The 52,775-nt window shown below is 73.2% G+C and carries 43 protein-coding genes and 1 pseudogene; 18 read left to right on the plus strand and 26 right to left on the minus strand.

Features of this window, described 5'->3' with window-relative positions; all coding sequences use genetic code 11:
- Nucleotides 1-105: 105 nt before the first annotated feature.
- Entirely contained in the window at nt 106-606 is a 501-nt protein-coding gene (locus ACFVYK_RS25570) for a GNAT family N-acetyltransferase (RefSeq protein WP_389778021.1), read from the minus strand.
- A gap of 745 nt (nt 607-1,351) precedes the next feature.
- Nucleotides 1,352-2,887, minus strand: a complete 1,536-nt coding sequence (locus tag ACFVYK_RS25575; RefSeq protein WP_389778023.1) for a hypothetical protein — start codon at nt 2,885-2,887, stop codon at nt 1,352-1,354.
- 203 nt (nt 2,888-3,090) lie between these two features.
- On the opposite strand from ACFVYK_RS25575, the gene ACFVYK_RS25580 reads away from it, so the two are divergent.
- Both ACFVYK_RS25580 and ACFVYK_RS25585 read left to right on the plus strand, forming a co-directional pair.
- Nucleotides 3,091-3,612, plus strand: a complete 522-nt coding sequence (locus tag ACFVYK_RS25580) for a hypothetical protein (RefSeq protein ID WP_389778024.1) — start codon at nt 3,091-3,093, stop codon at nt 3,610-3,612.
- 130 nt (nt 3,613-3,742) lie between these two features.
- Nucleotides 3,743-4,315 (plus strand): dihydrofolate reductase family protein, encoded by a 573-nt coding sequence (locus tag ACFVYK_RS25585; RefSeq protein WP_389778026.1) that lies wholly within the window; start codon nt 3,743-3,745, stop codon nt 4,313-4,315.
- 326 nt (nt 4,316-4,641) lie between these two features.
- Here ACFVYK_RS25585 and ACFVYK_RS25590 read toward each other — a convergent pair whose 3' ends face one another.
- The 6 genes from ACFVYK_RS25590 to ACFVYK_RS25615 form a co-directional block, all read right to left on the minus strand.
- Entirely contained in the window at nt 4,642-5,016 is a 375-nt protein-coding gene (locus ACFVYK_RS25590; protein ID WP_389778027.1) for an STAS domain-containing protein, read from the minus strand.
- The gene (locus ACFVYK_RS25595) at nt 5,013-6,263 is read right to left on the minus strand and encodes a SpoIIE family protein phosphatase (RefSeq protein WP_389778029.1); all 1,251 of its coding nucleotides are present in this window, start codon (nt 6,261-6,263) and stop codon (nt 5,013-5,015) included. The genes ACFVYK_RS25590 and ACFVYK_RS25595 overlap by 4 nt, the downstream gene beginning before the upstream one ends.
- A 47-nt stretch (nt 6,264-6,310) precedes the next feature.
- The gene (locus ACFVYK_RS25600; protein WP_389778031.1) at nt 6,311-7,114 is read right to left on the minus strand and encodes an alpha/beta fold hydrolase; all 804 of its coding nucleotides are present in this window, start codon (nt 7,112-7,114) and stop codon (nt 6,311-6,313) included.
- Nucleotides 7,115-7,686: 572 nt separating this feature from the next.
- Nucleotides 7,687-10,002 carry a S9 family peptidase gene (locus ACFVYK_RS25605; RefSeq protein ID WP_389778033.1) on the minus strand — a complete coding sequence of 772 codons (2,316 nt, stop codon included), beginning with the start codon at nt 10,000-10,002 and terminating at the stop codon, nt 7,687-7,689.
- Nucleotides 9,975-11,759: an N-acetylglutaminylglutamine amidotransferase gene (locus tag ACFVYK_RS25610; protein WP_389778034.1), complete on the minus strand. Its 1,785-nt coding sequence runs from the start codon at nt 11,757-11,759 to the stop codon at nt 9,975-9,977. Before ACFVYK_RS25610 ends, ACFVYK_RS25605 begins: the two co-directional genes overlap by 28 nt.
- A 134-nt stretch (nt 11,760-11,893) precedes the next feature.
- Nucleotides 11,894-13,066 (minus strand): glutamate--cysteine ligase, encoded by a 1,173-nt coding sequence (locus ACFVYK_RS25615; RefSeq protein ID WP_389778035.1) that lies wholly within the window; start codon nt 13,064-13,066, stop codon nt 11,894-11,896.
- Nucleotides 13,067-13,636: 570 nt separating this feature from the next.
- Here ACFVYK_RS25615 and ACFVYK_RS25620 point away from each other — a divergent pair.
- Together ACFVYK_RS25620 and ACFVYK_RS25625 are read left to right on the plus strand one after the other, a co-directional pair.
- Nucleotides 13,637-13,768 (plus strand): hypothetical protein, encoded by a 132-nt coding sequence (locus ACFVYK_RS25620; RefSeq protein ID WP_389778036.1) that lies wholly within the window; start codon nt 13,637-13,639, stop codon nt 13,766-13,768.
- Nucleotides 13,765-13,920 (plus strand): hypothetical protein, encoded by a 156-nt coding sequence (locus tag ACFVYK_RS25625; protein ID WP_389778038.1) that lies wholly within the window; start codon nt 13,765-13,767, stop codon nt 13,918-13,920. Before ACFVYK_RS25620 ends, ACFVYK_RS25625 begins: the two co-directional genes overlap by 4 nt.
- Before the next feature lie 300 nt (nt 13,921-14,220).
- Here the strand turns inward: ACFVYK_RS25625 and ACFVYK_RS25630 are convergent, their stop codons facing one another.
- From ACFVYK_RS25630 to ACFVYK_RS25640, 3 genes are all read right to left on the minus strand, one after another.
- Nucleotides 14,221-16,338 carry a SpoIIE family protein phosphatase gene (locus ACFVYK_RS25630; RefSeq protein ID WP_389778040.1) on the minus strand — a complete coding sequence of 706 codons (2,118 nt, stop codon included), beginning with the start codon at nt 16,336-16,338 and terminating at the stop codon, nt 14,221-14,223.
- A 208-nt stretch (nt 16,339-16,546) separates the two neighbouring features.
- Nucleotides 16,547-17,419, minus strand: coding sequence for an SDR family oxidoreductase (locus tag ACFVYK_RS25635; RefSeq protein ID WP_389778042.1), 873 nt, complete (start codon nt 17,417-17,419; stop codon nt 16,547-16,549).
- Between the two features lie 97 nt (nt 17,420-17,516).
- Entirely contained in the window at nt 17,517-18,200 is a 684-nt protein-coding gene (locus ACFVYK_RS25640) for a HemK2/MTQ2 family protein methyltransferase (protein WP_389778043.1), read from the minus strand.
- Between the two features lie 307 nt (nt 18,201-18,507).
- Between ACFVYK_RS25640 and ACFVYK_RS25645 the strand changes: the two genes are divergently transcribed.
- A complete protein-coding gene (locus ACFVYK_RS25645; protein ID WP_389778045.1) occupies nt 18,508-18,975 on the plus strand; it encodes a DUF6098 family protein in 468 nt (155 codons plus the stop codon).
- 418 nt (nt 18,976-19,393) lie between these two features.
- Here ACFVYK_RS25645 and ACFVYK_RS25650 read toward each other — a convergent pair whose 3' ends face one another.
- Nucleotides 19,394-19,516 carry a hypothetical protein gene (locus tag ACFVYK_RS25650; RefSeq protein WP_389778047.1) on the minus strand — a complete coding sequence of 41 codons (123 nt, stop codon included), beginning with the start codon at nt 19,514-19,516 and terminating at the stop codon, nt 19,394-19,396.
- A gap of 9 nt (nt 19,517-19,525) precedes the next feature.
- Nucleotides 19,526-20,779 (minus strand): MFS transporter, encoded by a 1,254-nt coding sequence (locus tag ACFVYK_RS25655; RefSeq protein WP_389778088.1) that lies wholly within the window; start codon nt 20,777-20,779, stop codon nt 19,526-19,528.
- A gap of 539 nt (nt 20,780-21,318) precedes the next feature.
- Between ACFVYK_RS25655 and ACFVYK_RS25660 the strand changes: the two genes are divergently transcribed.
- The 6 genes and pseudogenes from ACFVYK_RS25660 to ACFVYK_RS25685 all read left to right on the plus strand — a co-directional run bounded on the left by ACFVYK_RS25660 (nt 21,319) and on the right by ACFVYK_RS25685 (nt 24,949).
- Nucleotides 21,319-22,359, plus strand: coding sequence for an NAD-dependent epimerase/dehydratase family protein (locus ACFVYK_RS25660; RefSeq protein ID WP_389778049.1), 1,041 nt, complete (start codon nt 21,319-21,321; stop codon nt 22,357-22,359).
- A gap of 26 nt (nt 22,360-22,385) precedes the next feature.
- Nucleotides 22,386-22,601: pseudogene (locus ACFVYK_RS25665) on the plus strand (glycosyltransferase family 1 protein); the annotation flags it as partial.
- 5 nt (nt 22,602-22,606) lie between these two features.
- Nucleotides 22,607-23,221, plus strand: a complete 615-nt coding sequence (locus ACFVYK_RS25670; RefSeq protein WP_389778050.1) for a SpoIIE family protein phosphatase — start codon at nt 22,607-22,609, stop codon at nt 23,219-23,221.
- Complete coding sequence (locus tag ACFVYK_RS25675) at nt 23,110-23,448, plus strand: PRC-barrel domain-containing protein (RefSeq protein WP_389778090.1); 339 nt, start codon at nt 23,110-23,112, stop codon at nt 23,446-23,448. The genes ACFVYK_RS25670 and ACFVYK_RS25675 overlap by 112 nt, the downstream gene beginning before the upstream one ends.
- Before the next feature lie 25 nt (nt 23,449-23,473).
- Entirely contained in the window at nt 23,474-23,647 is a 174-nt protein-coding gene (locus ACFVYK_RS25680) for a hypothetical protein (protein WP_389778052.1), read from the plus strand.
- A 327-nt stretch (nt 23,648-23,974) separates the two neighbouring features.
- The gene (locus ACFVYK_RS25685) at nt 23,975-24,949 is read left to right on the plus strand and encodes an alpha/beta hydrolase family protein (protein WP_389778053.1); all 975 of its coding nucleotides are present in this window, start codon (nt 23,975-23,977) and stop codon (nt 24,947-24,949) included.
- 73 nt (nt 24,950-25,022) lie between these two features.
- On the opposite strand, the gene ACFVYK_RS25690 is transcribed toward ACFVYK_RS25685, so the two are convergent.
- Together ACFVYK_RS25690 and ACFVYK_RS25695 are read right to left on the minus strand one after the other, a co-directional pair.
- Nucleotides 25,023-26,261 (minus strand): cytochrome P450, encoded by a 1,239-nt coding sequence (locus tag ACFVYK_RS25690; RefSeq protein WP_389778055.1) that lies wholly within the window; start codon nt 26,259-26,261, stop codon nt 25,023-25,025.
- A 274-nt stretch (nt 26,262-26,535) separates the two neighbouring features.
- Entirely contained in the window at nt 26,536-27,219 is a 684-nt protein-coding gene (locus tag ACFVYK_RS25695) for a ScbR family autoregulator-binding transcription factor (protein WP_389778057.1), read from the minus strand.
- A 487-nt stretch (nt 27,220-27,706) separates the two neighbouring features.
- On the opposite strand from ACFVYK_RS25695, the gene ACFVYK_RS25700 reads away from it, so the two are divergent.
- The gene (locus ACFVYK_RS25700; RefSeq protein ID WP_389778058.1) at nt 27,707-29,602 is read left to right on the plus strand and encodes an acyl-CoA dehydrogenase; all 1,896 of its coding nucleotides are present in this window, start codon (nt 27,707-27,709) and stop codon (nt 29,600-29,602) included.
- 185 nt (nt 29,603-29,787) lie between these two features.
- Here the strand turns inward: ACFVYK_RS25700 and ACFVYK_RS25705 are convergent, their stop codons facing one another.
- The 8 genes from ACFVYK_RS25705 to ACFVYK_RS25740 form a co-directional block, all read right to left on the minus strand.
- A complete protein-coding gene (locus tag ACFVYK_RS25705) occupies nt 29,788-30,612 on the minus strand; it encodes an SAM-dependent methyltransferase (RefSeq protein ID WP_389778060.1) in 825 nt (274 codons plus the stop codon).
- A 174-nt stretch (nt 30,613-30,786) separates the two neighbouring features.
- Complete coding sequence (locus tag ACFVYK_RS25710; protein ID WP_389778062.1) at nt 30,787-31,893, minus strand: NAD(P)/FAD-dependent oxidoreductase; 1,107 nt, start codon at nt 31,891-31,893, stop codon at nt 30,787-30,789.
- 172 nt (nt 31,894-32,065) lie between these two features.
- Nucleotides 32,066-32,539 (minus strand): carboxymuconolactone decarboxylase family protein, encoded by a 474-nt coding sequence (locus ACFVYK_RS25715; protein ID WP_389778064.1) that lies wholly within the window; start codon nt 32,537-32,539, stop codon nt 32,066-32,068.
- 166 nt (nt 32,540-32,705) lie between these two features.
- Complete coding sequence (locus tag ACFVYK_RS25720; protein WP_389778066.1) at nt 32,706-34,877, minus strand: beta-L-arabinofuranosidase domain-containing protein; 2,172 nt, start codon at nt 34,875-34,877, stop codon at nt 32,706-32,708.
- Nucleotides 34,878-35,157: 280 nt separating this feature from the next.
- Nucleotides 35,158-37,119 carry a glycoside hydrolase family 127 protein gene (locus ACFVYK_RS25725; protein ID WP_389778067.1) on the minus strand — a complete coding sequence of 654 codons (1,962 nt, stop codon included), beginning with the start codon at nt 37,117-37,119 and terminating at the stop codon, nt 35,158-35,160.
- Between the two features lie 137 nt (nt 37,120-37,256).
- A complete protein-coding gene (locus ACFVYK_RS25730; RefSeq protein WP_389778069.1) occupies nt 37,257-38,111 on the minus strand; it encodes a carbohydrate ABC transporter permease in 855 nt (284 codons plus the stop codon).
- Entirely contained in the window at nt 38,108-39,070 is a 963-nt protein-coding gene (locus ACFVYK_RS25735; RefSeq protein ID WP_389778071.1) for a carbohydrate ABC transporter permease, read from the minus strand. Before ACFVYK_RS25735 ends, ACFVYK_RS25730 begins: the two co-directional genes overlap by 4 nt.
- 80 nt (nt 39,071-39,150) lie before the next feature.
- Nucleotides 39,151-40,467 (minus strand): ABC transporter substrate-binding protein, encoded by a 1,317-nt coding sequence (locus tag ACFVYK_RS25740; RefSeq protein ID WP_389778072.1) that lies wholly within the window; start codon nt 40,465-40,467, stop codon nt 39,151-39,153.
- A gap of 204 nt (nt 40,468-40,671) precedes the next feature.
- Here ACFVYK_RS25740 and ACFVYK_RS25745 point away from each other — a divergent pair, with 204 nt between their 5' ends.
- The 5 genes from ACFVYK_RS25745 to ACFVYK_RS25765 all read left to right on the plus strand — a co-directional run bounded on the left by ACFVYK_RS25745 (nt 40,672) and on the right by ACFVYK_RS25765 (nt 48,359).
- On the plus strand, nt 40,672-41,700 hold the full coding sequence (locus ACFVYK_RS25745; protein WP_389778074.1) for a LacI family DNA-binding transcriptional regulator: 1,029 nt from the start codon (nt 40,672-40,674) through the stop codon (nt 41,698-41,700).
- Nucleotides 41,701-41,879: 179 nt separating this feature from the next.
- Entirely contained in the window at nt 41,880-45,140 is a 3,261-nt protein-coding gene (locus tag ACFVYK_RS25750) for a discoidin domain-containing protein (RefSeq protein ID WP_389778076.1), read from the plus strand.
- Complete coding sequence (locus ACFVYK_RS25755; RefSeq protein ID WP_389778078.1) at nt 45,137-46,630, plus strand: family 43 glycosylhydrolase; 1,494 nt, start codon at nt 45,137-45,139, stop codon at nt 46,628-46,630. Before ACFVYK_RS25750 ends, ACFVYK_RS25755 begins: the two co-directional genes overlap by 4 nt.
- Nucleotides 46,631-46,634: 4 nt before the next feature.
- A complete protein-coding gene (locus ACFVYK_RS25760) occupies nt 46,635-47,792 on the plus strand; it encodes an RICIN domain-containing protein (RefSeq protein ID WP_389778079.1) in 1,158 nt (385 codons plus the stop codon).
- Between the two features lie 210 nt (nt 47,793-48,002).
- Complete coding sequence (locus ACFVYK_RS25765) at nt 48,003-48,359, plus strand: STAS domain-containing protein (protein WP_389778081.1); 357 nt, start codon at nt 48,003-48,005, stop codon at nt 48,357-48,359.
- 110 nt (nt 48,360-48,469) lie between these two features.
- Here ACFVYK_RS25765 and ACFVYK_RS25770 read toward each other — a convergent pair whose 3' ends face one another.
- From ACFVYK_RS25770 to ACFVYK_RS25780, 3 genes are all read right to left on the minus strand, one after another.
- The gene (locus tag ACFVYK_RS25770) at nt 48,470-49,291 is read right to left on the minus strand and encodes a hemolysin III family protein (protein WP_389778082.1); all 822 of its coding nucleotides are present in this window, start codon (nt 49,289-49,291) and stop codon (nt 48,470-48,472) included.
- Between the two features lie 470 nt (nt 49,292-49,761).
- On the minus strand, nt 49,762-50,916 hold the full coding sequence (locus tag ACFVYK_RS25775) for a PP2C family protein-serine/threonine phosphatase (RefSeq protein ID WP_389778083.1): 1,155 nt from the start codon (nt 50,914-50,916) through the stop codon (nt 49,762-49,764).
- Nucleotides 50,917-51,026: 110 nt separating this feature from the next.
- On the minus strand, nt 51,027-51,785 hold the full coding sequence (locus ACFVYK_RS25780; RefSeq protein ID WP_389778085.1) for an IclR family transcriptional regulator: 759 nt from the start codon (nt 51,783-51,785) through the stop codon (nt 51,027-51,029).
- A gap of 638 nt (nt 51,786-52,423) precedes the next feature.
- Here ACFVYK_RS25780 and ACFVYK_RS25785 point away from each other — a divergent pair.
- On the plus strand, nt 52,424-52,747 hold the full coding sequence (locus ACFVYK_RS25785; RefSeq protein WP_389778086.1) for an antibiotic biosynthesis monooxygenase family protein: 324 nt from the start codon (nt 52,424-52,426) through the stop codon (nt 52,745-52,747).
- Nucleotides 52,748-52,775 lie beyond the last annotated feature (28 nt).

The following is a 52,775-nucleotide window of genomic DNA, read 5'->3' on the forward strand; positions in this document are numbered from 1 at the left end:
GCGGGCAGCGGGCAGCGGGCAGCGGGCAGCGGGCAGCGGGCAGCGGGCAGCGGGCTGCGGGCTGCGGCGTCGAAACGGCGTGACCCGGCTGCCGGTCACGGCGGCTCAGGCCGTGTGCTGCATGCAGACCAGGTGCTCGCGCTCGTCCCATGACGCGGTGACGGCGAAGCCGAACCGCTCGTACAGGGCGATGGCGCCGGTCCGCCATGTCCACACCGAGAGCCGCAGTGTGCGCGTGCCGCGCGCCGCGGCGTGCGCGAGGGCGGTGCGGAGCAGGCCGGACGCGACGCCGCGGCCCCGGTACGCCGGATCCGTCCAGAGCCGCTTGATCTCCGACCGTCCGTCGGCGGGGGCGGTCAGCACCAGACAGCCCACGACGGCGTCCCCGTCGAGGGCCACCAGCACGGCGTCACGGGCGAACGCGGTCCGCGGGTCGGAGATCTCCGCCCGGTAGCGGTCCGGCAGCGCGTCCACAGCGGTGACGGCCGCGCCCTTCTCGGCCTCGGTCCGCAGGTGATAGGCCGCCAGCAACGCGGCGAGCCCCTGCGCCACGGAAGGGTCCGGACCCGGCCACAGGACGACGGCGACCTCGCCTCGATCAGTCATGGCGTCAGCATCACACGCCGGGCCCGGTCTCCGCGGCCACCGGGTGGTCGCCCTCGAACGTCCCCGCGTCACTCGTGCCGGTGACGGTCCATGAGGTTGCGCCGACCGCCACCGGTCGGCCGTCACCCTGGGAGCATGCGCCGTCCCCTCGCCCTCGCCGCCGTCGTGGTGACCGTCCTCCTCACCGGAGGCTGTATGTCCCTCCCCGCGGCCCCGCCGCCGCCCCGCCTGGCGCCGGCGGCCGCCCGCACCCCCTCTCTCCTGCCGGACCCGGGCCAGGCGCCCGCTCTCAGCGCCCTCGTCACCACCGCCCCCAGCGGGACGCCGGAGTCCGCCACCCGCCACCGGCGCGGCGGGGCGCGGCACTTCGCCGCTCCCGAAGACGCAGGGAGCCGCCCTGCGCGCGCGCAGTCTCCGACGCTGCCGCGCACCGGCTCAGCCGCTCGACGTCCCTCACTGCCTCGGCCGCGGTCCGTCGCGCCGCGCCACCACGCCGGGCGTCCGGCCCACCCCGCACGCCCGCGCGCGGTCGGACCAAGGCGGCCGCAGCGGCAGCCCGCGTACGACCTGCGCACCGTGTGCGGCTGGTCGCACGGGTCACCCGTGCCGCCCTCCGTCCGAGGGCTGTGCGACGCCTATGTCGGCTGACGACGGCTGGACCGACTCGTTCGCACCGGGCGGCTCTCCCTGACGCCTCGGGCCGGCGGCCCGGGCGGCCGGCGCCACGCTCTGCACACGCCGGTGCTCACGCCCGGGGAATCAGGGCCGCGATCACGCCGGGCGGCAGCGCCGGGTTGGCCGCCGCCGCTTCCACCACCCGCGGATCGGCGTCGTCGAGCAGTGCCACGACGACCGCGGGCGGGAGCGTCGGACGGCCGGCGGCGACGGGCCTCGCCCGGCTGTCCGTCAGACAGGCCTGCAGAACCCGGGCCGACGCGTTGGGGTGCCGGGCGATCTCGCGGAAGGCCTTCGGCACGGGCGGCTCGTGCCGGATCAGCTGTTCCAGCAGCGCCGCGGTCGCGTCCGGGTTGGCCGCCACTCCGGTGAGGACCCGGACCCCGTGGCGGTCGACCATGGCCCGCAGCCGTGCCTCGCTGAGGCCCGGGTGCGGGGCGACGGCCTTGACCACCTTCGCGTCGGGGTCCTCGGCCAGCCGGTCCCGGATCTCCGGCGGCAGATCGCGCCGCCGGGCCACGAGCATGCGCGCGGCCGGGTCGGGTGACCGGACGAGCCGGCGGACCTCGGCCGCGGTCGCCGCCGCGATCCGGGGCAGCAGGGTCGCCCCGATCCTGGCGAAGCCGGCCAGATGCGTGAGCAGGTCGAGCGGCACACGAGGGTTGTGCGCGAGCGCGCGTCGCACGTCCGGGTCGCGGTCGTCGGCCAGCGTGCGCATCAGCGCCTCGTCGATCGCGGCGTTCTCGGCGACGTCCGCCCGGACGCCGGGAGCCAGGTCCGCCGCCAGCCTGCGGTAGATCTCCGGGGGCAGGTCGGGGCGGGCGGCGAGGGCCCAGCGCAGCAGCATCGAGGGATGGTCCGCGAAGCCGAGGGCGGCCTCGGCCGGGGTCGCCGGGTTGCGCAGCGCCGCCTGCCGGATGTCGTGCACCGCGGACTCGTGGGCCCCGGCGCAGGAGGCGCCCGGCGGCAGGACGCAGTCCGGGCGCGGACACTGCCGCTCGTGCACGAACGGCGTCGCCTCCTGGTCGCAGACCGCGCAACGGCGCACCGGAGGCAGCCCGTGCCCGGTGAGAAGCGCCGCGAGCACGTCCGGGGGCGTCGCCTCGTTGGCGGCCGCCGAGCGGCGCACCTGGGCGTGCGGATGCCTCGCGAGGCCGGCGACCACGTCGGACGAGGTCCACAGGGCGAGTTCGGCGACGACGCCCACGTCCGGGTCGGCGGCGAGCGTCTTCACCACGTCGGCCGGGAGAGCCGGGCAGGCGGCCAGCCTCTCCCGGCGCGCCGGGACCGGATCCGCCGCGAGCGCACGCGCCCACTCCGGGCTGCCGGCGCCTTCGTCGAGCAGGACGAGAGCGACGTCCGGCTGCGCGACGGGATCGACGTCGGCGGCGGTCAGCCGGCCCTCGTGGGCAAGCTGCACGCCGCACTCCGCGACGCGTGAGAACAGCGCGACCGCCTGCGCGTGGCCGAGGTCCGCCCGGTCGGCGAGGCGCGCGGCGACATCGGCGTCCGCGACCTCGATCAGCCGGTCGACCACCTCGGACGAGAGCGCGGTGTTGGCGGCCAGGCCGCACAGGACGTGATGGGCGTGATGGGCGTGATGCACACAGGGCATACTGCCCGGCCCGTGACCGAGACACCACTCACCCCCATGGGGGGCAACAACTCTGCTGATGCCGCTATTTGACGGTGCGTCGGCGGGCGGCGGAAGGCGCGGCGCCGACGCGGCCAGGGGCCAATGGGCGCGGCGCAGGGGGGTATCCGGAACCGGCAGTCATGTGTCCCGTCGGTACCGAGGAGGTACGTGCCGTGCACACCTTGAAGCGTTGGCTCGACCGCAGTCCGACCGCCCAGGTGCTCCTGGTTCTTCCGTTGACCGTGGGCGTCGCCGCGTTGACGAGCGGAGGGGAGCATCCCGTCCGGTGGCTGATCCACGGCACGCTCTACAGCGTCGTCAGCGTCGTGGCCGTCCACCTGCAGCGCCGCAGAGCCCTCCGGGCCGCCGGCACCGACGCACGCGGCGTCGCCGAGCTCGACCGCAAACTCCGGCAACACGAGGTGCCCGAGGAGCCCGAGGAGCGCACGAGGATGCGACGGCTGGTCGACCACCACCTGCACCGGATCGAGCAAGGAGCGCGGTGGCTGCCCTACTGGCTCGGCTCCATGGGGCTGGTCGCGATCGGCATGCTCGTGCTCGGGTCGGCCACCGGCTCATGGCTCGTCCCCCTGTGCTTCACCGCCTTCGTGGGCGCGTTCTGCTGCTGGACCGTCTGGACGCGCCGCCGTTCCCTCGACCGCCTCCGCTTCATGCGTGCGGCTCTGCAGGAGTGAGGCTCCTGCCGGGCGAGGGCGCACCGGCGACTGGGCGCACCGGCGGCGGCCGATGAGTTCACGCCGGACCGGCGGTCAGAGAGCATGACCCGCACCGAAGACCGGACACCGAGACGTCGAGGAACCCACCATGCGTACCCTGATCAGCACCGCTTTCATCTCGCTCGACGGCGTCGTGGAGGCCCCGGGCGGGGAGCCCGGTTACCGGAACTCCGGCTGGACCTTCAAGGACGTCGAGTTCCTGCCCGAGGCGTTCGAGATCAAGGGCCGCGAGCAGCAGGAGGCCGGGGCGATGCTGCTGGGCCGCGTCAGCTACGAGTCGTTCAGCCCGGTGTGGCCCGACATGGCGGACTTCGCCGACTACAAGGCGATGCCGAAGTACGTCGTCTCCACCACGTTGAGCGAGGGCGACCTGGTGGCGAACTGGGGCGAGACGACGATCCTGCGCTCCCTCGACGACGTCGCCGCGCTCAAGCGTGGCGAGGGCGGCCCGATCATCGTCCACGGCAGCGCCTCCCTGAACCAGGCCCTGTCGGACGCCGGTCTGATCGACCGGTACCACCTGCTCGTGTTCCCGCTCCTGCTCGGCGCGGGCAAGCGGCTGTTCAGCTCCACGGACAAGGACACCCAGAGGCTGAAGCTCGTCGAGCACGAGGCCTACGCCAACGGCCTGCAGAAGAACGTCTTCGACGTGCTGCGCTGACCCCGCGCGGCGCCCGCGCCCCTGCCGCCCGCGCCTGTCCCAGGGCGGCCCCCGCGTGGCGTCGGCGGGGCGGCTCTTGGGCGGCTCCCCCGGCACGTGTCCGAACCAGAGAAGCCTGGGCCGGGTCGGCCCCATGGGTGCGCGCCGGGCCCGGCCTGCTCACCAAGTCCCCGTTCCCGGCCGCCTCACACCCGGCGGGGCTCACGGCGCGTCCCACCGGGCCGGGCGTCCGATGCGGCGGGTCGTCGGAGGCCCGGCCCTGGCCGCGCGGGCGGCGTCCAGGCCGATCGGGCCTCGGCAGCGGCGCGCCAGGCGTCGGCGGCGGGCTACACCTCGGTGGCGGACCGCGCGTCGGTGGCGGACCGTGCGTCGGTGGCGGACCGTGCGTCGGGGTGGATCGGGAAGACCTGGTCCAGTCCGACGACGCGCAGGATGCGCAGCGTGTTGCCGGGCACGCCGGCCAGAGCGACGTCGGCCTGCACGGCCGCCGCGTGGTTGCGGGCGGCGATCAGGGCGGTGATGCCGCTGGAGTCGCAGAAGTCCATCCGTGACAGGTCCAGGACCAGGCGCTGCCCCGGACGCAGGGCTGTCCGGGCGACGCGGTCACGCAGCTGGTGGGCCGTGCCGTAGTCGAGATCGCCGACGATCTCGAGCACGGGACCGGTGGCCGCGTCGCGGGAGTCGATCTTCACTGTCCTCATCTCCGGTGCTCCGGTGCCGGGCGCGACGACGGAGAGGTGCGAGGGACCCCGATGGCGAGCAGCGCGGTGTCGTCGTCGACTCCGCCGCCGAGGCTCTCCAGCAGGCCCGTCAGCGCCTGGACCGTCTCCTGGGGTGAGGCGCCCGCGTGGCCTGCGACGAAGTCGAGCAGGGCCTCGTCGCCGTACAGGTGCGCGCGGTCGGGTCCGGTGCGCGCCTCGGTCAGCCCGTCGGTGTACAGCAGCAGGGTGTCACCGGGGCCGAGCGTGGTGGTGGCGGGCGTGAAGGAGGCATGGGGCAGCACGCCGACGAGGAGCCCTCCGGGGGTGGGCAGGAAGTCCGTCCCGCCGTCGCCGCGGATGACGAGGGCGGGCGGATGGCCGCCGGAGGCCACGTTGACGGCGACGCGCCCGGTCTCCGGGTCGGGGGTCAGGAGCCCGAAGATCGCGGTGCAGTACCGGGGGTCCTCGCCGGTGTAGCGCTCGTGCAGCACGGTGTTCAGGGTGGTGAGCGCGGTGACCGGGTCGGGGTCGTGCAGCGCCGCGGCCCGCAGCGTGTACCGGGTCAGGGAGGTGACCGCCGCGGCCTTGGGCCCCTTGCCGCACACGTCGCCGAGGAAGAACGCCCAGCGGGCGCCGTCGAGGGCGAAGAGGTCGTAGAAGTCGCCGCCGAGCTGGTCGGGGGCGGCGGTGTGGTAGTACGTGGCCGTCTCCACGCCGGGCACGGCCGGCAGGTCGGCGGGCAGCAGCGACCGCTGCAGCGCGGCGAGGGCCTCCTGCAGCCGGGCGCGGTCCGCCTCGGCCTGCCGGTGCGCCCGCTCCGCCTCCTGCTTGCGGCGCAGCAGTTCCTCTTCGTAGGCGCGGCGGTCGGAGGCGTCGAAGACGGTGGTGCGGATCAGCAGCGGCTCGCCCTGGCTGCCGTGCTTGACCACCGAGGAGACCAGCACCGGTACCCGGCCCCCGTCGGACTTCTTCATCTCCAGCGCGATGCCGCTGATCTCGCCCTTCATCTGCAGCAGCGGTGCGAAGTGCGTCTCGTGGTACAGCTTGCCGCCCACGGTGAGCAGGTCGGCGAACCGCTTGACGCCGACCACGTCCGGGCGCTCCAGACCCAGCCAGCCCAGCAGCGTGCCGTTGATCTTGGCGATGGTGCCGTCCATCAGCGTCGACAGGTACCCGCACGGCGCCGACTCGTACAGGTCCTCGACGCTGTCCTCCAGCAGGGCGGTGAACGCCGCGTCGGTCGACATGGCGTCCTTCGCCTCACAGGGCTCCGGTGTGTCTCCGACCGGGCAGATCACCGCAGGCCGCGCAGGAAGTCGAGGAGGGCCGCATTGGTCGCCTCGGGGGCCGACAGCTGTGGGCAGTGCCCGGTGGCCGGCAGCGTCACCAGGGTGGAGCCGGGGATCTCTGCGTGGACGTAGGCGCCGACCTCGCGCGGGGCGATGACGTCCTGGGCGCACTCCAGCACCAGGGTGGGCACGGTGACGCTCTTGAGGTCGTCGCGGGAGTCGGTCAGGAAGGTGGTACGGGCGAACACCCGGGCGATGTCCGGGTCGGTGGCGCAGAAGCTGTTCGTCAGCTCCTCGCCCAGCTCGGGCCGCTCGGGATTGCCCATGATCACCGGGGCCATCGTGGCCGACCAGCCCAGGTAGTTCGACTCCAGGGACTCCAGCAGCTCGTCGACGTCCTCGGCGGTGAAACCGCCGCGGTAGCCGTCGGAGTCGATGTAGCACGGGGACGGGGCCACCATCACCAGTGATCCGATCCGGTCCGGCGCGGAGCGCGCGGCCAGCACTCCGATCATGGCGCTCACCGAGTGGCCGACGAAGACCGCCCGGCCCAGGTCCAGCTCCTCACAGACGTCCACGACGTCCTGCGCGTAGCCCGTGAGAGCCGAGTACCGCTTCTCGTCCCAGGCGGTCAGGTCCGATCCGCCCGAGCCGACGTAGTCGAACAGCACGACGCGGTAGCGCTCCGCCAGCGCCGGAACGGTCAGCCGCCACATGTTCTGGTCGCAGCCGAACCCGTGCGCCAGCACGACCGTCGGCCCGTCCGGACGACCGGTGATCCGGATGTTGTTCCTGTGACGGATATCCATACCGGCCATCCTGCCATCACCGCCGGGACCGCCCCCAAGCCCTCCCGCGTGCACCTCCCGGCCCGCCCGCCCCGCTCCCGCGGGCCGACGGCGGCGGCTTCGGCAGCCCCGAGTAGCCGCACCGGGCCTGGCCCTGGTGGCGGGGCGTCCTCTTCGGCGCGGGATGCGTCGCCCTGGCGTGGGCGGCGGCGGGGGCGCTGCCGGGAGGGCTACGGCGGCGCCGTGGTCGAAGTGGCCCTGGTCCTCGGGGCGGTCTGGTTCCGGGCGGGCGGCCGGGCGCTCCGGCGCCGCTCCGGGGTCGGCGTCCCGGCGCCCGGACGGCGCGCGGGCGCTCCGTCCCGGCTGACCGGTGCGTGGGCGCCGCGCGCTGGAGCGGTCGAGGGGGGTGAAGAAAGAGGCAGGAGGCGGCGCTCGACCTCCCCAGGCATCGCGCCGACTCCTGCCGACCGCCTCCGGCTACCCCGTCGTCGGCGCTCTACACCTGTGCGGCCGCGCTGTGTCGCCGGATTCCGTCACCTGTTCCGCCGGGGCGGCTCATCGGCGCAGTCCGTCACCTGTTCCGCCGGGGCGGCTCATCGGCGCAGGTGACGTTCCAGCCAGTCCGCGGCGCTGCGGCGGAACAGCCGCCGGTTGTCCGCGCGCAGGAAGTCGTGGCCCTCGTCGCGCAGGGTGAGCAGTTCGGCGGCCACTCCCCGTTCGCGGGCCGCCCGTACGAACTGCCGGGACTCCTGCGGGGGCACGTTGGTGTCGTGCTCGCCGTGCACCGCGAGCACCGGGACGCGCAGCGCGTCCACGCGGCTCATCGGCGACAGGGCCCGCAGCAGCTCGCGGTCGCGCTCGGGGTGACCGTACTTGTGCGCCGCCGACTCCGCGATCCAGGGCTCGGTGCCCGCGAAGAAGGTCAGCAGGTCCGACATGCCGCAGACGGCGACGCCGGTGCGGAACAACTCGGGATGCCACACGAGGGAGGCGAACGTCAGATAGCCGCCGTACGAGCGGCCCATGACGGCCAGTCGGGTCGGGTCGGCGGGGCCCGCCGCCACCGCGTGGGCCGCGCAGTCGGCCACATCGTCCAGCGCCGCGAAGCGGCCCTTCCCGAGGTCGGCGTCGACGAACGACCGGCCGTGGCCGGAGGAGCCGCGCACGTCGGGGGCGAACACGTCCAGGCCGCGCCCGGTGAGCTCGTGGTACAGCGGATGGAAGACCGGACGTTCCTGTTCCTCGGGCCCGCCGTGCAGGTGGATCACGCAGGGCGCGGGTTCGCCCGCGCCCCGTCCGGGCGCCCGGTAGTACCAGCCGCTCAGCGGCATCCCGTCGCGCGCCGTGAGCCGCACGGGGACGGGCCGGACCGGCGGGCGGCCCGGCGGGACGGTGTCCTCGTCCTTCGACGACCAGGGGGTGCGCAGCAGGGACACGCCTTCGTGGGCCCACCACACGCCCGGCCGGCGCTGCGACCCGGACAGCGCCAGCAACAGCCGCCCCGCGCCGGCCGCCGCGACGCGGGTGACGACCTCGTGGGGCAGGGGGACGGGTCGGGCGGGTCCCGTCGCGTCGGGGGGACTGCGCCGGGGCGTGGGCCGGGCCGGGGAGGTCTCGACGAGTTCGAGGTCGCTCGCGCCCCGCGCGTTCCAGGCCAGGGCGGCGGTGCGGCCGTCGTGTGCCAGGGTCAGCAGTTCGAGGTCGCAGTCCTGCCGCTCCGCGACGACGCAGACGCCGCACGGCGCGCCGTGGTCGTCGAGTGCCACCGCGAGGAGCGCCGCGTACTCCCGGTCGACGTTGCTGCGCAGCCACAGCGTCCGGCCGTCCGGGGAGAACCGGCCGATCCACGGGTCGCCGTCGGCAACCGGCAGGGCGAAGGTCGTCGCCGCGCTCTCCGTCCGGCGCACGACCGCCTCCCGGCGGCCGCGCGGCCCTCGGCGCAGCAGGACGAGTGTGCCGTCGCGGCTGAGGTCGCAGGCGCGCAGGGTGGCCGCGTGCGTCTCGGTGGTGAGCAGCGCGGGCGAGGCGTGGCCGTCCGGGTCGACCAGGTAGACGGACAGGCCGCCGTCGGAACGCACGGCCGCGGCCGGGGCTGCTGCCCACGGCCCGCCCGGCTGCCCGTCCGTTCCCGTGCCCGGCGCGGCTCCCGTCACGGCGTCGTACACGGAGCGGCCGAGGAGCGTCGCGCGACCGTCCCGGTCCGTCCAGCCCGCGGGCGGCGGCGTGCCCTCGGGGTGACCGTCGCCGGCGACGTGCTCGGAGGGCGGCCGTCCCGTGCCGTCGCCGAACGGGCGCGCGGCGGGGGCGGCCACGGTGACGGCGAGGGCCGAGCCGTCGTGCGCCCAGCAGCCCAGGTAGGCGGTGCTGTCCGGGTCGGCGCCGGCCAGGATGCGCCGGCCGGTGCCGTCGGGGCGCACGCACAGCACCCGGGAGTGCTCCCCGCCGCCCGGTGCGGTGGTGTAGGCGATCCAGCGGCCGTCCGGCGACCAGGACACCTCGGTGACGGGGTCGGGCGACGAGTCGAGCAGTCGCACCTCCCCGCCGCCGACCGGGCCGGCCCACAGCTGGGGCACGCCGCCCCGGTCGCAGATGAAGGCGGCCTCGGCGCCGTCGGGGTCGGCCGAGGGGTACCAGCAGCCGTGCGAGCGCAGCCGGCTCACGGCGTCCCGCGGCCCGGCCGCGTCGGGCAACGGCACCAGGGCCGGCGCGGCGGCGCACACGGGGCTCTGCTGGTCGGCGTCCTGGGCCGGTGCGGGCGGGGCCGGGGCCGGGGCCTCCACGGGCCGGGTGAGGGCCGCCCCGAACGTCAGCGCGCGGACGTCGCCCGGCGGCCCGGAGGGCGCCGGACCGTACGCCGTCGGCCGGCCGTCTCGATCGTCGGTCACCTGATTCCGTGCGTCTGCAGCCATATCTCCAGCAAAGCTATCTGCCACAGGGCGTTCGCTCCGCGCTTGGTCCGGTGCTCGTCGGGCGCCGCGAGCAGGTCGGCGATGTACGACTCCTGGAACAGGCCGCGTTCCTTCGCCTCGGGCGCCTGCAGCGCCTCGCGCACGCGGTGCAGGACGGGACCGGCCATATGGCGGATCGCCGGGACGGGGAAGTAGCCCTTGGGGCGGTCGACGACCTCGCGGGGCAGGAGCTTGCGGCCCGCCTCCTTGAGGACGCCCTTGCCGCCGTCGGCGAGTTTGAGCTCGGGCGGGCAGGTCGCGGCCAGCTCCACCAGCTCGTGGTCGAGGAACGGCACCCTGGCCTCCAGGCCCCAGGCCATGGTCATGTTGTCGACCCGCTTGACGGGGTCGTCCACGAGCATGACGTGGGTGTCCAGGCGGAGCGCGGCGTCCAGCGCGGTCTGCGCCCCGGGCGCCGCCATGTGCTCGCGGACGAAACGCCCCGAGACGTCCTCGGCGGGCAGCATGTGCGGCTGGAGGATGCGGGCGAAGTCGGCGTGCGGCCGGTCGAAGTAGGTCTCGGCGTACTGTTCGGGTTCGTCCTCCCGGGCCACCCCGGCCAGGTCGGGGTACCAGTGGTAGCCGGCGAACACCTCGTCGGCGCCCTGCCCGCTCTGCACGACCTTGACGTCCTTCGACACCTGCTCGGACAGCAGGTAGAAGGCGACCACGTCGTGGCTGGTCATCGGCTCGCTCATGGCGGCGACGGCGCCGTCGAGGGCCGTCGACACCCGGTCGGAGGGCACCATGAGGCGGCGGTGGTCGGTGGCGAACTCCCGGGCCACGAGGTCCGAGTAGCGGAACTCGTCGCCCTCCTCGCCGCCCTCGGACTCGAAGCCCACACTGAAGGTCATCAGGTCCCGCTGCCCCTCGTCGGCGAGCAGCGCGACGATGAGGCTGGAGTCGAGACCGCCGGAGAGCAGGACGCCGACCTGGACGTCGGAGACCATCCGGCGCCGCACGGCGGTGCGCAGGGCCTCCAGCACCGCGTCACGCCACTCGTTGGCGCCCATGCCGGCGTGCTCGGGCCGGCGCGTGTAGGACGGCTGCCAGTAGCGGTGGTCGCGGTGGGCGCCGTCCGGCTCGACGACCCGGACGGTGGCCGGGGGCAGCTTGCGCACGCCGTTGAGGACGGTGCGCGGCGGCGCGACGGTGGCGTGCCAGCTGAGGTACTGGTGGACGGCCGTGGGGTCGAGGGAGGTGTCCACGTCCCCGGCGGCGAGCAGGGCGGGCAGCGAGGAGGCGAACCGCAGGCGACCGGGCGTCTCGGAAAGGTAGAGGGGCTTGATGCCCAGACGGTCGCGGGCCAGCATCACGCGGCCGGTCCGGTGCTCGACGAGGGCGAAGGCGAACATGCCGTGGAAATGCTCGACGCAGGCGGTCCCCCACTGGAGGTAGGCCTTGAGCACCACTTCGGTGTCGGACGTCGACTCGAAGCGGTGGCCGAGCCCGCGCAGCTCTTCGCGCAGCTCCTGGTAGTTGTACACACAGCCGTTGAAGACGCCGGTGAGCTCGTTGCCGGCGTCCGTCATGGGCTGCGCGCCGAGGTCCGACAGGTCGATGATCTTCAGCCGCCGGTGTCCCAGCGCCACCGCGCCCCGCGTCCAGATCCCCTGGCCGTCGGGGCCCCGGGGGGCGAGGCGATCGCTCATGCGCTCGACGGCCGCCAGATCAGGGCGTCGGCCGTCGAAGCGGATCTCTCCGCTCAGACCGCACATGGCGTACCGCCTCCTTTCCGCACACCGGCGTAGATCTGAGCCGTGCTGCAGGACATGACAAAACCCTTTCTGAAACGGTTTTTTAGGAAGGGGAGGACACGGGTGCCCGGTGGCCCGGTGGGGGGTGCGGCCCGTCAGCGGCCGATGACCTCGGGCAGCGCCCGACGGCCGGCACCGGAGCCGACGCTGCCCGCGAGGGGCCGCCGCCCCGTGCGGTGTCCGCGTTCGCCGCGCGTCTCGGCGACGAGCATGTCGACGCAGGCCAGCAGGTCCTCGTCCGCCGCCGCGCGGCGGATGCGACGAGCGGCGCTGCCCTCGGCGAGCGCCTGGTGAGCCAGCGTCCGCACGGTCTCCCAGTCCCCGTGGACCTCCAGCGCGGGACGCAGCCGCACGAGCAGCTTGCGCAGCACCTGCGCAGCGGGCGCCTCACGGTGGGCCTCGGGGTCCACGAGCGTGCCTTCCAGGCCGGAGCGGGCGGCCCGCCAGGCGGCGCCGCGCAGCCATTCGTGCCGGCCGGAGCAGTGCGGCTCGCGGCGGGTGCGCAGTTGCTCGCGGGCCTCGGTGACCAGGGCGCGGAAGAGGCCGGCGATGAGCACGACGGTCTCGGCGCGCGGGCAGGCGTCGCAGATGCGCAGTTCGAGGGTCCGCAGGTGGGCGGAGGGGCGGACGTCGTAGTAGATCATTCCGGGGTCGCTGATCACGCCGGCCTGGACGAAGTCCTGCACGGCGGCGTCGTACTCGGCCGCGTCCGCGTAGCAGCCGGCCGGTCCGGCGGTGGGCCAGCGCTGCCAGAGCAGGGTGCGCCAGCTCGCGTAGCCGGTGTCGGCGCCCTGCCAGAAGGGCGAACTGGCGGAGAGCGCCAGCAGCACGGGCAGCCAGGGCGCCACCGTGCACATCGCGCGTACGGCCGTGTCGCGGTCGGGGACGTCCACGTGGACCTGGGCGCCGCAGATGAGCTGTTCGTCGGCGACCTTGCGGTACTCCTCGGTCATGTGGAGGTAGCGCGCGTCGGCGGTGGGGCGCGCCGAGACGGCCGGCGCCAGCGGGGCGGTGCCCGCGGCCATCACGGCCAGCCCGGAGGAGGCGGCCGCCCGGTCCAGTCGCCGTCTGGTCTCGGTGAGGTCGGCGTGCAGGTCGTCCAGTGTGCTGTGCACGCCGCTGTTGGACTCGACCGTCGACTGGTGCAGCTCCGTGGTGAAGGTCCGTTTGGAGAGCCGCTGCAGTACGGCGTCGGCGCGCGGCACCAGCAGCCCGCTCTCCACCTCCAGGACGTGGAACTCTTCTTCCACTCCGATACGCAGACTCACGTTCGCTCCTCGGGTATGCCCGGACGCCCGCTCAGAGGTCGGACCCGTGCGCTGGGCGGATTCGGCGGCTGATTGCCGGGACCGAGTTCCCCACATACCGTCACATAATCCACGCAGCTTGCACGTCTGGCACGAAGACCTCTCAGACGAGCGACCCGGCCAGAGCCAGGGACACAGCCACAACCACCACCCCGCCACAGGCACGACCGGGCCACAGCACAGCCCGGGCCGGGCGGACCGGCCGGGCTGTCGGGACATGCCCTACGCGGCGGCCCTGCCTGCCGGTCAGCAGGGCCGGCGCCTCGACGGCCTGCGCCCTGGGCGCGTGCCGGTGGCTCGTTCCGCCATCTCATGACGGTTGCGCAGGGCCACGAGGTCGGGATGCGTCTCCATGGACGACCTGGGAGAGGTCGGTCACTCCCATCACCTCCGGGAAGCTGTGGCCGGTCTGTGGCGCCTGGCGCCCCACGAGTACCCCCGACTTGCGGCAGTCCAATCGCCCGCGGGCCCACGGATACCACGGGCCCGCGCCCGCGTTTCCGGCACTGACCCGCGGGCGCTCAGGGGCCCGTGAACGTCCCGTCCCGGGTGCGCAGCGGGTTCGTCGTCGAGGCGGTCCGCTCCGACAGCGCCCGTAAGCCGGTACGGCCGGACGCCCTCCCGGCCGGGAACGCCGCCGCGGGGGCGGAGACGATCCGATGATCGCCGGCCCCCAGGTCCGCGAACTGCTGGAACGCGACGACGACCCGGTGCTGATGCTGCCGCGCGGCCGGGCCGAGGTGGCCCCCGCCCGTGAGACCGACTCGGAGCGCTCACCCGGCGCGCTGCGGGTGGTGTCCGGCCGCGAGCTCTAGGGGAACGCGGGGACGACGCCGCGTCGGCGAGCGACGAACGGCGAGCGGCGAGCGGCGAGCGGCGAGCGGCGAGCGGCGAACGGCGAACGGCGAACGGCGAGCGGCGAACGGCGAACGGCGAGCGGCGAACGGCGAACTGGACGCCCTGGCGGCCGCCCTGGACACGACGGTGCGCACGCAGGGCGGTTGAGCCCGGCGCGGGACGGACGAGCCCGGGAGGCGCGGCCGCAGGACGGCCGCGCGCCGCTGACCGCCCCTTGACTGCGTCCGGCCGACCGGCCTGCGGTCGGCCGGGCGCGGTCAGGGGCCCGCTTCGTAGTGGAGCAGGAGCAGCGCGATGTCGTCGGTGCCCTGCCCGGACGTCCTCGCCTTGTCGAGCAGAGCGTCGATCAGCAGCTCCAGGTCGCGGTCGTCGGCCGCGCCCAGATGACGTGCCAGGCCGGCGATGGACTCGTCCAGGTCGACGCCCGGCGTCTCGACCAGACCGTCGGTGTAGAAGGCGAGCATGACGCCGGGAGTGAGCGGGAGCTCGGTCACCGGGAAGACGGCGTCGGGGTCGATGCCCAGCAGCGGGCCGGGCACCAGGTCGACCGGCCGGGTCGTGCCGTCGGGCAGGCGCAGGAGGGGCGGCGGATGACCGGCGCAGGCGAGGGTCACGCGCCGGCGGGCGAGGTCCAGGTGGGCGTACAGGCAACTGGTGAACAGGTCCGCCGCGAGGTCGGTCAGCAGCCGGTTGGTCCTGGCCAGCACCTCGTCGGGAGACACGCCCATGCTGGCGTGGGCGTAGACGCCGGTGCGGACCTGGCCCATCAGGGCGGCGGCGGCCACGTTGTGCCCCTGGACGTCGCCGATGACCGCGGCGGCGGCCGTCTCGCCGAGCCGGATCAGGTCGTAGAAGTCGCCGCCGATGTCCATGCCCCGGGTCGCGGGCACATAGCGGGCGGCGACCCGCAGGCCGGCGACGCGCGGAAGGGTACGGGGAAGCAGCGCCTGCTGCAGGCCGTGGGCGAGCTCCAGTTTGGTGTCGTACAGGCCGGCCCGGTCCAGGGCCTGGGCGACGAGCCCGGCGAGGGACGTCAGAACGGCCCTTTCCTCGGCCGGGAACGGGTGGGGGCGGTCGTAGGACAGGACGCAGCAGCCCACGGGCCGGCCGGAGGTGATCAGCGGCAGGAAGGCCCAGGCCTGCTTGCCGCTGACCAGCGGCGCCTCGGGATAGATGCGCCGCATCTCCTCGGGATCGGCGAAGAACGCGGGAATGCCGCTGCCGAGGGCGCGGCCGGCCGGGGTGAAGTCGGTGTCGAGCGGGAGGCCGTCGAGACGCTCGATGGTCTCCCGGCTGTAACCGCGGTGACCGGTGATCCGCAGCCGCCCGGCGTCCGCTCGGGACAGCACCAGGCCCTGGGCGCCGAAGGCGGGCATGATCTGGTCGGCCACCAGGTCGATGACGTCCTGGACGCCGACGACCTCGGTCAGTGCGGCCGCCAGGTGGGTGAGCTGGTACAGCCGGCCGGCGCGGGCCGGTGCGGCCGCCCGCGCGGAAGGGTCGGTCGGCGGCAGGGACGGGGGCTGCGCGCCGCTGGGCAGGATCCGGGCGCTGATGCCGCTGGCGTCGGGGTAGAGGTGGATGTCGAGCCAGTGGCCCGGCGGGCGGCACGCGGTGAACGACACGGGCTCACGGCTGATCACCGCCGCCCGGTAGCGGTCCTCGTAGGTGGGGTCGTCGAGCCAGCGCAGGGACTGCCACGGCAGGGTGCCCAGCAGCAGCGAGGCGTCGCAGCCCAGCAGTTCGCAGGCGCCGGAGCTGACGTAGGTGAGCCGTCCTTCGAGGTCCATGGCGCAACTGCCGCCGGGCAGGCGTTCGGCGAAGTCGGCGGCGGCCATCGCCGGCCCCCTTGACCGGCCGGTCCCGGCGGCCACGACCCGGGGCGCGTCGCCGCCGACGGGGTCCCTGCCGAGCGCGTCGGCGTCGTCCAGCAGCCGGGCCAGCCGCCGGCAGCTGGACGCGATGTTGCCCCGTTCCCGTGCGGTCATGTAGGGCGGCCGGGTGGCCGGCCAGATGAGCAGCAGCGAGCCCCACCGGCGGGCGCCGGAGACCGGCGCGGCGACCAGCGCCAACGGGAAGGGGAGCACCATCGCGGTGCGTGGGTAGGAACGGGCCATCTGCTCCTGGCTGCCCACCCAGACCATCCGGTCCTCGCGGACCGCCACGGCCACCGGGGCCGGAGCGGCCATCGGGACGCGCACCCAGGGAGCGGCGAACTCGGCCGGCGCCCCGCACAGCAGGTGCAGCCGCAGCACCTGCTCCTCGGGGCCGAGGCGGAAGAGCGCGCCGATGGACGCGCCGGTGCGGCGCACCGTCTCCGCGAACTCGGCGTCCAGCTCACCGTCGCCGACGGCCGGACCGCCCGCCCTGCTCACGAGGCACCTCCAGCATCGGGAGGAAGAGGTCTTCGGACGGCCGGGACCGGCCCACCGCTCCCCTCGGGGCGCGGCCCGCGCACGCCGGACGTGACCGGCCTCGCCTTTACCAGGACGCTACGCCCGTGGAGCGGCGTCGGCACGCCGTCCGGCACGGGGGTGCGCGCCGGACGGCGTTCCGGGACCGCGGCGCCGGGCCGTCCGCGGATCACGGCAGGGGCATGCCGCCGGTGGCGTTGAGGATCTCCGCCGTGATGAAGCTCGCGCGGGGCGAGGCGAGGAAGACGTAGGCGGGCGCCATCTCGGCCGGCTGGGCGGGCCGCCCCAGCGGGGACTGCTTGCCGAACTCGGAGGTGTCCGGCATCGTCGCCGGGATGAGCGGCGTCCAGACCGGGCCCGGGGCCACCGCGTTGACGCGGACGCCGTCCTTCGCCACCATCTGCGCGAGCCCCTGGGTGAACGTGACGATGGCCCCCTTGGTCATCGCGTAGTCCAGCAGGTGGGGGCTGGGCTTGTACGCCTGCACCGACGTGGAGTTGATGATCGAGCCGCCGGCGGGGATGTGCGGCAGCGCCATCTTGGACAGCCAGAACATGCCGTAGAGGTTGGTCCGCACCACCCGGTCGAACTGCTCGGTGGAGACGGCCTGGATGCCGTCCGGCTGCGACATCTGGTAGGCCGCGTTGTTGACGAGGACGTCGATGCGGCCGAACTCCTCCACGGCCCGGTCGACGAGCGCGCGGCACTCGTCCTCGGAGCGGATGTCGCAGGTCACGGAGACGGCCCTGCGGCCTGCTCCCTCGATCAGGGCGGCCGTCTCCTGGGCGTCCTTCTCCTCCTCGGGAAGGTGGGTGAACAGCACGTCGGCGCCCTCCCGGGCGAACGCGAGGGCGACCGCCCGGCCGATGCCGGAGTCGCCGCCGGTCACCACCGCCTTGCGGTCGCGCAGGAGGCCGCTGCCCTCGTAGGAGTCCTCGCCGTGGTCCGGCGGCGGGTCCATGGGGCCCGTCCAGCCGGGGTGTCGCTGTTCTTGGTCCGGGAAGTCGGGGCGGGGGTGCTTGCTGGTCGGGTCCTGGGTCACGGATGATTCCCTCCTCGTTCTTCTGGACGCGTCGTGTGGGTGAGGGGTGGCTGTTCCCGGTCACGGGCCGGACGGGCCGCCGGGCGCGGCAGGGGGCTCAGGCGCGTTCGGCGCGGACGACGACCAGCTCCTCGCGGCCCTCGTCGCCGTCCAGCAGCCCCTGCTGGACGAGCCACCGCTCCCGGGAGCGCAGCACCGGCCCGTACGGCACCTCGGCCCGGTCGGTGACCGTGGCGCTCAGTCCGACGTCCGCCAGCCGCTCCAGGGTGGCGTCGGTGCCGCACAGGCTGGAGTGCACGAGCAGCAGGACTCCCCCGGGGTTGAGGACCGAGGGCGCCTCCGCGCAGATCCGGTCGATGAAGGCGCGGCCGTCGCGGCCCGCGTCCCACGCGCGGGCGATGCCGCGCCGCGGCAGCGTCACGTCGGGCGACGGCACATAGGGCGGGTTGCTCACGACCAGGTCGTACGAACGGCCCGGCACGGCGGCGGTGAGGTCGCCGCGCCGGAAGCGGACCCGCTGGCCGGCCAGCAGGGCGTTGAGCCGCGCGGTCAGCACGGCGAGCCGCGAGATGTCGACCGCCGTCACCCGGGCGCCCAGCCGTGCGGCCTCCACGGCGAGGGCCCCCGAGCCCGTGCCCAGGTCCAGCACTTCCGTGGCCGCGTCGATGTCCTCGCGGGACAGGGCACGCGTCAGCAGCCTGGTGTCCCACTGGGGGGCGTACACGCCCGGCGGGGTGAAGGCCGCAGCCCCGGGCTGGGCCGCCCATGCGTCCGCCGTCATCGCAGTCTCCGTTCGGCAGGGCGCCCCCCATGACGGGGCGCAGCTTTCCGCCACACTGGGTGCCCCGTCACCGGCGCTCCACACACGCCTCCCGTGTCCACCGGCAGGCCGCGCGCTCCGGTCGCGTGTCACCGCCGCGCACCGTCCGGCTGATGCGCGCAGTCGGGCTCGACGCCAGGCCGGAGGGTGGCGCGAGGTGAGAAACCCGCCAGGAGGGGGACCCTGGTTACTGCCCCGTACCACCGCACTGCGAGCGAACAGAACGGTCGGTCCCATCGCACTGCGAGCACACAGAACGGTCGGTCCCATGCCAGGCGTTCCACCGATGCCGGTCTACACCTCGTTGGACGAGCTCACCGAACTGGTCACCGTCCGGCGCGGGCTCTACGTGCGCTGGTCGCTGGGCCCCGCGCGGGACCTGGCCACGGGGTCCAGCACGGACGAGCTCACCGGCGCGGCGATGCCCGGGTTGTCGGCGAGCCCGCTGGACATCGAGGACTGGTGGGGCGACCGGCCGAGCCGCGTCTGGGTGGCCCGGCGGCTGTACGACTACTCGCACCTGCCGCGCATCAAGGATTCGCGCACCCGTCCCTGGGTCCTGACGGCGCGCGAGACCGGCCGCGGCCCGGACAACGAGCCGCTCGTGGTCGGCGTCCGGCCGCTGGGCTGGATCGACCGGCGGGTCATCGCGGAGGCCGACCAGGTCATCCGCTGCCAGCGGGGCTCCTGGGGGCCGATGAACCGCGACGGGGCCGCCGGAAGGCGACCGGAGTGACCCCGCGCCGCCCGCGGGACCGCGCCCGCGTGCGGTGATCGCCCGAGCCCGGGTACTCCGGGTGTCCGGGGGACCCCCACGCCGGACGGGACGGTCATGCGAGCGGGTGACGATCCGGTCCAAGTCGGTGTCCCGGTCGAACACAATCTGCGTGTGGGGGGCCTATCACGGACTGAGCCGGTCCGGGGGGACGTTCCCGGGTGGGGGGCGGCGGCGGCTTCGTCGGGCGCGCCCCACGGCGGTGGGACTGCTCGGGGCGGCCTCGGTCTTCCTGGTGGTCTCGGCACGACCACCTCGGACCCGGCGGTGATCCGCGTGTTCGCGCTGTTGTGGCCGGGTGACCCTGTACCGGGCGTTCCGGTTGCTGTGCCGCTGGTCCGGGCCCCACGCCGGCCGCTGAGGCCGGCACCCGCCCCGCTCAGGCGGCCGTGCCCAGGGCCTCCCGGCCGGTGAGCTCGCCCGCCACGGTCGGCAGCGTCACCGCGGCCGGAGCGCGCCGGCCCCGCACGGCCAGTCCCACGCCGGCCGCTGAGGCCGGCACCCGCCCCGCTCAGGCGGCCGTGCCCAGGGCCTCCCGGCCGGTGAGCTCGCCCGCCACGGTCGGCAGCGTCACCGCGGCCGGAGCGCGCCGGCCCCGCACGGCCAGTCCCGCGCCGATCACGGCTGCGGCGAGCAGGCCGCCGGCCACCAGCGCGCCGCGGACCCCGGCGACCTCCATGAGCAGGCCCAGGGCCGGAGGACCGGCCAGGCCCCACACGGTGCCGATGCCGTTCCACACGCCGAGGACCCGTCCGCGCAGACGGGTCGGCGGGTCGGTCTGCAGGACGGTCGTCCCGGCCGTGTCGGACACGGACTCGACCACCGCCATGGGCAGGACGAGCACGAGCAGGACGGCCAGCGAGGGCGAGAGTCCCGCCGCCGCCTGGAGCAGCGCGCCCGTGGCGGCCAGCACGCCCACGAGCCGCACGGACGGCCGCCGCAGCCGGGCCCCGAGCACCGCTCCCACGATGCCGCCCACGGCGAGCATCGTGGACACGGCGCCGAAGGAACCCGCGCCGAGCGCGAGCGGTCCGGTGACCAGCACGGCGAGGGTCAGCCCGTAGTTCCGTCCGAGGACGGCGCTGATCCCGGCGATGCCCGCGAGCGCCACCAGCCGGGGCCTGCGGGCGAAGAACGCCAGCCCCTCGCGCACGGTCATCGCGTCCTGGGCCTCCCCCGCCCGCCGTCCGGCGGGACCGGGCGTCGGCGCGGCCCCCTCGCTCGCGGGGCGCAGGAAGGGGATCACGGAGGCGACGAAGAGGAACGACACCGCGTTGGCCGCGTAGGCGGCGCCGGCGCCGAGGAGGCCCACGGTCACCCCGGCCAGCGCCGTACCGACGAGGCGGCCCGCACTGTGGACGAGCGCGCCCACGCCGATCGCGGAGGGCACGTCCGCCACGGGCACCAGGTCGTTGCCGAGCAGGGCGCAGGCCGGCGCGTCGACGGTGGCGATCGTGCCGGTCACGGCGGCGAGCACCAGCAGGGCGGTCATGTCGAGCCGGTCCGTCGCCACCAGCGCGGCCGTGGCGAAGGCGACCGCGCCGAGCAGGACCTGGCTCACGGCGGCCGTCGTCCGGCGCGGCCAGCGGTCGACCGCAGCGCCGCCCGCCACGCCGACCAGCAGGGCGGGCGCGGCCTGGACCGACATGGACAGGCCGGTGGCGGCGGCGGAGCCGGTCACCTGCAGGACCAGCAGGTTCTGGACGGTGAGCTGCATCCAGGTGCCGGTGTTGGAGACGAGGTTGGCGACCGACCACCAGCGCATGCTGCGGTGCTTCAGGGACCGCCACGGCGAGCGGGACGGCCGCACGGCAGGCAGGGGGGTGGCGAGGGAGGTGCTAGACACAGGGCGTACCAGACGGCGAGGCGGCGGGCGAGGGGTGCGGCGGACCCGAGGAACGCCGACGGCACTGCACGGCCGCTCCACCTTGTCGGTCACGGCGCGGACCATCGTGACAGACGGTCGCCGTGAGCCGGGGCCGGCGGCGCTCCGCCGACCGGTCCCCGGCAGGCAAATCCTGCGGCCGTCCGGACAGTTGCCGCCCGGGGTGCGGTTGCTCACACGGCTGTGACGTGCGGTGGAGCCGATGCGACCGGACAATCAGGACAAACAGGCATCAAGGTGTGAAACGTACTGGCCCGGGAACCCGGGCCAGCGCCGTCGGGAAAACGGCGGCCGCAGGGACGGTCGGACCGGCCGGTCCGGACCGCGCGTCCCGCCGACCCACTGTTGTGTGCGCACGAACGCGGCGCACCGGTTCCCCGCCGTCGCCCGGCTCCCGAGGGCCCGGCCGAAGGATTCCCATGAGCCGAACGAGTCGCAAGAACTCCTGGGCGCCATGGCGCCGTGCCGCGGTGACCGGCGGCGCCGGCTTCCTCGGCAGCCACCTGTGCGAGAGCCTGCTGCATTCGGGTGTCGAAGTCGACTGCGTGGACAACCTGCTCTCCGGCTCGCGCCGCAACATCGCCCACCTCGCCGGCCGTCCCGGCTTCCGGTTCGTCGAGTGCGACGTGTGCGCGCCCGGCTGCGCCGACGCCCTGACCGGTCCGTACGACCTCGTCCTGCACTTCGCGTGCTGCGCGTCCCCGGTCGACTACCTGCGGCTGCCGCTGGAGACCCTGGACGCGGGCAGCCTCGGCACCCGGGCCCTGCTCGCCGTCGCCGAGCGCGACGGCGCGCGGTTCCTGTTGGCGTCGACGTCCGAGGTCTACGGCGATCCACTCGTCCACCCGCAGCCCGAGGACTACTGGGGCAACGTCAACCCCATCGGTCCGCGCAGCGTGTACGACGAGTCCAAACGGTTCGCGGAGGCGCTGGTCAGCGCGCATGTGCGGGCCCGGGGGGCGGACGCGGGCATCGTGCGCCTGTTCAACACCTACGGGCCGCGCATGCGGGCCCACGACGGGCGCGTCGTGCCCACCTTCATCTGTCAGGCACTGGCCGGCAAGCCCCTGACGGTGGCGGGCGACGGCAGCCAGACCCGGTCGCTGTGCTACGTGGACGACACGGTGGACGGCATTCTGCTGGTGGCCGCGAGCGGGGCGGCGCACCCGGTGAACATCGGCGGGACGGACGAGGTCGCCGTCGCCGACATCGCCCGCCGCGTCCTGGAGCTGACCGGCTCCTCCTCGTCCGTCGAGTTCATCGAGCGCCCCACCGACGATCCGCAACGGCGCCGCCCGGACACCCGGCTGGCCCGCGAGCTGCTGGGCTGGGCGCCCCAGGTGCCCTGGGAGGAAGGCATCAAGCAGACGATCGCCTACTTCGCGGCAGCCCAGACCGCCCAGGCGGCGCAAACGGCACATGCAGCGCAAAAGTCTCCCCAGCCGCTTCCCCAGAACTGACCCGGACGTCGACCACGGAGGCACCGCACGAATCCGTCCGGCGCGGCCGCACGACCGGCACGGGCCTGCCGGCGCGGTTCGCGCGCACGGCCCCGCCGGACGTCTTCGGGACGCGCACCGAAGGACTGGCCGACCGCCTCGGCCTCTCCCCCGCCCGCTGCCGCAGCCGCGAGCTGCCGCAGGGCGAACTGCATCCGACGATGGCGCACTGCCGCCTCTACCTGCACCCGGTGCGCTGGACACCGTCGTGGCCGACCTGGGCGAGGACCGGCTGGCGACCCTGCGTCTACGCCGTCCACGACCCCGCGTCCGGCGGGTTCCTGAGGCCGGGGCCGGCCATCCCCCGCCGGTCGTGGTGTCGCCCGGCGGGGCGATCGCCTTCCTCGACGGCTCGCCGGGGACCCCGCTGGGAACCGGCGGACGGCAGTCCCTGACCGAGGAGGTCCCGCTGCCGCCGGGCGGCCTTGCTCGTCCTGTACACCGACGGGCTGATCGAGACCCGGGGCGGGGACCTCGATCGGGGGTCGCCCGGCTCGCGCGGGCGCTGCGTCGGCCCGGCCGCCCGCTGACGGCGCTCTGCGACGACGCCCTGGCGCGGATGCCTCCGTACCCGGCCCAGGACGACATCGCCGTGCTGACGGCCCGGCCACAGGGACCGCCACGGCACGCGCGACAGCCGGGCACCGGCATCGGAGACGAGAACACGGGTACCCGAGCGTCCGGGAGGCTCTCATGTTCGAAGCGGGCGATATCCGTGAATGGCGCGGTCACGACGTGGTCGATCCCCAGGGGCACCGGATCGGCGCCCTGGAGTCGGTCTACGTGGACACCGGGACCGACGCCCCGTCCTTCGCCACGGTGACCGTCGGCCTGCCCACCCGCCGCCGCCTGGTGTTCGTGCCGCTCACGGGGGCGACGGTCGGTCCGGGGTATCTGCGGGTCGTCCACGACAGGAACGCCGTGAAGAAGGCCCCGGCGATCGACGTCGACGGCGAGCTCCTCGCCCAGGACGAACCGAAGGTCTTCGCCCACTACGAACTGGACTACGCGCCGGGCCTCGGCGGCGAACGACGCCTAGCCCGCCGCTGAGACGACGCGACCCCCGGGAGAGCCGATGAGCCTGTTCCTGTTTTTGATCCTCGTCGCCCTCGTTCTGGGAATCATCGGGTTCGCGGCCCACGGACTGTTCTACCTGCTGGTCATCGGCGCGGTCGTGCTGCTGGCCGATCTTGTCTACGCCGCGGCCCGTTTCCGCCGCGGCGGACGCAGGCACCGTCTGACCCGGTGACCCGCCGGCCGCCCTCGCGCGGCGTCCGGCGTTCTCTTCACGGCGCGGCCGGGGGCCGCGCCGTCGCGATGCGGCCGTCCGCCGCTCCGTCCTGGCGCGGTCATGCCCCGCCCCGTCCTGGCGCGGTCTTCCGGCGTGCCCAGCGAAGTCATCCGGCTTGCCCTTCCCGCGCGTTGACGAAACGGAACACGGTTCCGTACATTGAGCGGAACGTTGTTCCGCTTCGGGTCGTCCCGAGCGGGACGCACTCTCCTGCCCGCCCTCCCTGCGCCGCGCCCCGCGCCCGGCGTCAGGGACGCGAGGGCCACCGAAGGGAAAAACCGCGCCATGAGCGAACCGGCCTTCTCCGCCGACCTCGTCAGCCCGCCCACCCCCGTCCTCTCCGTCAGCCCGGTCACGCTGCCGATCCCCGGCCGGCCCGTGGACCTCCAACTGCGGATCACCGCCCCGGTCACCGGGGACGACCTGCCGGTCATCCTCCTGTCGCACGGCCAGGGCTACTCGCACCACCTCTCCTCCCTCGACGGCTACGCCCCGCTCGCCGGCTTCTGGGCGGCGCACGGCTTCGCCGTCATCCAGCCCACGCACCTGAGCTCCAGCACCCTGACCCTGGCCCCCGACACCCCCGGCGCGCCCCTGTTCTGGCGCTCGCGAGCCGAGGACATGCGGCACATCCTGGACCGGCTGGACGAGATCGAGGCCGCCGTCCCGCAACTGCCGGGGCGCCTGGACCGCGACCGGGTGGCGGTGGCCGGGCACTCCATGGGCGGGCACACCGCGAGCCTGCTGCTCGGCGCCCGGCTCACGGACCCCGACGACGCGACCGAGGTGAACCTGGCCGACCCCCGGATCAAGGCCGGCGTGCTGCTCGCCGCGCCGGGCCGAGGCGGCGACGCCCTCACCGAGACCGTGGCGCAGAACCTCGGCTTCCTCCTCACCACGGACTTCTCCACGATGACGACGCCCACGCTGGTCGTCGCGGGCGACAAGGACGACTCCGCCCACCTGACCGTGCGCGGCCCGGACTGGCACGCCGACCCCTACCTGCTCTCCCCCGGCCCCAACACGCTGCTGACGCTCTTCGACGCGGAGCACGGCCTCGGCGGCGTCTCCGGATACGACGTCGCCGAGACGACCGACGAGAACCCCGAGCGGGTCGCCGCCGTCCAGCAGCTGACCTGGGCCTACCTGCGCAGCCGGCTCTATCCGGGCGACCGCGCCTGGCAGACGGCCTGCGAAGCGCTCACCACCGGCCCGCACGCCGTAGGCCGCGTCGAAGCCAAGCAGGCCGAAGCGGAGTAGACCGAAGCGGAGTAGACCGAAGCCGAGCGGCCCCGAGGAGGCCGAGCGGCCCGAGCATCCGGCAGCGGCCCGTTCAGCGCTGCGGCCGAGTGAGCAGGACCGGCAGCGAGCGGTGACTGTTCATCAGGAAGCTGGGCATGGGCCGCAGTTCCTCCGGCCGGCAGGCGAGTTCCAGGCGGGGGAAGCGGGCGAAGAGCGCGGCGAAGGCGCTCTCCGCCTCCACCGCGGCGAGCGGGGCGCCCATGCAGCGGTGCGGTCCATGGCCGAAGCCGAGACCGTCACGGTCCTTGCGCAGCAGGTCGAAACGGTCGGCGTGCGGTCCGTACCGCTCGGGATCTCGGCCGCCGGCCGCGAAGGAGACGAGGATCGCCTCGCCCTGGCGGATCAGCACGCCGTCGAGGTCGATGTCCTCGACGGCGAACCGCATCGGCGAGTAGGCGCCCGGCGTGTGCACCCGCATCGTCTCGGCCACGACGTCCTCCCAGGTCGCGCGGCCCGCCCGGACGTGCTCCAGCTGCTCGGGCGCGAGCAGCAGCGCGCCCACCGCGTTGGTGATCAGGGCGGCGGTGGTGTCCTGCCCGCCGGCGATCATGAGGAAGAGGGTGCCGAGCAGTTCCTCCTCGCTGAGCCGGTCGTCCTGGTCACGCGCCTGGATCAGCAAGGACGTCAGATCGTCGCCGGGCCGGGCCCGCTTGGCCCTCACCAGCTCCGACAGCCGTACGAAGGCCTCCAGTCGGGCCGCCTCGACCTCCTGGCCGCTGATCGTCGTGCCGAACACCGTGTGCAGCGCCGCGCACAGGGCGTCGGTGTCCTCGCCCTGCTCCACCCCGAACAGCTCGCAGATCACCCGCATCGGCAGCAGCTCCGCGAACGCGGACCGCAGGTCCACCGGGGCTCCCTGCCCGGCGGAGCGCGCGAGCGAGTCGACCAGCTCGGCCGCGATCTGCTCGACCCGAGGCCGCATCGCCTCCGAGCGGCGGGCGGTGAACGCCCCCGCCACCAACCGGCGCAGCCGGGTGTGCGAGGCGCCGTAGGCGAACAGCATGTTCTCGTTCGCCACCCACGGGTACAGCGGCCATTCCTCGGTGATCCTCCCCTCGATGAACTCGGGCCAGTGGCGACGCGCGTCCTTCGACACCCGGGAGTCGGTCAGCAGCCGTTCCACATACTGCTGGCGCACCACCGCCCAGGCCACCACTCCCCCCGGCAGCTCCACGCGGACGGCAGGCCCCCTGGTGCGCAGCATCGCGGCCTCGCCCGCCAGATCGCGCCCTGTCACGTCGAGGGCGTAAGGGCACGCAGTCGTATCCATGGTCGTACTCCCCGGGTCCGTCTTGCACAGGTCGGTATGGCCACTCGCCGGAGGTCAGAGGCTCCCCCCGGCCCTCCCCCCACGGGAACGCACGGCGGCGTCCCGGACAACCGTTCACCTCCCACCCCTCCCCGCGCCACGTCCGGCCCAACCCCTTCCGCCCCACACCCCTCTCACGCCCCACCGCCGCCGCGCCTGATCCGCGTGCCCCGACGCTCGCCTCAGCGCTTCCCCGACCGTCCGACCGTCGCGCCGTCGCGCCGTCCACGCCCTTTCACCCCGCCGCCTGGGGCCGCGCCGTCCCCCAGCCGGCCTTCACGGCCTCCTCGTAGACGCGGGCGCCCCGGTCCGGCGCGGTGTCCAGCTGCAACAGGACGGCCGGCACCGCGACCCCCGCCATCAGATGCCGCTGAAGATCCGTCACCCGCTCCGGCAGGTCCGCATGGTCCGTCATGATCTTGGACAGCACCTGCACGCCCGTGAACGCGCCCACGAACATCCGCGCGGCCGCGTTCACATCGACGTGCTGCAGCAGTTCGCCCCGGTCCTTGGCCCGCCCCAGCAGCTCGGCGTTGCGCGCGATCCACCCGCGCATCGGCACCTGCCGGTCCAGTCCGTCGCCGCGCGCCCCCTGATCCACCGTGAGCCGGATGCTGCCCTGCACCAGCGGGTCGCCCACGGACAGCAGATAAGCCAGGACGAACGCCTCGTCCAACCCCTGCTGGAGCAGCAACTCCCGGGTCGGCACGGCCGGGATCGCTCCCAGCTGATTGGCCAGCACGGCCTGGGCGAGCTCCTCCTTGGAGGAGAAGTGGAAGTACAGCGCCCCTTTGGTCACGCCGGCCCGGGCGAGGATCTCCGAGATCGTCGCCGCCTCGTACCCGACCTCCGCGAACACCGCCGCGGCCGCGACGAGGACGGCCCGTCTCGTCCGCACGGCCCGTTCCTGCAGCGCCACGCCTTACCTCCGAGCTAGCTCCCGACTTTCAGGTGCGGAAAATATACTGACAGGTTTGTCCTGTGCCACTTCGCGGGAACCCGGCCCGCCGACCGGCAAAGGCCCGTCCGTAATCCCGTAGCGGTCCCGCCCGTACCTCCGTGTCATTACGGGCAGGTTTCCTTGCACCGCCGTCGTCGCACCGCGTTCCTGCTGTCCGCCGTGATCGCGGCGGCCCCCGGTCCGCGTACCGGACGGAACGAGACACCTCGGCCTCCCGATCTCCGCCGGACCTGGGCTCCCCGCTCCCCGCCTTTCCGGATCCACCAGGGAGAACCGGCGCGCGGGGCAGGCCATTTCGCTGCGCCCACCCCTGAAAACGCGCCATTCACGGTCGCCGTGTTTGCCGATTTCCGCCTTGATAAGAAAACCGGAAGATCCGTATCTTCTGGATCACTGCGCATCCACGCGTACGGCTTCCGGCTCTGCGACCGACGGGGAGAGGGTCATGGCCTTTCTGGCATTCCACAACACCGAACGCCCCACCGGGCCGCACCGAGGCGAGCGCGTCCCGGAAGCGGCCGTCCCCGAAGTCCCCGAAGTCCCCGAAGCGGCCACGCCGGAACAGCCCCCCGAGGCGATGGCCCGCGAGCTGACGCGGGTGCTCTTCGACCAGGACGGGGAGCGGGAACGCGTCCACGCGCCCTGGCGGCGCCTCATAGCCCAGGACGCCTTCCGTCACCGGCCCGGCCTGACGCCCGAGGAACGGGCCGCGCAGTCCTACACGTGGCTCCGTCTGGTCAACGACACGCTCGACGACCCGGTCTCCCTGGCCGCCGACCCGGTCCTGCTCACCGCCTTCCACGAATGGGCCGCCATCGTCGACGGGGGCGGCGGCCTCACCACCGTCGCGAGCATCCACTACAACCTCTTCCTCGGCAGCATCCTCGACCACGCCGACCACGCGTCGAGGGACCTGGGCGAGTTCGCCTCCCTGCGCCGTATCGGCACCTTCCTGTGCACCGAGCTGGACCACGGCAACGACGCCGCCGCGCTGGAGACGACCGCCCGCCACGACCCCGAGACCGGCGGCTTCGTCCTGCACACCCCCCACCCGGGCGCCGCGAAGTTCATGCCCAACACCAGCGCGCTGGGCGGTCCGAAGGCCGCCGTCGTCGCCGCCCGCCTCCTCGTCGACGACCGTGACCAGGGCATCTTCCTCTTCCTGACGCCGCTCACCGACCGCGACGGCCCTCTCCCGCAGGTCACCGTCGAGCCGCTCCCGTTCCGCCCGAACGCCCCCGTCGACCACTGCCTCACCTCCTTCGACCACCTGCCCCTGCCCGGCCGGGCCCTGCTCCAGGGCGAGCACGGCCGGCTGGGCCCCGACGGCGCCTTCGCCAGCAGCCTCGGCAACCGCCGCAAGCGGTTCCTCACGTCCATCGCCCGGGTCACCGCCGGCAAGCTCTGCATGAGCGCGGCCGCGGTCGGCGCCTCACGCGCCGCACTGGCCATCGCTGTCCGGTACGGCGACCAGCGCCACGTCAGCGGATCGCGGCCCGGCCGGCGCATCCCGGTGAACACCCACCGCACCCACCACGGCAGGCTCCTGCGGGCCGTGGCCACCGCCTACGCCATGACCCTGCTGCACCGGTCCCTCACCTCCGCGTGGACCCGGCACACCGCCGACGACCGCGACCGCCTGGAACGCCTCATCGCCCTGGCCAAGGCCTGGATCACCTGGCAGGCGCGCACCATCGCCCTCGAAGCCCGCGAACGCTGCGGCGCCCAGGGGCTCCTGCCCGCCAACCACCTCGCCGGCTTCCCCGAGTACATCGAGGGGACCATCACCGCGGAGGGCGACAACCTCCTCATCTCCACCAAGGCGGCCGCCGAACTCCTGCACCACCCGCCGGCCTCACCCGTCGCCGGTGAGAATCCGGCCGACCTCGCAGACCCGCGATTCCTGCGCGACCTGCTCGCCCACACCGAGCACGCCTTCCACGCCCAGGCCCACAGCGCGCTGCGCAGCGGCCCCGCCCACGATCCCCAGGGCCGCTGGAACACCGCCTCGGGTCCGGCCCTCCACAGGGCGCACGCCCACACCGTCCTCCTGGCGGCCGACGCCCTGCTCGCCGCTGTCGACGGCACCGCCGACGCTGCCGCGCGCGGCGTCCTGGGCGAGCTCACCGCCCTCTTCCTGCTCGATCAACTCGCCCCGCACACCGGCCTCCTGCTGGCCGACGGCCACATCACCGCGCATCACGTCCACCGGTTCCCCGCCGCGATCGACGACCTCACCCACCGCCTCCGGCCCCATCTCGCCACCCTGACGCGCGCCTTCGACCACCCGTCCGAGTACCTCGACGCGCTGCCGATGCTGCGGGGCGACGCGGGGCGCTGACACGCGCGGACGACGGTCCGCGGGGCGCGCCGCCGCCGGAGGCCGCCGCGGCCGGGAGCCGCCGCGGCCTCCGGGGGAGAACGCCCGGAAGCGGCGGGGCGGCACAGACCTCGACGGAGCCCGTCGAGGCGTCAAGGGGCGTCGCCGGTTCTCGCGGTCCCGGCGACGCGGGGCCGGACGGACGCCTACGGCTTGCGTCCCACTCCGCAGTAGGCGTCGACGTCGACGGCGAAGTTGGCCGGATCATCCGCCTCGGGACGCCACTTCGTCACCTGGACGATCCCGGGCTCCACCAGGTCCAGCCCCTCGAAGAACCCGCCGATCTCGTCGACGGAGCGCACGTGGTAGGGCACGGCGCCGCTGGCGTTGTACGCCTCCGACGCGGCGATCATGCCCTCGCTGGTGGCCGTGCTGTCGCTGATCACCAGGTGGCTGCCCGAGGGCAGTCCCGCCATGAGCCGGCGCACCAGGTCGCGCGCCTGCGCGTAGTCGGCGACATGGCCCAGCGTGTTGAGGATCATCAGGGCGACCGGCCGGGAGAGGTCGAGGGTGCCCGCGGCGGCTTCCAGCACGGCGGCCGGATCGTAGAGGTCGGCGTCCAGATACGCGGTCCTGCCCTCCGGGGTGCTCGTCAGAAGGGCGTGCGCGTGGGCGAGCACGACCGGATCGTTGTCGACGTAGACGATCCGGGAGTCCGGGGCGACGCGCTGGGCCACCTGGTGGGTGTTGTCGGCGGTGGGCAGACCGGTGCCGACGTCCAGGAACTGACGGACGCCCCGGTCCACGGCCAGGTGGCGCACCGCACGTCCCAAGAAGTGCCGGCTGGTGACCGCCACGTCGACGAGACCGGGGAAGATCTCCTTGATCTCGTCACCGATCTCCCGGTCGACCTCGTAGTTGTCCTTGCCTCCGACGAAGTAGTTCCAGAACCGGGCCGAGTGCGGCTTGGACGTGTCGATCCGGCCGGGTGTCGCGGCGGTAGCGGCATCCTGGAAGGGCGAATCCGGCACAGCGAGGCCTCCTGCGGCAGGTCGGTGGTCAGAGCACCAACCTAGGCGAACTTCCTCTCGAAGCAGGGCCGTTGGGGGCGCTTGCCGCCCGTCCGGCATCGTTTTCGGCCAGGCGGCGCGCCTCACCCGTGGCGTAGGGGAGGGGCACGGGGCTTCGGCCTCGGCCCAGGCGCCTCAGGTGGCGGTGTACCCGAGTTGCCGTCTCATGTAGGGGGTCATGAGGGTCTTCGCCTTGGCCAGCACGGAGGTCCGGCCGCCGAGCACGGCTCTCTCGCCGCCCGGCACGGGCAGCAGCGTCACTCCGTCGGCCGGGCCGAAGGGCACGGTGAGCGGGGTGCGCCGAAGGGGCCGGTAGAGGCGGGGCTCCCGGCGATGCCTGCCGGAACCGTGCAGGTGGGCGCGGATGTTGTGGGCGGCGAGGTCGGCCTGGGCGATCGCGGCGGGGGTGATCTTCTGCTCGGTGGCGTCGTTGACGTCGCCGACCGCGAAGACCTCCGGCCGGCCCTGGACCCTGAGCCTGCGGTCCACCTCGACGTGACCGCTCGCGGTGAGCCAGTCGCCGTGTCCGGCCAGTCGCAGCCAGAGCGTGTTGGGGGTGGTGCCCGTCGCCCAGAAGGAGACGTCGGCGTCGACGAGGCCGCCGTGCGCGTCGCGGTAGGTGCCGAAGTCGTTGCCGGGGGACATGAACGTGTCGAGGCGGACCTCCACGTCGTGGGACTCCAGCCAGTCGAGCGCCTTGCGGCCGGCCCGTCGACTGCCCGTGGCGTGCAGCAGCGCCGGTCCGGCGTGGGCGAGCGTGACGCGGGCGTCCGGCCGCGCCAGACGGATCTCCGCGCTGAGCTCGACGCCCGAGGGGCCGCCGCCGACGACCAGGACGTGCTGGGCGGCGGCGACCTTGCGCTGGTGCGCGGCGAACGACGCGATCGTCTCCTCGGCGGTGGTGCCGGTGAAGCGCGCCGGTTCGGGATAGTCGGCGCCGGTGGCGACGACGACCACGTCGTACGGGAGCCGCTCGCCCGAAGCGAGGACGACCTGTCGTACGGCGGTGTCGACGCGGACCGCCTTGCCCACCACCACCCGGCCGTCGCGCAGCAGCCGGTCGTACGGGATGAAGGGGGTGACCGACCACTCCGGGCGCACACCGGCCCGGAGGGAGGCGATGCGGTGGAAGAAGACCTCCTTGCGGTCCACCAGGGTGACCCGCGCCGTCGAGTCGAGCCGTTTCGCCAGGCGGACGCCGGCATAGCCGCCGCCGATCACCACTACGTCGCCGTCGCGCACGCGCGTCTCCAGTGCCGGGGGTGCAGGGGGAGAGCGAGCGGCGCGGTGGGGACTGCTGCGACCGCCCGCTCGGACTGGCGACGAGCGTAGCGCTTGAATCCTAAAGTTCACCTGGCGAGGTGTGCACGTTCCGTGAAGTCCGGCCCGTCGGTCGTGCCCGGCTCGTCGGGCCTCAGCCGAACTGGCCCGGCTGGTAGTCGCCGGCGGGCTGCCGGACGATGACGTTCAGGCGGTTGAAGGCGTTGATGACGGCGATGGTCGCCACCAGTGCGGTGAGCTGCTCCTCGTCATAGTGCTTGGCGGCGTTCGCCCACACCTCGTCGCTGACGCCACCGGCCGCGTCCGCGATACGGGTGCCCTCCTCCGTCAGCTCCAGGGCGGCCCGCTCGGCGTCGGTGAACACCGTGGCCTCCCGCCAGGCCGCGACCAGATGCAGGCGCACCGCGCTCTCCCCGGCGTGCGCGGCGTCCTTGACGTGCATGTCGGTGCAGTAGCCGCAGCCGTTGATCTGGCTCGCGCGCAGCAGCACGAGGTCCCGGGTGGCGGCCGGCAGCGCCGAGCCCGAGACGGCCTTGCCCGCCGCCGAGAAGTGCTGGAGGAGGGTGGTCCCGAGCGGGTTGCCGAAGAGGTTGAGACGCGCTTCCATGATGATCTCCCAGTCGTGTCGACGCTTGCACGGCACTGACGGAACGCCCCGGCGGAATGTGACGGAGGAACCGGTCGAGATCGTGTGACGCGCGCCTCACTCGGGATGGGCGCCACACCTCACCGAGGATGAGCGCCTTCCGCGGGAAAACGGCGCCTGGGCCGGATCAGTGCCTCAGGCGGGCGGCGGCCGCCACGACCCGGTCCCGTTCCGTCCCGGTCATCAGGCCCTGGGACACCCAGGTGCCGGCGAGTGCGCGCACCGCGGCCACGAACCGGGACGACGTGCTGAACGGCGCCTGCTGCCACAGGACGTCGAGGAAGGTCAGCCCGTCGCCCCCCGTGCGGTTGGGCACGCCCGAGTCGGCCGTGCCGAAGACGACGACCGGTTCCACCCGCCGGAAATAGGCGTGATAGCGGGCGTCGTCCGCGAGGTGGAACGGGGCCAGGGTCAGGCCGTGCGTGGTGAAGTGCAGCGGGCGGCCCTCCGGGCGCACCGGGTCGGCCAGGTCGCCGCTGAGCTTGAAGTCCTTGTAGAACGAGAACTCCCGGAGCGTGGTCGCCTGACTGCGCACGACCAGCAGGACCGGCCCGTAGAAGAGCGACTGCACCGCCGGATCGTCCAACGCCCGCTCGACGCGCAGCCGGTAGGGGGCCGACACGGCGACCCGGTCGCCCTGCTGCCACGTCCGGCTCAGGGTGAGGTAGGCGCCGGGCACCGCTCGGGCCTGTTGCGCGACCCCGTTGACGGTGACGGTGAAGCCGGCCGTCGCCCAGGAGGGGACCCGCAGCTTCAGGTCGAGCCTGCCGCCGCCCTCGCGGAAGGTCAGCGTCCGCTCCCCCTCGGCCGGATAGGCGCTGCTCTGCTCGATGACGAGCCCCCGCTCCGGCCACCGCAGGGTCGAGGCCAGGGAGAGATTGACGTACAGCGCGTCGCCTGCGGCGGACCGGAAGTAGACCGAGTCCTGGTACTTGGTGTGGTTCTCCATGCCGGTGCCGCCGCAGCAGGTGCCGGCGTTGTCGTACGCGCGCACCACGCCCGGGCCCATGCCGACGAAGTAGGTGACCTCCGGACTGTCCTGGCTCGGGGCGTCCCGGCGCGAGGCCAGGATGTGGTTGGTCAGGCCCCGCTCGTAGTAGTCCATGTAGGCGGGGTCCGGCTCCTGGAAGAACAGCTGCCGGCTCAGCTTGAGCATGTTGTAGGTGGCGCAGGTCTCGGCGTTGTCGTCGCCCAGGGTGGCCGCTATGGCGCCCCGGGCCTTGAACATCTCGCCCTTGCCGGTGCCGCCCAGGCTGTAGGTCCGGGGTCCCGCCACCATGCCCCAGAAGTTTCGGGCCGCGGCCGCGTACTCCTCGTCGCCCGTGTGGTCGAACAGCCGCGCGTACCCGGTGAACTGGGGTATGTGCTGGTTCGCGTGGCGGCCCTCCAGGATGTCCCGGTCGGCGGCGCAGGCGTCCAGCAGCGCGGTGTTGTCGAAGCAGCGGGCTGCGGCCAGGTGCTCCGCCCGTCCGGTGAGCGCGAACAGGTCGGCCAGCACCTCGTTCATCCCGCCGTACTCGCCGGCGATGTAGATCGACCACATGCGCTCCAGCTGTGCCTTCGGCAACCGGGCGAGGCGGCTGTGCACCCAGTCGCCCATCATCGACGCGAGGGCGAGGGCCTGTGCGTTCCCCGCCAGGGTGTGGGCGTCGAGGAGCCCTCGCATGATCTTGTGGCACGTGTAGTAGGGCGCCCAGATGGTGGGATAGGTCGTGTAGCTCTCCAGCAGGATGAACTGCGTCTCCGGGTACGCCGCGAGGTAGCCGGGATGGCTCGGCTTCGGCGAGCCGTGCTCGGCCAGGGCCTGCCGGCACTCGCCCAGCGCGGCCACCAGCCCGTCGAGCTTGGTCTTGAGCGCGGCCTCGCGCGTGTCGGCGTACGCCTGGGCGACGAGGGTGAGGAAGTGGCCGCCGAAGTGGCCGCGCAGATTGCCGTCGGCGGTCTCCCAGCCGCCCGGCGGCCGGGCGCCCCGGGTGTCGAGTCCGGCGTTGGCCCGGAAGACGGCCAGGATGCGGTCGGCGGGGTAGGCCCTGGCGTAGTCGAGCATCAGGTCGCGCTTGCGGCGGAAGACGCCGTCGCCGAGGGTCACCTGGTCCAGGGCGAAGGGCCGCACCGCCCAGGTCGGCGGCACGGGCGGTGCGGCGGCGGGCACCACGGGGGTCGGGGCCCCGGGCGGTGCGGGCGCGGCGGAGGCGGGCCGGGCCGCCGCCGAGGTCGCGTGCGGGAGCGGCGCGACGGCGGCGGTCCCGACGGCCAGCCGCAACAGACCGCGCCGGGTGGGGGGTTCGGGTGCGGACATGCTCGGACTCCGATCGTGGGGAGGGGAGAGTCGCGGGAAGTCGGGGCTCAGGGACTGTTCGCAGTGCGGGGCGGGTGGCTGCCGGCGGACACGCGGCCGCGCCGCCACGACGGGGAGGGACGAGTTGCGTCGCTCGCCGGCCGGCCTGCTGCCGACCCCGCCGATCGGGGTGCCGGTGCGGGAGAGCGGCCGGCGGTCTCGGGCCGGGGCCCTCGCGCAGACGGCCGGGGGGCTCCGCGCGCGGGTCGCGTTCCAGGCGCGGCGAGTACCGGATGCGACGTCACGGCCGTGTCCCTGGCGGTGCGGTCCGCGGGTCCGTGGTGGCCGTCGGCAGCCACACGCGCATCGTCGAGGGTCCGCGGTTGGCCCACGAGTGGTAGGGCACCAGGACGATGCCGGTGCGCTCGGCGGCGGGCGCCGTGCCGATCCGGTCGAGCGGACGGTACGGCCATGCGCCGTCCGACGGGTCGTCCGGCGGGGGCACGAGTGCGCCGGACGCGACGACGGTGCCGTCCGGTCCGTCCTCGGGCTGGGTGGACGGATCCACCCGCACGGCGTCGACCTCCTGCCCGTCCGGCAGGTCCACGGACTCGGCGCAGTAGACGAGGGGTCCGCGCTGGACGGCGGCCGTGCCCCGTACCGAGTCGATGCGGGGGTCGGGGCCGACCCAGCGCGGCGTCATCGGCAGGTCGAGCCGTATCTCGTCGCCGGGCCGGAAGAGCCGGGTGAGCGTGGCCGTCCCGGGGGTGAGGGACCGGCGTGCGCCGTCCGGGTCGGTCAGCAACACGGCGGCGCCCGCGGTCCACGCGGGGACCCTCAGCGACAGGGTCCACGGGTGCTGCGGGGACCGGTCGATCCGCACGGTCACGCTTCCGTCGCCGGGGTAGTCGGTGCGCACACGCAGGGCGACGTCCCGGCCGGCCGCGAAGGAGGTGGCGATCTCCGCGTCGGCGTACTGGTGCAGCTGGACGCCGTGGTCGTCCGCCGTCGCCAGATAGGCGGGCAGCAGGGCCAGGGTGCGGGCCACGTTGGTGGGGCAGCAGGACACCGCGAACCAGGGGGCGCGCAGGCCGGAGTCGGCGCGGGGGCTCTCGACGTCCGCGGACGGCGCGGCTCCGCGTCGGCGGCGGTGCAGGGTGTTGGCGTAGAAGAAGGCCCGGCCGTCCTCGGACGGGGAGGTCGCGACCACGTTGAACAAGGTGCGCTCGGCCAGATCGGCGAAGCGGGGTTCGCCCGTGGCGAGCAGCAGCCGCCAGCTGAGCATCACGGAGGCGACCGCGGCGCAGGTCTCGGAGTAGGCGCGGTCGGGCGGCAGCACGAAGTCGTCGCCGAAGGACTCGTCCCGGTGGTGCGAGCCCATGCCGCCGGTCAGATAGGTGCGCCGGGCGACCGTCGCCTCCCACTGCCGTACGACCGCCGCGAGCAGGTCGTCGTCGGCCGTCTCCACCGCCACGTCGACGGCGCCCGCCGCGAGGTAGAGGGCGCGCACGGCATGGCCGCGCAGTACGGCGGCCGTCCGCACGGGCTGGTCGTCCTGGTGGTAGGCGCGGCCGAACTCGGGGTCGGCGAGGGTGTGCCGGCCGCGACGGTCGATGAAGAGCGCGGCCTGGTCGAGGTAGCGCTGCTCCCCCGTCGTCCTGGCGAGTTCGACCAGGGCCGTCTCGATCTCCGGGTGCCCGCAGACGCGCTCGATGCCGCCGGGGCCGAAGGCCGCGCACACGTGGTCGGCGGCCCGCCGGGCGATCTTCACCAGCTCGTCCTCGCCTCCGGCGCGCGTCCGGGCGACGCCCGCCTGGATCAGGTGGCCGTAGCAGTACAGCTCGTGACCCCATTCGAGGTCGCTGTAACGGGGCTGCTGGCCGGGCCGTCCGAAGGCGGTGTTGAGGTAGCCGTCCGGTTCCTGGGCGGGGGCGATGACGTCGGTGAGCGCGCCGATCTGCGGGGCCAGCGCATCGCCGTGTTCCTGTCCGGCCTGCCAGGCCATGGCCTCCAGCAGTTTGTAGACGTCGGAGTCGGCGAACTCGCGGCCTCGCCGATCCCGGTGGACGCGGCCCTGCGCCGCGGCCCGGAAGTTGCCGATCCAGCCGACGCGTTCCATCCAGTCCCGGCAGTGGTCGAGTGTCGCGGTCGCGTTGACCTCTCGGCGTCGGGCCCAGAAACCTCCGGTGATGCGGACCTCGTCGAGTCCGAGCGGCCGCAGCCGCCCCCGGGTCGGCGCCACCGGCAGGACGGATGACCGCACCGTGTTCTCCCTCACCACTTCATGCCTTCGGTTCGTCCTTTCGGTTCTGCCGTCAGGGTGCCGACTCGGTTCTGCCGTCGGGGTGTCGTCGGGATGGCGGGACGTCGTGGTCGCAGCGGGGCGGGCGGGTCGGGGGTTCAGCCCTTCACCGCGCCGGACATGAAGCCCCGCACGTAGTGCCGTTGCAGGAGCAGGAAGAGGAGCAGACAGGGCGCCGCAAGGACCACGACCCCGGCTTCGGTGGCCCCGTAGTCGACGGCGCCCATGCTCTGTTGCCGCAGGTTCGCGACGGCCAGCGGCAGGGGCGCCTTCTCGCTGTCCGAGATGAGGATCAGGGGCGCGATGAAGTCGTTCCAGGCCGCGAGGAACGCGAACAGTCCCACCGTGAGCAGCCCCGGCCGCACCGCCGGGAGCAGCACCCGGCGCAGCGCGCCCGCCGTGCCGCAGCCGTCGACGAGCGCCGACTCCTCCAGCTCGCGCGGCACCGCCTCGAAGGAGATCCGCATCATGAAGGTGGCGAACGGCAGTTGGAACAGGGCCAGCACCAGGCTCAGCCCGACCAGCGAGTTCTGCAGACGGAGCCGTCCGAGCAGCACGTAGAGCGGGATGAGGAGGGTGGCGTAGGGGACCATGAGGATGGCGAGCGTGAGCAGGAACAGCACGTTCTTGCCCGGGAAGTCGAAGCGCGCGAAGGCGTACCCGCCGAGCAGGGACACGCCGAGGGTCAGGGTGACGGTGAGCGCGGAGACGAGTGCGCTGTTGCCCAGGTAGCGCCACAGGCCGGCGTCGTAGTCGAGCAGCGTGCGGTAGTTGCCGAGGCCGTGGCCGGACTCCTGCGCGGTGCCCGGCTGTGGGCTGACCGACGCCCAGGCGTTCCACAGCAGCGGGAAGAGGAAGATGACGGCCAGTCCGCCGGCGACGACGTAGTGGGGCGTCCGGCTGACGGCTCGGGTGAACACCGTGGTGTCCCTTCTGCGGGCGGCGGGGGTCATGACTCGTCGGCGCGGCGCAGGCCGCGGAACTGCGCGACGTTGAGCAGCAGCAGGGCGGCCAGCACGAGGATCGACAGGGCGGCGGCGGTGCCGAGGTCCAGCCGCTGGAAAGCCTCGCGGTAGATCAACTGCACGACGGTGACGGTGCTGTTGTCCGGGCCGCCCTTGGTGAGCACGAAGAACTGGTCGAAGGCGAGCAGCGACCCGGTCACGCACAGCAGCAGGGACAGGGCGAGCGACGGACGCAGCAGGGGCAGGGTGATGGAGCGGAAGATCTGGCCGCGGCCGGCGCCGTCCATCCGGGCCGCCTCGTACACCTCGGGCGGGATGCGCTGGAGGCCGACGAGCAGGATCAGCATGTAGAAGCCGGCGAACTTCCACACGACGAGGAACACCGTCGACAGCAGGGCGGAGGTCGGCGTGCCGAGGAAGGACACCGGACCGTCGGCGAGGCCGAGCCGCTCCAGGACGCGGCTGAGCGGTCCGGTGGTGGGGCTGTACAGACCCCAGAAGAGGAGGGAGGCGGAGGCCAGGCCGAGGGCGCCGGGCAGGAAGTACACCGTGCGGAAGAAGCCGGCGCCGGGGCGGGACTCCTGCACGAGCAGCGCGAGGAGGAGGGCCAGTCCGAGGAGGGCGACCGTGACGATCACGGTGTAGAGGAGGGTGAAGCGGACCGCGGGCCAGAACAGGGCGCCGTCGGTGACGTCGGTGTAGTTCTCGGGCGCGTTGACGCCCCGGTCCCCCGCGAGCAGCGGCCAGTCGCTGAGCGACATCTGTGCGACCAGCAGCAGGGGCAGCAGGAAGAAGACGGCGACGAACACGGCCGTGGGGGCGGCGTAGCCGAGGCCCTGGACTCTGCGGGAGCGCAGCAAGGGCGCGGAGGTCGGTGGCCGGGGGGCCGGGCGGTGCGCCGGGGCCGGTCGTTCGGCGGTCGCCCGGTCGGGCGCCTTCACCTGCATGGCTCTCCTCTGCCGTGGGGACGTGGGAGGTGACGTGCCGGACTCCGGAGCCGTGCTGTGCCGCGCCGTCGCGGGCGGGGTCAGTCTGCCAGCGAGGCGGAGACCGCCTTGTTGTCCTTCTCGACGGACGTGCCGTCGCCGAACACGGCGTCGCGCATCAGGGTGAGCCACGGCCCGTTGGGGTCGTTGAAGGTCTGGCCGAACTTCAGGGCGTACGGGGTGCGCCCGTCGGCCACCAGCTGGTTGATCGTGACCAGACGCGGGTCGGCGGCGGAGTACTTGTTGGCGGCGAGGTCGGTGCGCGCCACGACGTCCTTGTGGGCGGCGACCACGTCGACCTGAGCCGCGTCGCCCAGGGACCAGGCGAGGAAGTTCCAGGCCTGGTCGGCCTTCTTGCTGGTGGCGGAGATGCCGACGGCGTCCCCTCCGACGAAGGTGGACTTCCCGCCGTCCGGGCCCGGGATGGGGGCCACGCCGAGGTCGAGGTTCTTGGGCATCAGTCCCAGGGTGGTCGACGGCATGGGCATGATGCCGACCTTGCCCTTGGGGAAGACTCCGGTCCAGGTCGTCCCCGTCTCGTCCTTCGCGCCGGGGGCCACGATGCCGTCCTTCACCCAGCCCCGGTAGGTGTCGTAGACCTTCCTCGCGGTGGCGGAGTCGAGATCGGCCGCGGTGCCCTCCTTGTCGAGCACCTCGTCGCCGCCGGCCCAGATCGACGGCCACCAGGTGAAGACGCCGCAGCCGCCGCAGTTGCCGCCGAAGAAGGTGCCGTCGACGCCGCCGCCCAGCGCGTCCACGGCCCGCGCCTGCCGGTCCCACTCGGCGAGGGTCGTGGGCGGCTTCGCCGGATCGAGTCCCGCCTTGCGGTAGAGGTCCTTGTTGTAGAAGAGCACCGACAGGTCGAGGGTGTGCGGGACGACGTACTTCCTGCCCTCGTACGTGCCGGCCTTGATGTGCGACTGGGCCAGGCTGTCGGCGAAGGGCAGGGCGTCGACGCGGTCGGTGATGTCGGCGAAGAGCCCGCTGCCGGTGTAGTTGGGCACGAACACCACGTCGGAGGCGAAGAGGTCGGGGAGGTCGTGGGAGCCGGCTGCCGCTCCCACCTTGGCCTGGTAGTCGTCGGTGGGGACGACCGTCAGCCGGATCTTGTTCTTGTGGCCCGCGTTGTACGCCTTGACGAGTGCCTCGCTCTGCGGCCGGGTGGCCGCCCGGGTCCACATGGTCAGCGTGGCGCCGTCGTCGACGCCGGCCGGGCCGCCCGCGCCGGCTCCCTTCCCGCCGTCCGAGCCGCCGCCGCCGGACCCGCAGGCCGTGAGCAGGCTCGTGGCGGCGAGAAGCGCGAGGACGCCGGCGGCGAGCCGGCGGACGGGTCCACGTGGTCCGGTCGTGCTCCCCATGACGGTCCCCCCAGGGATGGGTTCTGCGACGGAAAGAAGCCGAAAAGGCTTTCTGAAAGCTAGAACCCGGCTGACAGCTCGTCAATCCCTGTGTCGCAAGCGGTTGTCGGTGCTGCACCGAAACCGTGGACTTCTTCGGGCCGCACCCGCTCCGAAAGTTCTCGCGTACGGTTTACGCACGCGACGCGCGACAGGAGAATTTCCATGACACCGGCCCTCGGCCCCTCTCGTTCGCAGCCCGCCACGCTCAGCGACGTCGCACGGCTGGCCGGCGTGTCCATCGCCACCGCGTCGAAGGCGCTCAACGGGCGCAGTCAGGTGCGCGCCGAGACCCGGCAGCGGGTCGTCGAGGCCGCCGAACGGCTGGCGTTCCGGCCGAACCAACTGGCCCGCGGTCTGCTCAACGGGCGGTCGGGCACCGTCGGGCTGCTCACCAGCGACCTGGAGGGCCGCTTCAGCATTCCGATCCTGATGGGCGCCGAGGACGCCTTCGGGGCGGGCGAGGTGGCCGTCTTCCTGTGCGACGCCCGCGGCGACGCGATCCGCGAGCAGCACCATGTGCGGGCGCTGCTGGGGCGCCGTGTCGACGGTCTCATCGTGGTGGGCAGCCGTACCGATCCGCGTCCGTCCCTGGGCCGTGAGCTGCCCGTTCCCGTGGTCTACGCGTACGCGCCCTCGGACGATCCGGTGGATCTGTCCATCGTGCCCGACAGCGTCGACGCCGGCCGGATCGCGGTCGAGCACCTGCTGGCCTGCGGCCGCACCCGGATCGCGCACATCACCGGCGACCCCGGCTACCTCGCGGCGCGGGAGCGGTCCGAGGGGGTTGGGGCCGCGCTCGCCGCGGCCGGTCTGGAGCAGGTCGGGGAGACTCGGTTCGGGGCCTGGTCGGAAGGGTGGGGGCGGGCGGCCACGGCGCTGCTGCTCGACCGGCGCACGGACGTGGACGCGGTGCTGTGCGGCAGCGACCAGATCGCCCGCGGCGTCATGGACGTCCTGCGTGAGCGCGGCCACCGGGTGCCCGAGGACGTGGCGGTGATGGGCTTCGACAACTGGCAGGTCCTGACGGCGTCTTCGCGTCCGCCGCTGACCAGCGTGGACATGAACCTGGAGCAGGTGGGACGCGCGGCGGCGCACGCCCTGTTCAGCGCGATCGGCGGGGTGCGGCGCTCGGGCATCGAGACCGTGCGCTGCCGGGTCGTGATCAGGGGATCGACGGCCGCGCTGTCCTGAACCGCCCCGCCCGGGACGCCGCGGTCGTCGAAACCGTTTTCTGCGGCGTGCCTTGACACTCCATCAGCTCGCTTCTACGTTGCGAAAACCTTTTAGGTCCGTTTCCTTGCATGCATGTCAGGCGCATGACATTCCCCCTGACACCCCCCGCTTGCCGTCAACCGGACAGGGAGCACCTCATGAAGCGCCTCCTCGTCGCCCTCGTGCTCATCCTCTGTTCCCTCTGTTCGGTGAGCCCGGCCGCCGCCGCGCAGACCATCGGGTTCCCGACCTTCACCGGACCCGCGATCCCGGCCCCGCCGGTCGCCTACACGCCCGGCGACATGATGCGGAGCATCTACGACTCCGAGAGCTCCGGAACCGACTTCTGGATGGACCGCCTGCTGGCCCGCTCCGGCGACGACCCGGCCGGGCCGTGGCTGATGAGCCGCGGGCGCGCGCTGTTCATGAAGACCCACGACCCCGCGGTGCTCGGCTTCGGCGGTCATGTCGCCTACTGGGAGAGCATCAACGACGCCGACGCCTACACCGTCGCGATCAGCCCGGGCACGTTCACCGAACAGGTCGCCCAACGGTGGCAGGCGCCCAGTTACTGGAAGAGCGTGCACACGGCCGGCTCGGTCGCCGTCACACAGACCAAGTTCATCACCGAGAACAACGTCGCCGTCACCAACCTGTCGATCAAGAACAACGGCAGCGGCGCCACCACCCTGCAGCTGCGCGCGACCTCGCCCTACGCCGCCTCGGGCGCCGGCAGCGAGCTGACCGGGCAGGTCAACGCCTACAACAACCTCACCACCATCCGGCCCCGGCTCACCGGCGACGGCTTCAGCGTCTCCAACGGCGGCCTGAACCGCTCGGTGACCGTCGCCGCCGGAGCCACGGTCACCGCGAAACTGGTGATGGGCTTCGTCACCGACGAGATCCCCGCCTCGCTCACCGAGTACAACGCCTACGCGGGCTACACCAACGCCACCGCCTTCGCCACCCACGTCAGGGCCTACAACCTCTGGTGGGCGCAGAACGTGCCCTACATCGACGTGCCCGAACCGGCGATCAAGAAGAACGTCTACTACCGCTGGTGGCTGATGCGCTTCAACAACCTCGACGCCGACATACCCGGGCAGACCTTCCAGTTCCCGACGTCGACCGAAGGCGCGCTCGGCTACAACAACGCCATCGCGCTCACCCAGCCCATGCACATCGACGACCTCAAGTACCTGCGCGACCCGTCCTACGCCTACGGCGACTGGCTGAGCGTCGGCCAGACCTCCAAGGGCGGCCGCTTCCTGGACAACCCCGGCGACCCGGAGAACTGGTCCAACAGCTACACCCAGTACATCGCCGAAGCCGCCTGGAAGAGCTACCAGATCCACGGTGGGCAACCGGCGATCGCCGGCAGCCTCGCACACTACGCCGAGGGCGACGTCAAGGGCCAACTCGCCTACTACGACCACGACCACAACAAGCTCATCGAGTACGACTGGGGCGCGCTGACCGGCAACGACGCCGACGCGGTCTCCTTCCACTGGAAACCCGGGAACATGGACCGCGCCGAGTCCGCCTACCAGTACAGCGGCGCGCTCGCCGCCGCGCAGGCCTACGAGGCGACCGGCAACACGGCCAAGGCGGCCGAGCTGCGCACGCTCGCCGCACAGATCAAGGACGCGATCGTCAACGTCCTCTGGAACCCCGGCCGTCAGCTGTTCGAGCACCGGCTGAAGTCGACCGGCGAATGGGTGCCCTGGAAGGAGATCAACAACTACTACCCGTTCGCCGTCGGGGCCGTCCCCGACACCGCGACGTACAAACAGGCCCTTCGTCTGTTCGACGACCCGGCCCACTACCCCGTCTTCCCGTTCTACACGGCCGACCAGACCGACAAGAAGGCGGCGGCCGACGCCGGGAGCCCGGGCTCCAACAACTTCTCCACCATCAACTCCACCGTGCAGTTCCGGCTCTACTCCTCCGTGCTGCGCAACTACCCCAACTCGTGGATGAACGCGACCGACTACAAGAAGCTGCTCTACTGGAACACCTGGGCGCAGTACGTCGGCGGCAACACCCAGTGGCCGGACGCCAACGAGTTCTGGGCCGACTGGAACGGCAGCGGCATCGACTACCGGTCCTGGATCCACCACAACGTCCTCGGCAGCAGCAACTGGACGGTGATCGAGGACGTCGCGGGTCTTCGGCCGCGCAACGACGCGAAGGTCGAGCTGTCCCCGATCAACATCGGCTGGGACCACTTCACCGTCAACAACCTGCGCTACCGCAACGCCGACCTGTCGATCGTCTGGGACGACCCGGCCGACGGCGTGGTGCGCTACCCCGGCGTCCCGGAGGGCTACTCCATCTACGTCAACGGCAACCGGGCCGCCACCGTCAGCTCCCTGGTGCCGTTCACCTGGGACCCGGCGACCGGGGAGGTGACCACGAAGGGCACGGTCACTTATCGCACGGCCGTCGCCGGGCTCAAGGCGCCCAACCAGGTGGTGCAGGACAGCCCCCGGATGACCGACATGCTCGCCAAGGCCGGCGTCGATCTCACCGCCGACCTCACCGACCTGGCCGCCGGGGCGACCACGACGGCCTCGTACACCGGATCCGGCAGCATCACCGCGGGCGCGATCGACGGCTACCCCACGAACGAGCCGTTCTGGGGCGCGGGCGGGTCGCCCAACAGCCAGGACTGGTACGAGCTGAACTTCGGCGCCGCGCGCACCCTGAACGAGGTGCGCCTGTACTTCAAGGACAGCCGTCCCGCGAGTGCGACCTACCGGGCGCCGTCCGCCTACACCGTCCAGTACTACGACGGCAGTTCCTGGGTGAACATCCCCCAACAGGCCAAGAGCCCGGCGGCGCCGCGCGCCAACTACAACCTGGTGCGGTTCCCCCCGGTCAGCGCCCAGCGGATACGCGTCCTGGCCACCAACGCCTCCGGCGCGAAGACAGGCCTCACCGAGGTCAAGGTGTTCAACCGGGGCGGGGTCCAGCCACCCGGGCCATCGGCCAACCTGGCGACCTCGGCGACGGCCTCGGCGTCGTACACCTCCTCCTGGGAGAGCGTCGCCGCGGTCAACGACGGGATCGACCCACCGTCGTCCGACGACACGGTGAACCCGCGCTGGGGGACCTGGCCGGAGACCGGACAGCAGTGGGCGGAGCTGACCTGGCCCGCCGCGCAGACCCTGAACAAGGCCGACGTGTACTTCTTCGACGACGACGAGGGCATCGACATGCCGGCTTCCTGGAAGCTGCAGTACTGGAACGGCACCGCCTACGTCGACGTGCCGGGCGCGAGCGGCTACCCCCTGGTGAAGAACCAGTACAACACCGTGACCTTCACCGCCACGAGCACCACCCGGCTGCGGGTCCTGCTCACCGGCAACGGCGCGAGCTCCGTCGGCCTCCTCGAAGCGAAGGTGTACGGACCATGACCCGTTCCCGATGCCTGTCGGCACTCCTCGCCCTGCTCACGGTCGCGGTCGCCTTCCTGGTGGCGCCGCCCGCGTCCGCCGCCGTCGCGTTCAGCTCGACCGGAGTGAACCAGAACGGCGGCAACTGCCTGGACCTCCCCGGCAGTTCGACGGCGAACGGAACGCAACTGCGCGCCTTCGCCTGCTCCTTCGGCGCGAACCAGAGCCTCGGCTACACCCTGGTCGCCGGCACGGGCGACACCTACACGATCACCACCTCGTCCGGTCAGTGCGTCGACGTCTACGGGGCCTCCACCGCCGACGACGCGGCGGTCATCCAGTGGCCCTGCCACGGCGGGACGAACCAGCAGTGGCGGCTCGTGCCCGTGGCCGTCTCCGGCGCCGACAGGACCTTCAACCTGGTCTCGGTCGGCTCGGGCAAGTGCGTCACGCCCAGCGGCGGGTCCTCGGCGTCGAACACCAACCTGGTGCAGCTGCCGTGCGCGACCGCCAACGGCAGGGTGTGGCGGCTGCCCGGCTTCAGCGGCGGCGGCACGAGCACGCACACGTTCACCAACCCGCTCTCCCAGCACGGCCCCGACCCGTGGCTCACCTACTACAACGGCTACTACTACCTGGCGACGACCACCTGGAACTCGACCGTCACGATGCGTAGGGCCGGCACCCTGGCGGGGCTCGCCACGGCCGCCGACCAGGTGATCTTCAACCTCAGCCGGCCCAACGGCGCCGGCACCATGTGGGCCCCCGAGTTCCATCTGCTCGACGGCCCCGACGGCAAGCGCTGGTACTTCTACTACACGGCCGGACGAGAGCCGTACGACCTCGGCACCCAGCGGATCCATGTGCTCGAAAGCGCCGGCCTCGACCCGATGGGCCCCTACAGCTTCAAGGCCGACCTGCTCGACCCGCCGCAGGACAACACCTGGGAGCTGGACCCGAGCATCCTCCAACTGAACGGCCGGCTCTACCTGCTCGGCACCTTCTACAACGGCTCGCAGCCCATGTTCATCCGGCCGCTGTCGAACCCGTGGACCGCGAGCGGCACCCGCCGGGTGCTGTCCACGCCGACGTACGCCTGGGAGACGGTGGGCGGTGCGGTCAACGAGGGCGGCGAGGTGCTCCAGCGGAACGGCAGGACCTTCATCGTCTACTCGGCGAGCCACTGCTCCACGCCCGACTACAAGCTCGGCATGCTCACCTACAACGGCGGCGACCCGCTCAGCTCCTCGTCCTGGGTCAAGTCGCCGAACCCGGTCTTCCAGCGCTCCACCGCGAACGGCGTCTACGGACCCGGCCACAACGGGTTCTTCAAGTCGCCCGACGGGACCGAGGACTGGATGGTCTACCACGCCAACGACTCCGCGGGAGGCGGCTGCGACATGAACCGCACGACCAGAGCGCAGAAGTTCACCTGGAACGCCGACGGCACGCCGGACTTCGGCGCCCCGGTAGCCCTCGGCGTGCCGCTGACCTCACCGTCAGGGGAGTAGTCGCATGAGTCGATCCCGCTTCCTCTCCCTCTGGCCGGTCCTGCTCGCCGTGCTGATCGGTTCGGTCATGGGCACGGTCGCCCTCGCGCCGCCCGTCCACGCCGCGACCGCCTTCAGCTCCACCGCGGTCAACCGCAACGGCGGCAACTGCCTGGACGTTCCGGGCAGTTCGACTGCCGAGGGCGTGCAGCTCATCCAGTGGGCCTGTCACGGCGAGGCCAACCAGACCTTCGCCTTCACTCCGGTCGGCGGCAGCGCCGACCAGTACCGCATCGGCACGTCGACCGGCGGGGCGTGTGTGGAGGTCGACGGAGCGTCCGGCGCCGACAACGCCGCGATCGTCCAGCGCAGCTGCGGCGCCGCGGCCCGGCAGACGTTCCGTCTCGTCCCCGTGACGGTCGGCGGGACGAACAACGTCTTCAGCGTGCAGGCGGTGAACTCCGGCAAGTGCGTCGCCCCCGCGGGCGACTCCGCGGCCGGCGCCACCCGCCTCGTCCAGCTGCCCTGCACCGGCACGGCGTCCCGGACCTGGCGGCTGCCCGCCTTCACCGGCAGCGGCGGCCCTTCCACGCCTCCGACGAGGACCGTCCGGGTGTACTGGCTCAAGCCCTCCGACGTCCCGTTCGACCAGCGCTACCCGGACGGCATCGCCGGCGTCCTGCGGGAAGCACAGCGCTACTACCGGCAGGAGCTCGGCAAGACCTTCACCCTCAACGACCCCGTGGTCGAGATCGTCGACGGTGACCGGCCGCGGAGCTGGTACGAGAACACCCCCAACGGCGGTGACCGGTACTGGTGGGCCGTCACCAACATGCAGAACGAGCTCGCCCGGAAGTTCGGCCTGAACAACCCGGACAGCCGCTGGCTCAACGTGGGCGAGATCAGCGCCGAGGGAGAAGGCGCGGGCGGTGGCGCGAGCCCCGGCTGGGTCGTCCTGAGCGGACACGACGCCGACGGCGCCGCGGGCTCGAGCGGACCGGCGAGGAACCGCTGGTACGGCGGAATGGTGCACGAACTCGGCCACGCCTTCGGACTGCCCGATTCCGCGTCGACCGACGGCACACCGATGTCCGCGTCCTTCTACGACTACCCCGACACCCATTTCAGCCAGGCCCAGAAGAACCAGATCCTCAACGGCCCCTACGGGAGCTTTCTGTCGTGACTCCCACCGGGTCCGCCTCCCGTGGCCTCGCCGGGCCACGGGAGGAACCGTGACCACGACACCACCGAATGTCTACTGCGGCCGTCACAGATTTTCGAATCCCCAGCGGTGAGGTACGGTTCTGCTCAGCAAGGGGGCGACCCGGCGGAAGGGAACAGCCGTGTCCGCCGCACGCGTACCCCACGGGCAGTCGAGGAGACGGTGGACCACATGCAGAAGCAGGACCGCCCGGGGCGGTTCTCCGTCCGGCCCGAGGTGGTCGACGGCATCGTCGTCGTGACGGTGCACGGCGAGATCGACCACGACGTCAAGGACGTACTGGGCCAGGCGCTGACGCCCCAGGACGACACGACGCCACCCCGGCTCGTGGCGGACCTCAGCGGCGTGACGTTCATGGACTCCAGCGGGATCAACGTCTTCGTCGCCGCCCACCTGCGCGCGAGCCGGGCTCAGGGGTGGCTGCGCATCGCCGGCGCCCAGGAGTCCGTCGTGCGTCTGCTGCAGATGGTCGGCGTCGACACCGTCATCCCGTGCCACCCCACCGTCGAGCACGCCCTGGCCGCCTGAGCCGGCCGCCCATCGCCCCGAGCCGCGGGAGCCAACCGCCGGCTTCTCCCGGACCCTGCGCCGTCAGGGTCCGTCTCCGCGTCCCGCGCTCCGGCACGCGGGGCACGCCCTCATGTGGCCGCCAAGAGGATGGCGGTGTAGTGCGCGCCGAAGGCGGCGATGGTCAGGGCGTGGAAGACCTCGTGGAAGCCGAACCAGGCCGGTGAGGGGTCGGGGCGCTTGAGGCCGTAGACGACGGCGCCCGCGGTGTAGAGCAGACCGCCCGCGACGACGAGGGTGACGACCACCGCTCCGCCGGCGTGCGCGAAGTCGGGCAGGTAGAAGACGGCCACCCAGCCCAGCACGATGTAGCACGGGGTGTAGAGCCATCGCGGAGCCCCGATCCACAGCGTGCGGAACGCGATGCCGGCCAGGGCGCCCGTCCACACCGAGACCAGCAGCACCGTCTGCCGGCTCGCGGGCAGCAGCAGCACCGCCAGCGGGGTGTACGTCCCGGCGATGATCAGGAAGATGTTCGCGTGGTCCATCCGGCGCAGCACCGCCTCGCCGACCGGACCCCACGTTCCGCGGTGGTAGACCGCGCTCGTGGCGAACAGCAGACACGCCGACACCGCGTACACCGAACAGGCCGCCACTGCCGCCGCCGAGCGCGAGACGGCGATCAGGACGATCCCGCCCGCGAGCGCGAGGGGGAACACGCCGGCGTGCAGCCAGCCGCGCAGCCTCGGCTTCAGCGCGGCGGCCGCGCGCCGCATCTCGTCCTGCGGGCCGCCGGTCGACCGCTCGGCGGTCGACGGCTCGGTGGTCGTCCTGGGGGCCGCCACGGCGGCAGGCGCGTCGCCGTCAGGGGCGCGGAGGGCTCCGGGCGTGGTTTCGGGGCGGGGGTGGGACCGTCGTCCGCGGGCCGGCTGCTGAGGACCTTCGGCGATCATGCGCTCGTATTCTGGGATCGACGGCGGGCGGGCCCGGCCCGTCATGACGGACAGAGAGTCAGGCGCCGGCCGTGCGGGAGCGGCCGTGCGGGGAGAATACGGCGCGGCGACGCGCCGAGCGAATCGTCTGCTGTCGTCCGACTCCTTCGCTGAACGCGTGGAGGGGCCCTGGCGCCGTAGCGGCGCCAGGGCCCGAAGGAACTGCAACACCATCGGCCGGCCCTACTGCCGCACCGGCCTTCCGTTTCCTGCGACCTCGACTTCGACTGCGATACCGCTGCCCGGCAGTTCGTGTCTGCCGGGCCCTGTGCCTCTCCGGGTTACGAGTGAAACCATAACCACACCACTGACCAATGTCTACTCCGGCCGTTGCAGATTTAGCTGCGTTCTACGGTGAGGTAATCGGCGTTACGGGGTCGCGCGGGCCGGGCGGCGCCGCGGACCGTGCTCGGTGGTCGCCGCGCGCCCGGTCAACCGGCCCGGTCCCCCGACGCCAGTGCGGGCGCGGCGTGTCCCGACGCGGAAGGGACGGAGGGGGCCGGTCGGCGGATCAGCAGCAGCGCCGCGTCGTCGTGCAGGCGACCGCCGACATGCGCCAGCAGTTCGTCGTGGATCGCCCCGAGCGTGCGCGCCGGCTCGTCGGACAGATGGCGCGCGAGCCCTTCGACGAGCGGGTAGAACGCGCGGCCGCCGTCCCGGGCCTCGATGACCCCGTCGGTGTACAGCAGCAGCTGGTCGCCGTCGGCGAAGGCCAGCTCCTGCAGTCCGGGAGTCTGGTCGGTCAGGGCGCGCAGTCCGAGGGGCGGGGCCGGCGGCGCGGGCTCCACCGGCACGATCTCCTGGCACGCGCGCACCAGCAGAGGCGGCGCGTGTCCGCAGTTCACCATTTCCAGCCGCCCGGGCCGGGGGCACCCGGCGATCACGGCGGTGACGAAGTCGTCGGCGCCGAGGTTGCGCGCGAGACTGCGTTCGATCCGGTCGACGACGGCGAGCAGATCGGGTTCGTCGTAGGCGGCCTCGCGGAAGACGCCGAGGACGAGCGCCGCCGTGCCCACCGCGGGCAGCCCCTTGCCGCGCACGTCCCCCACGATCAGCCGTACGCCGTAGGGGGTGGGCAGCAGCGCGTAGAGGTCCCCGCCGATCCTGGCCTCCGCGGCCGCCGCGCTGTAGCGCACGGCCGCCTGGAAGGGGCCGACCGTCGCCGGCACCGGCTTGAGCAGCGCGTGCTGGGCGGCCTCGGCGACCGACCGGACGTCCGCGAGGACCCGCTCCCTGCGCGAGCGCAGGGCACTGGCCGGCGCGCTCGCCGCGGTGACGGCCAGCAGGGCGGTCGGCAGGGCCGCGAGCTGGGACGCGGAGGCGCCCTCGTGGGCGCCGAGCGCCACGCCGAGGCCCGCGGCTAGGAGGCCGACGCCGATGACGCCGCGCGGCCCGTCGGTGCCGGCGGCCAGCGCGGGTCCGGCCGCCAGCAGCGGCAGCCAGGCCGTGCCGGGTCCGCCGAGGAGGACGACGAGCCCGACGACGAGCGTGATCAGCACGGGCAGGAGGGGGCCCGCCGCCGCCACCCGGTGTCCGGACAGTCGCGTCGGGCGGCGGTCGGCGTCATGGTTGCGAGCCTGGCTCATGGGCGTCCGTGGTCCTCGTCTGTGCGCCGGTCGTTCCTGAATGTCCGTTTTCCTAGGGAAACGGGTCGGCGCCGTCGCTCACAAGGATCAGATTTTCAGATAGTGAACGATCAGGTGGTCAGCGAAAGACTCCTGGTCACCCGGCCCGCGGTCGGCAGGAGCCGGGCCCGCACCTGCTCCAGCCGGGGCAGCCGGTCCGCCGGCAGGGAGACGCCGAGCGAGCCGAGGGTGCCGCCGCTGTAGACCGGCACGGCGACGCAGACCGTGCCGAGCGCGTACTCCTCCAGGTCGGTGACGGCCGGGGCCACGGGAGACTCGTCCAGCTGCCGGAGCAGCTCGGGGGCGCTGGTGATGGTTCTCGGCGTGAGGTCGGCGAGGCGGTGCCGGGAGAGGTAGTCGTTGCGGGCGTCGTCGTCCAGCTCGCGCAGGACCGACTTGCCGAGCGCGGTGGCGTGCCCGGCGTCCTCGAAGCCGACCCAGAGGTCGACGCGAGGCGTCCGGGGGCCGTCGACGATCTCCGCGACCCTGATCTCGCCCTCTTCGTAGAAGGTGAGGTAGGCGGCGGTCGCGAGCTCGTCGCGCAGCGCGGCGAGGGTGGGGCGGACCCGGCTGAGCAGCGCCTGGCCGCGGCTCGCGGTGTGCAGGGTCTGCGCCTTGTCCCCCAGGATGAACCCGCCGTCCTGGAGTTTGCGCAGGTAACCGTCGTGGACCAGGGTGCGCAGCAGGTGGTAGGCGGTGGCCAGGGGCAGATTCGTCTCCCGTGCCAGCTGCTTCGCCGGCGCGCCGTTGTCGTGCGCGCTCACCGCCTCCAGCAGGCGGAAGGCGCGCTGCACGGAGGCGATGAGCGTGGGGCCGTCCCGCGCGGTCATACGAACAGCGTGCGCCGGGCGCCCGGCGCAGGCAACACCCGCGGGGCGCCGCCGCCGGGGCGCGTCGGTGTCGGGCCCCGAGTCGTCCGAGCGCGATGTCGAGTTCGAGGACGTTGAGGCGGGGGTCGCCGATGACGCCGAGGGTGCGTCCCTCGCACCGGACGATCTGGAGCTCGGCCATCGCACACAGGTTTGGCTCGCGACGAGTGGCGAGCCCGAAGCCCTGCTCCTGGACCAGCTTGTCCACCGCGGGGACGGACGACCGGTTGCGCTCGGCCAACCGGTGCACTTGAGGTGGAGCACGCCCAGGACCCGGGCGCCCCCGGCGTCCTCCACCGCCACCAGCAGCGGGGTGCCGCCGGCGTCGGCGATGCGGTCGCAGCGCGCGACGGCCTCCTCGCGGGCTGCGCCACCGCGCTCCCCCACCCAGGCGAGGACCGAACCGGCCGCGCCCTTGCGGACCCGGCGGCCGTCGACGTCCACGCCCGACGTCCGGCTGCGGGCGGTGAAGGTCACCCACTCGGCGTCGGCGAGCTCGTCCCGGCGACGGTCGCGGGGACAGTCGTCTCGGGCCGGGCGCCCGGCCGTCTCGTCGGGGCGCTCGGCCGTCCGGGCCGCGGGCGAGAGAGGATGGGGCCATGAGCGTAGTGAAGATCAACGTGCTGACCGTCCCGGCGGAGCAGCGGGAGACCCTGGAGAAGCGGTTCGCCGCGCGGGCCGACGCCGTCGGGGACTCCGACGGCTTCGAGTGGTTCGAACTGCTCCGCCCGGTCGAGGGCACCGACGCCTACCTCGTCTACACGCGCTGGCGGGACGAGGAGTCGTTCCAGGCATGGCTCGGGGGCTCGATGAAGGCGGCGCACGCAGGCGGCGCGGAGGGAGAACGGCCCAAGCCGGCGGCCTCGGCGTCCACCCTGTGGTCCTTCGAGGTGGTGCAGCAGGCGGCGCCCAGGAGCGCGTAGTCCGCGGTCGGCGCACGGAGCCCGGAGC

Origin of the sequence: Streptomyces sp. NPDC058291 (assembly GCF_042880855.1) — a bacterium.
Classification (GTDB): Bacteria; Actinomycetota; Actinomycetes; order Streptomycetales; family Streptomycetaceae; genus Streptomyces.

Coding starts and splice junctions, on each gene's coding strand:
- ACFVYK_RS25745 (WP_389778074.1), top strand. CDS start 40,672: ATGACACCGGCCCTCGGCCCCTCTCGTTCGCAGCCCGCCACGCTCAGC.
- ACFVYK_RS25785 (WP_389778086.1), top strand. CDS start 52,424: ATGAGCGTAGTGAAGATCAACGTGCTGACCGTCCCGGCGGAGCAGCGG.
- ACFVYK_RS25715 (WP_389778064.1), bottom strand. CDS start 32,539: ATGGAAGCGCGTCTCAACCTCTTCGGCAACCCGCTCGGGACCACCCTC.
- ACFVYK_RS25700 (WP_389778058.1), top strand. CDS start 27,707: ATGGCCTTTCTGGCATTCCACAACACCGAACGCCCCACCGGGCCGCAC.
- ACFVYK_RS25655 (WP_389778088.1), bottom strand. CDS start 20,779: ATGCGCTGGTGGTCGGTCGCCAACCTCGTCTCCAACACCGGCACCTGG.
- ACFVYK_RS25660 (WP_389778049.1), top strand. CDS start 21,319: ATGAGCCGAACGAGTCGCAAGAACTCCTGGGCGCCATGGCGCCGTGCC.
- ACFVYK_RS25570 (WP_389778021.1), bottom strand. CDS start 606: ATGACTGATCGAGGCGAGGTCGCCGTCGTCCTGTGGCCGGGTCCGGAC.
- ACFVYK_RS25780 (WP_389778085.1), bottom strand. CDS start 51,785: ATGACCGCGCGGGACGGCCCCACGCTCATCGCCTCCGTGCAGCGCGCC.
- ACFVYK_RS25645 (WP_389778045.1), top strand. CDS start 18,508: ATGCCAGGCGTTCCACCGATGCCGGTCTACACCTCGTTGGACGAGCTC.
- ACFVYK_RS25765 (WP_389778081.1), top strand. CDS start 48,003: ATGCAGAAGCAGGACCGCCCGGGGCGGTTCTCCGTCCGGCCCGAGGTG.
- ACFVYK_RS25720 (WP_389778066.1), bottom strand. CDS start 34,877: ATGTCCGCACCCGAACCCCCCACCCGGCGCGGTCTGTTGCGGCTGGCC.
- ACFVYK_RS25605 (WP_389778033.1), bottom strand. CDS start 10,002: ATGGCTGCAGACGCACGGAATCAGGTGACCGACGATCGAGACGGCCGG.
- ACFVYK_RS25640 (WP_389778043.1), bottom strand. CDS start 18,200: ATGACGGCGGACGCATGGGCGGCCCAGCCCGGGGCTGCGGCCTTCACC.
- ACFVYK_RS25680 (WP_389778052.1), top strand. CDS start 23,474: ATGAGCCTGTTCCTGTTTTTGATCCTCGTCGCCCTCGTTCTGGGAATC.
- ACFVYK_RS25610 (WP_389778034.1), bottom strand. CDS start 11,759: ATGTGCGGTCTGAGCGGAGAGATCCGCTTCGACGGCCGACGCCCTGAT.
- ACFVYK_RS25775 (WP_389778083.1), bottom strand. CDS start 50,916: ATGAGCCAGGCTCGCAACCATGACGCCGACCGCCGCCCGACGCGACTG.
- ACFVYK_RS25625 (WP_389778038.1), top strand. CDS start 13,765: ATGATCGCCGGCCCCCAGGTCCGCGAACTGCTGGAACGCGACGACGAC.
- ACFVYK_RS25600 (WP_389778031.1), bottom strand. CDS start 7,114: ATGGATATCCGTCACAGGAACAACATCCGGATCACCGGTCGTCCGGAC.
- ACFVYK_RS25585 (WP_389778026.1), top strand. CDS start 3,743: ATGCGTACCCTGATCAGCACCGCTTTCATCTCGCTCGACGGCGTCGTG.
- ACFVYK_RS25740 (WP_389778072.1), bottom strand. CDS start 40,467: ATGGGGAGCACGACCGGACCACGTGGACCCGTCCGCCGGCTCGCCGCC.
- ACFVYK_RS25750 (WP_389778076.1), top strand. CDS start 41,880: ATGAAGCGCCTCCTCGTCGCCCTCGTGCTCATCCTCTGTTCCCTCTGT.
- ACFVYK_RS25590 (WP_389778027.1), bottom strand. CDS start 5,016: ATGAGGACAGTGAAGATCGACTCCCGCGACGCGGCCACCGGTCCCGTG.
- ACFVYK_RS25595 (WP_389778029.1), bottom strand. CDS start 6,263: ATGTCGACCGACGCGGCGTTCACCGCCCTGCTGGAGGACAGCGTCGAG.
- ACFVYK_RS25735 (WP_389778071.1), bottom strand. CDS start 39,070: ATGCAGGTGAAGGCGCCCGACCGGGCGACCGCCGAACGACCGGCCCCG.
- ACFVYK_RS25685 (WP_389778053.1), top strand. CDS start 23,975: ATGAGCGAACCGGCCTTCTCCGCCGACCTCGTCAGCCCGCCCACCCCC.
- ACFVYK_RS25770 (WP_389778082.1), bottom strand. CDS start 49,291: ATGATCGCCGAAGGTCCTCAGCAGCCGGCCCGCGGACGACGGTCCCAC.
- ACFVYK_RS25760 (WP_389778079.1), top strand. CDS start 46,635: ATGAGTCGATCCCGCTTCCTCTCCCTCTGGCCGGTCCTGCTCGCCGTG.
- ACFVYK_RS25690 (WP_389778055.1), bottom strand. CDS start 26,261: ATGGATACGACTGCGTGCCCTTACGCCCTCGACGTGACAGGGCGCGAT.
- ACFVYK_RS25730 (WP_389778069.1), bottom strand. CDS start 38,111: ATGACCCCCGCCGCCCGCAGAAGGGACACCACGGTGTTCACCCGAGCC.
- ACFVYK_RS25755 (WP_389778078.1), top strand. CDS start 45,137: ATGACCCGTTCCCGATGCCTGTCGGCACTCCTCGCCCTGCTCACGGTC.